Source organism: Streptomyces sp. NPDC006476, assembly GCF_040612015.1.
Taxonomy (GTDB): domain Bacteria; phylum Actinomycetota; class Actinomycetes; order Streptomycetales; family Streptomycetaceae; genus Streptomyces; species Streptomyces griseorubiginosus_B.
Genome location: NZ_JBEXPK010000021.1, coordinates 57672 through 115086, shown reverse-complemented (window position 1 = coordinate 115086; position 57415 = coordinate 57672). Strand labels below are relative to the sequence as shown.

Genomic DNA, 57415 nt, shown 5'->3' with positions numbered 1-57415 from the left:
TGTTGTAGCAGTACGGCGTGGAGGTGTTGTCGACCGGGACGCCGTAGGGGTGGATCGCGATGAACCGCGTCTGGCTCGCGCCCTGCAGCCCGCCGATCGCCACCTCCAGCGACGTGGCGCCCTCGGGCACCGTCACGAAGTACGACCGCGTGCTGTTGCGCTGCACGGAGTCGGACGCGGAGTAGGTGTACTTCACCGGCGTCGAGACCACGACCGTGGTGAGGATCTGCTTGTCGACGCCCTCGGTCCGCGGGTCGTCCACGGAGAGGATCGCGCTCTTCAGACCCGCCGAGCGGGGGTTCGCCTGCACCTTCACCGTCACCGGCTGGTTCAGCGGCAGCCTCACCTCGTCCTTGCCGAGGATCCTGAAGGTGCCACCGGCGTTGTTCTCGAACCGCAGCCGGTGCCACTGCGCCTTCTCCGAGCCGGAGGTGCGGGTGATGGTGACGTCGTACGTCTTCTTCTGTCCGGCCTGCAGACCGCCCTCGCGGTCGTAGAGTCCGGTGCCGTAGCCGGGGGTCTTCAGCAGCTGGTCGATCGCGGTGTCGACCGGCGCCTTGACGGTGTAGTCGTGGGCGGTGGCGCCGTCGCGGACGGCGTCCCAGGCGTCGACCACGTCGATCAGGCCCGAGCCCTCCTCGTACGCCTGAACGCCCTTGATGTGCTTGGCCGTTGAGGTCAGGGCCGTGCGCAGGTCGGCGGGGCTCAGCGCGATGTGCTTCTGCTTGGCGGCGCTCAGCAGCAGCGCGGTGGCGCCGGTGGCCTGCGGGGAGGCCATCGAGGTGCCCTGCAGCATGGAGTAGCCGGCCGGCAGTGCGTAGCCCGCCTCGGCGACCGGGGCGCCCGGCAGCCAGGTCTGGGTGGTGTTGATGGCGGCGCCCGGTGCGGACAGGGTCGGCGTGAAGCCGCCGTCCTCGCGCGGACCGCGGGAGGAGAAGGGCATCATCGCGTACTTCTTCTCGACGACCGAGCCGTAGTTGGCCGCCCAGGTCTCCTTGGAGATGGTCGCGCCGACGGAGATCACCTTGTCGGCGAGGCCCGGGTCGCCGATGGTGTTGGCGCCCGGACCGGAGTTGCCGGCGGAGATCACCAGCTGCACGCCGTAGGTGTCGATGAGCCGCGTGTACAGCTCCGCACGGGCGTTGTTGCCGTCGTTGAGGGCCGGGAGGCCGCCGATCGACATGTTGACGATGTCGACACCGCGGTTGACCACCAGGTCGATCATGCCCTCGGTGAGGGCGACGTTGGTGCAGCCGCCGGTCCAGGTGCAGGCCCGAGAGGAGACGATCTTCGCGCCGGGTGCCGCGCCGTTCATCCTGCCGCCGAACAGCCCGTTGGCGGCGGTGATGCCGGCGACGTGCGTGCCGTGCTCGGACTCGATGACGCCGATGTTGACGAAGTCGGCCTTGGCGCCGGAGGAGTTGTAGATGACGTCCTTGCGGATCTCGACCACGAACGGCTGCCGCTCCACCACGTCGGTCTTCGGGTCGTCGGTCCCGAAGTAGCCGACCTGGAAGCCGTCCTTGTACGGCTTCATGGGCGTGTCGTCGCTGAAGTCGAAGTTGTTGTTGAGGTCGACGCGGACCGTCCCGGCGGCGGCGTCGTACAGGACGCCCCACTTGTCGGTGGTGTCGCCGTCCCGGTTGGCGTCGCCCTTGGCGTCGCCGCCCGCGGTCGCGGCCTCGCTGAAGGTGCTGATCTGGTACGACCCGGCGGGCGCCGTCCAGGTGCGGCCGCCGTAGGTGAAGACCGGCCCGGACACCGAGGTGAGCATCGGCCGCCAGGTGGCGTCGCCGTCGACGATCGGGTCGGTGGCCGTCACCCAGTCGACGATCTTCCGCTCGCCGGTGGTGGTCTTCTGCAGCGCCGGGTGACCGAGGTCGACACCGGAGTCCAGGATGCCGATGGTGACACCGCGGCCGTCCGCCTTCGGGTGCTGCTTCACGAAGTCGACGGCGCCCGTCTCGAAGGACGGGTTGTACGGGTTGCGCGCCGGCGTGCTCTTGTCCGGCGCCGGGTAACTCGCCTTACCAGTGGCCGACTTGGCGCCGCTCGTGACGCTCGGGTCGTCCAGGGGTATCTCCGCGCGCAGGTCGATGCCGTGCACGGAGGACAGCTTCGCGGCGGCCGCGATGGCCGAGTCCGCCTTCGAGGTGGGCACGGTGGCGCGGACGTAGCCGAGCTTGTCGTAGGTGCGGCCCACGATGCCGCCCTTGACCGCGTCCAGCTTCTGAGTGACCTGCTCGGTCTGCCCTGGGGCGGTGGCGATCATCATCGTGACGTTCTTGTCGCCGTCGGCCTTGGCCTCGGCGAGCCGGTCCGCGTCGTCGGAACCGAGCTTGTCGTGCGCGGACTTGACGGTGGTGTCCGTGGGCGCGGTCGCGGAGGGGCCGTCGGCGGAGAAGGCCAGGGGTATCGGCCCGGCCGCGGAGAGCGCGGCGACGAGACCTGCGGCCACGGCTATTCGGGCCGCGGGTCTGACGGGGAGCAAGGTCATCGGCATCCCTTACAGGTGAGGAAGTCCAGTGCCGGACGAGCGCACAGCTTTACCCAAGGGGAGGTTGTTTGGGAAGTGTTGACCCGAGCGATAGAGATGTATGGGGAAAACCCCCGATGCGGGACGCACCGCCGACAGCCCCGTTCCGGCTAATTTCTCCCTGTGCGACGGAAACTGAGGGTGGCGGCCTACGCCATATGCGTCCGCGACGGCCAACTCCTGCTGGCCCGCTGGACCGACGGCCGGGGCCGGCCCGAATGGACCCTGCCCGGCGGCGGCATGGAGCACGGCGAGGACCCCTACGACACCGTGCTGCGGGAGGTGGAGGAGGAGACGGGGTACCACGTCGAGGTGACCGGCCTGCTCGGCGTCGACTCCTTCCGCCTGACGACCCGGAGCCGCTTCCGCCGCCCGGTCGACCGCCAGGGCCTCCGGCTCGTCTACGAGGCCCGGGTGACCGGCGGCGAACTCCGCCCCGAGATCGGCGGTTCGACCGACATGGCGGCCTGGCACCCGCTGGAGACGGTCCCCGCCCTCAACCGGGTCGGGCTCGTCGACACGGGCCTGGCGCTGTGGCGGGAGCGGCCCGTGACGGGTCGGTTACCCCAGAAGATGAACACTGCGTGACCGCCTACCGGCCGGTCGAAGAGCGGGTGAGAACACACAGGGTTTGCCAAGATCCACGTACGGTGATCGGCGTTGCGCGTTGCCGTCTCGTTCACGCGCAGGTCATTCCCGGTGCCAAGCATCCAAGGCGAGCGGGTTGTTCGCGGCAGCGAAAACCCGCGACCACTGCCGACGCGTTCGCACTCGGGGAGACCGCGCCATGCCGCGCATACGCTCAGTCGCCGGCGACAAGCCCGCGATCAACCGCCGTACCGTCCTCGCCGCCACCGGCGCGGCAGCCGTCTCCGCAGGCGTCGGCTACGCCCTGCGGCCCACCGACAGCCAGGCCGCGGCCGTCGCCGCGGACCCGCACGAGGCCATCGTGGCCCACTCCCGTCAGGCCGCCGCCGCGCCTCTCGCGCCGTACACCAAGGGCACCACCCTCGCCTCCGTCGCCACCCCGCGCGCCGGCTCCGGCTACCGCCGGCTCGCCGACGGCCCCGGCTGGGCCCGCGTCGTGCGCAGCGAGCTCGCCGCCCCCAAGTCGGGCCGCGCGGGCCGCCGTACCGCGCTCGCGGCGTTCGTGCAGCTGACCGACCTGCACCTGATCGACGCCCAGCACCCGCTGCGCCTGGAGTACGTGCGCTCCGCCGACCCGCACGCCTGGCGCCCCCACGAGGCGCTGACCGTGCAGGGCGCGGTGTCCCTGATCGAGCGGGTCAACGCGCTGCGCGGCGCCCCCGTCACCGGTTCCCCGCTGCACTTCGCCATGACCACCGGCGACAACACGGACAACAACGCGAAGTCCGAGCTGGAGTGGTTCCTGACCGTCATGAGCGGCGGCCGGGTCACCCCCAACTCCGGTGACCCGCGCCACTACGAGGGCGTCCAGAACAGCGGCCTGCAGCTGTTCTGGCAGCCGGACTCCACCACCCGCGACAACGACAAGCGGCTGGGCTTCCCGCACCTCGGCGGCTTCCTGCCCGCCGCGATCCGGGAGATCCGCAGCCCCGGCCTCAACCTGCCCTGGTACTCCACGGTCGGCAACCACGACGCCCTGCTGCTCGGCTGCTACGGCCACGCCGACTCCTGGCTGGGCGAATTCACCGTCGGCGGCAAGAAGTTGATGAGCCTGCCCGCCACCGAGGCCAAGAAGCTGCAGAACCTCATCAGGAGCGGCGGCGACCCGAGCGGCACCGCCCTGCGCGACCTGCTCAAGGCGCACAGCCGCGACATGCGCTCCGTCACGCCGGACGAGCGCCGTGCCCCCTTCACCCCGACCGACTACCTCAAGGCCCACCTCGACCCGGCGCACCGCGGTGTCGGCCCGGTCGGCCACGGCTACTCCACCGCCAACCTCGACGCGGGCACCCAGTACTACACGTTCCGCATCTCCGACGACGTCATCGGCATCAGCATCGACACCACCGACCCGAGCGGTCACTACGACGGCTCCATCGGCACCACCCAACTGCGCTGGCTGGACCGGCAGTTGAAGGACAACAAGGACTCCTGGGCCATCGTCTTCAGCCACCACACCAGCAAGTCGATGACCAACACCGAGCACCCCGACCCGGCGCACCCGGGCGAGAAGCGGCACGACGGCGCCGAGGTCGTCTCCCTGCTGAGCCGCCACGCGAACGTCCTGGCCTGGGTGAACGGACACATCCACCGCAACGAGATCACCCCGCACAAGGCGGCGGGCGGCCGCTCCTTCTGGGAGATCTCCACCGCCTCCCACGTGGACTACCCGCAGCTGGCCCGGGTCATCGAGATCGCCGACAACAAGGACGGCACGATCTCCTTGTTCACCACCCTCATCGAGTCGGCGGCTCCGCACCGCACCGACTTCACCGACCTCACCCAGACGGGCCTGGCCGCCCTCTACCGCGAGATCTCCTACAACGCCCCCGGCGCCAGCAAGAAAATGGGCGGCACCTCCAGCGACCGCAACACCGAGCTGGTCCTGAAGAAGGGGTGAGCGAAAAGCGCCCCATCGGGGGCGGGGGGAACGGCGCGATCAACCACACCGAACCCGCACACGCCCGACACCCCACCACGGCACCCCACCAGGCGCTCACCGCGCACAGACAACGGCCGTACCCGAGGACCAGGCCACGCCCGGTGTGGTCCTCGGTCGCGTGATACCCGGTTCTGACCGGCCTGACCGTCCGGTAATCCAGGCGACTCGGACACGAGACGCCCAGTTCATCCGTACGAAACGTCCGTGGCGCCTCATATCGGCTAACCCGCTGTTCACGGGGATGGCTCGATATGTACGAGGCGGGTGGTCGTGTGCGCGCAACGCACGGACTGCAGGTGCTGTCTGTTTACGAGGGTTTCTTCTCCGGCGGGGCCCGGATCGTCCACAGTGACGTCGTGCTCGGCCTGGTCGAGGGCGGTCAGCAGGATCACCGGGTGCTGAGCATCCACGGTGAGGTGCACCGCGAGGCCACCCGGCAGCGGATGGAGGACGACGCCTGCTACCGGTCGCTCACCGCGGCGGGGGTGGGCGTCACGTCCCTGGGCCGCAGCTTCCCCGCAAGCCGGGATCAGGTCGGTTTCACCGGGCCGGAACTGGCCGACACCGCACGCGCGACCGCCGAGGCGGACGTCATCCTGTCCCTGAAGGAACAGCCCCTGCGGCTGCTCAACCAGGCGGGCCTGCCGAGCCGCCCGGTCGTGGTCTGTCTGCACCGCTCCGACCCGGAGAACCAGGGCGCCGCCCTGGACGAGCTGAAGGCTGCCATCGCCGACGGCACGGTGGTGGCCTGTGTGTGCTGCGCGGAGTCCACCCGGGCCGCCTACCAGGCCGCCGGGGTGCCGGGCGAGCTGCTGCACGTCATCCCCAACGGCGTGGACCTGCTCCGCTTCCGCCCCGACCCGGCCGCCCGGCTCGCCGTCCGCGCCGTCCTGGACATTCCGGCCGACGCCCCGGTGGTGGTCTTCGCCGCCCGCTACGACGCGATGAAGAACGTCCCCCTGTTCCTGGCCTCCGCCCGCGCCTGGCTCGCCCGGGAGCCGCGCGGCCACGTCCTGATGTGCGGCGCGGGCATGACGCGCGCCAACCCCGGCCTGGTCGCGGACATCGCGGCCGCCTTCGACACCGACCCCCTCCTCACGGACCGGCTGCACCCCCTCGGCGTCCGGCACGACATGGAGCACCTCTACGCGGCCGCCGACGTGGTCGCCCTCACCTCCTCCTGGGGCGAGGCGGCCCCGCTGTGCCTGGTCGAGGGCATGATGTGCGGGGCCGTACCGGTGGCCACCGACGTCGGCGACAGCGCGGCGATCGTCTCGGGCCACGGCTTCGTCACTCCGCCCGACCCGGACGCCATCGCCCGGGCCTGGACGGAGGCGGTGGCCGCCCGCCCCGACCTCGCGCCGGCCCTCGCCGCCAGCCGTGAACGGTTCAGCCGTACGCGGATGATCGCGGCCTACGCGGCCCTGATCGACGGCGTCCACACCCGGGCGACGCTGCCCCCCGCCCTGCCCGAGCCGCTCTGATCCCCACACATGAGGAGGGGCCACGGACCCACCCGGCAGCCCCTCCTCTCCCCTCCTGACACCGTCCCGGTCCGTCACTACCGGGGCAGTACCACGACATAGGCCGCCGGGTCGCGGTCGCCGGAGGCCATCAGGGCCGTGCGCACCACGGCCGCCTGCTGCTCGGCGGCGTCCCGGAGCTTCTTCGGGGTGATGTGGACGACCGTGATGCCCAGGCGCTCCAGGGTCTCCCGCTTGCGGGCGTACTCGGACCACATCGCGTCGTCGTCCTGGCGGGGCGCGCGGGTGTCGAGTTCGACGGCGACCGCCTGCTCCGGCCAGTAGGCGTCCAGCCCGCCGAGGTGCGGGCCGCCGGGCAGGCGCAGGTCCACGTTCCAGACCGGGTCGGGCAGGCCGTGCTCCTCGACCATGCGGTACATCCGGTCCTCCGCGATCGCCCGGCCCTCGGCCAGCAGCGAGTCCACCGCGTCCACGACCTGCGGTCGGCTCAGCAGCTTCGCGTTGGTCAACTCCCTCACCACCGCAGCCGGTTCGCAGTGCCAGCCGCGCACCGCCTCGGTCAGCAGCCGTCGTACGGCACCGGCGTCCGAAAGCTCCGACACCGCGTCCGCCAGGGCGCGCGGGACCGGCGCGATCGGAACTCCCGTCACCTGCTGGGCGGTCGGCAGGGACGGTGTGCGGACGACACGGGCGCAGCCGGTCGAGCGCACCCGGCGCAGCCGGGGGACCAGGACGTCGATCCTCTCGATCGACAGCAGCGGGGGTGCGGAGGTGAAGCCGTGCAGCGTGAGGGCCGCGAGGCCGGTGATCATCGCCTCCGCGTACACCGGGCGGTGCGGGGACTCGGCGCCCGGCTGGGCCGGCACCCCGGGGGCGGCTTCGCGTGCCGCGTACATCAGCACCGCGTGCAGCCGCTCCTCGCTGGTCGGCGGGCCCGGGTGCAGCAGGAAGACACTCGGGAGGATCTGCTGCCAGGGGCCGCCGGGGCGGCACTGCTCGGCCAGCTCCGCGGAGGAGACACCGTGCGCCTTCAGCTGCGCGGCCGTCAGGACACGGCGGTGGACCTCGGAGAGGTGACGGAGCGGGCGGGGGGACAGCGGGGTGTTGTGGGTCATGTCCCGGGGTTTTCCGCGCCCGGACCGACCCCTAACCGCTGTTACACGCTCGTCGACAAATGCGGACAAGGCAGCACTAAAGGACGGGTGTTCGGATGCCGATAGGGCACCGAAAACCCCTGGTCCAAATGGGTTGGGCCAGGGGTTACGGGTGTTATTGACCGGATTCCGTAACGGTCGCCGGCGGCTTAATCGTTGGCCAAAGCTTGGGCCCGCAGCGCCCGTGCCAGATCGTCCCTGGCCTCCAGCACCAGCCGGCGCAGCGCGGGCGCCGCCCCCTCGTGCGCCGCCAGCCACGCGTCGGCCGCCTCCAGCGTCCCCGGCGAGTCCTGCAGTGAGGGGAACAGACCCCGCACCACATCCATGCCGATCTGGATGGACCGCTCCTCCCAGACTCGCTCGATCGCCGCGAAGTACCGCTCCGCGTACGGCGCGAGCAGCTCCCGCTGCGAGGCCTGGGTGAAGCCCGCGATCGTCGCCTCCACCAGCGCGTTGGACAGCGCGTCCGACTCCACCACCTGCGCCCACGCCTGCGCCTTGACCGCCTCGGACGGCCGCGCGGCCAGGCACCTGACCTGGTGGCGCTTGCCGGAGGCGGTGTCGTCGCGGGCCAGTTCGGCGGCCAGTACGGCCTCGTCGGCGACCCCGTGCGCGGCAAGCGGTTCCAGGAACGCCCAGCGCAGCTCCTGGTCGACCTCCAGCCCGTCGACCTTCTCGGTGCCCTCCAGCAGCCCCCGCAGCAAGCGCAGATTCTCCGGAGAGGAGGCGACCGTCGCGAAGAACCGCGCCCAGGCCAGCTGGTGCTCACTGCCCGGCTCGGCCACCCGCAGCTCCCGCAGGGCGCCCTCCGCCACCAGCCGTCCGCCGGTCTCCCGCCACCCCGGCGCCACATAGTGCACCAGCGCGGAGTTCGCCCACGCGTGCAGCATCTGCAGGACGCCGATGTCGGACTCGCGGCCCGCGAAGCGCAGCACGATCTCCACGAATTCCCGGGCCGGCAGCAGCGCGTCCCGGGTCATGTTCCACAGCGCCGACCAGCACAGGGCCCGGGCCAGCGGGTCGGTCATGGTGCCCAGGTGCGCGCGCAGGGCGGCCAGTGAGGTCTCGTCGAAGCGGATCTTGCAGTACGTCAGGTCGTCGTCGTTGACCAGCACCAGCTCGGGCGCCTCGGTACCGGCCAGCTCGCCCACGACCGTCCGCGCGCCGTCGACGTCCACCTCGGCCCGCGCGTACCGCTCGAGAGAACCCTCGGGGGTGCGCCGGTACAGGCCCACCGCCACCCGGTGCGGGCGCAGCTCGGGATGCGACTCGGCCGCTTCCTGCACCACCGCCAGCTCGTCGACCCGGCCCTCCGCGTCCAGCAGCACCTGCGGGGTGAGGGAGTTGACGCCCGCCGTCTGCAGCCAGGACCGCGCCCAGCCGCCCATGTCCCGGCCGCTGGTCTCCTCCAGCACCGACAGCAGGTCACCGAGGCGAGTGTTGCCGTACGCGTGCCGCTTGAAGTAGCGGCGGGCACCCTCCAGGAACGCGTCCTGGCCGACGTAGGCCACCAGCTGCTTGAGGACGGAGGCGCCCTTGGCGTAGGTGATGCCGTCGAAGTTGAGCTTGGCGTCCTGCAGATCGCGGATGTCGGCCGTGATGGGGTGGGTGGAGGGCAACTGGTCCGCGCGGTACGCCCAGGCCTTGCGGCGGTTGGCGAAGGTGATCCAGCCGTCCTGGAAGCGGGTCGCGCCGACCAGCGCGAAGGCGCCCATGAAGTCCGCGAAGGACTCCTTCAGCCACAGGTCGTCCCACCACTCCATGGTGACCAGGTCGCCGAACCACATGTGCGCCATCTCGTGCAGGATCACGTTGGCCCGGCCCTCGTACGAGGCCTTGGTGACCTTGCCCCGGAAGATGTACTCCTCGCGGAAGGTCACCAGGCCCGGGTTCTCCATCGCGCCCAGGTTGTACTCCGGCACGAACGCCTGGTCGTACTTCCCGAAGGGGTACGGGTAGTCGACGTGGTCGTGGAAGAAGTCCAGGCCCTGCTTGGTGACCAGGAAGACGTCGTCGGAGTCGAAGTAGGGCGCGAGACCCTTGCGGCACAGGGCGCCGAGGGGGATCTCCAGCGTCGTACCGTCCGGGAGGGTGCGGGAGTAGGAGTCCGTGACGTAGTGGTACGGGCCCGCCACCACGCACGTGATGTACGTCGAGATCGCCTTCGTCTCCGCGAACCGCCACACCCCGTCGGTCCGTTCGCCGACGCCGTTGCTCCACACCGTCCAGCCCTCCGGCGCCCGCACCTCGAAGCGGAACGGGGCCTTGAGGTCGGGCTGCTCGAAGTTCGCGAAGACGCGGCGCGAGTCGGCCGGCTCGTACTGCGTGTAGAGGTAGACCTCGCCGTCCTCGGGGTCGACGAAGCGGTGCATGCCCTCGCCGGTGCGGGAGTAGGCGCACCGGGCGTCCACCACCAGCTCGTTCTCGGCGGCGAGGTCCTCCAGCAGGACCCGGGAACCGTCGAAGACCTCACCCGGGTCGAGATCCCTGCCGTTGAGTGAGACGGAGGTCACACTCGGCGCGATCAGGTCGGCGAAGCTGGACGCGCCGGGCTCGTTGCAGCGGAAGCGGATCGTGGTGACCGAGCGGAAGGTGCGCGGACCGTCCCCGGTCTCCTCGCCCACCGCCGAACGCAGGTCGAGCGACACCTCGTACCCGTCGACGGACAGCAGGGCGGCCCGCTCCCGGGCCTCGTCACGGGTCAGATTCTCACCGGGCACGGGCGGCACTCCCTCGGCAGCTGTTCGGTATGTGGACAGGGCTGATCCTGCCATGCGCCCCTGACGGGAGGCAGCTCGGAATGAGGGCGGCGGACGGGAATGGGAACGGCGGACGGGAATGGGGACGGCGACGCCCGGTGTTGCCGGTTGAAACGAGTCCTTTTTCTAGGAGAGCCATGTCCGAGACCGCGAGCAGCTCCGCCAAGACCCCCGTCGACTTCTGGTTCGACCCGCTGTGCCCCTGGGCGTGGATGACCTCCCGCTGGGTGCTGGAGGTGCAGAAGGTCCGGGACATCGACATTCGCTGGCACATCATGAGCCTCGCGGTGCTCAACGAGGACCGGATCGACGAGCTGCCCGAGGAGTACCGGGAGATGCTGGCGACCAAGGCGTGGAAGCCGGTGAAGGTGGTCACCGCGGCCTGGCAGAAGCACGGCTCGGACGTCGTCGGCCCGCTCTACACCGCGCTCGGCACCCGCTTCCACAACAACGGCGAGGGCCCGACCGTCGAGGCCATAGCCGCCGCGCTGGACGAGGTCGGGCTGCCCGCCGACCTGATCGACTACGCCGAACAGGAGGACTTCGAGTTCGAGGCCGAGCTGCGCGCCTCCCACAAGGAGGGCATCGAGAAGGTCGGCCAGGAGGTCGGCACCCCCGTCATCGCCGTGCCCGGCGCGGACGGCGAGCAGATCGCCTTCTTCGGCCCCGTCGTCACCCCGGCGCCCAAGGGCGAGGAGGCCGCGAGGCTCTGGGACGGCACCCTCGCCGTCGCCTCGGTCCCGGGCTTCTACGAGATCAAGCGCACCCGCACCAAGGGTCCGGACTTCAGCAACCTGTAGGTCTCACTCGGGGGCGGCGGCCTCCTCGTCCTTCTTCTCCCGGAACTTCTCGGGAAGGATGCCGCCGTCGCCCTGGCGGAAGTAGGGCTGGTACCACAGGCAGCCCTTCGCGGTGCACCGCCAGAGGTCGTGGACGAAGTGGCGGGGGCCCTTCTCCTCGCGGACGGCGGCCTTCTCCGCGTCGTTGAGTTTGCGGAAGTCCTGTCTGCTTTTGCAGGTGGGGCACATCCGGCTCGTCGTCATGAACCCCTCCTCGTGGTCAGCGACGGGCGTCCATCGCCGCGCGTGCCCGCGCGAGACGGTCCAGATGGTCCTCGTAGGCCTTCGCGTAGTACGCCGCCCGTGTCGCGTCAGGTTCCACCACGGATGTCGGTTTCGTCCATACCCCTGCGTCCAGGGGAACCCCATACCGTTCCGCCGCCGCCAACACCGCGCCCCGCGCGCCCACTTCGCCCTCGACCACCCGCAGCGGACGGCCCAGCACGTCCGCCAGCAGCCGCATCCACGCGGGGCTGCGGGTGCCGCCGCCGCACACCGCGAGGGTGCCGGTCAGGCCCGCGGCCTGAAGGCAGTGGCGGGCCGCGAACCCGATGCCCTCGCAGGTGGCGCGGACCAGATCGGCCTTGGTCGACTCCAGACAGACGCCGGTGATTTCCGCGCGCAGCCGGGGCTCGACGAAGGGGGCGCGCTCGCCCGAGGGGGCGAAGTACGGCAGGACCCGCACGCCGTTCGCGCCCGGCGGCGTGTCGGCGAGCAGGGCGTCGACCTCCTCCCGCTGAACCCCGGTCGTCGACAGCACCCAGTCCAGCGCCGCCGTGCCGACCATCGCCGGCATGGCCCGCAGCCAGTGGCCGGGACGGTCGGTGGAGATGTACAGCCCGGCCGGCTCGCCCGTCAGGTCGAGGTCGGTGGTCGCGACGAGGCTCGCCAGGCAGGTGCCGACGATCAGCAGACCGTCACCGGGCGCGGTGACGCCCGCGCCGAGCGCGCAGGAGGGCAGGTCGTACGGCCCGTTCGCCAGCCGGGTGCCGGCCGGCAGTCCCTCGCCGAGCGCCTCGGCCGTGGCGATCGGGTCACCGACCGGGGCGAGCAGGCCACGGCGGTGGGTGAGCCCGAGCAGCTCGACGACCCGGTTGTCGTACGTCCGTGTCCTCGGGTCGAGGAACGGCATCGACGCGTCGGAGACGTCCGTGGTCACCGGGGCGCCCGTCAGCCGCCGGAACACCATGTCCTTGCAGTACACGGCGGTGGCGGCGGCGTCCAGGGACCTCGGCTCGTACCGGTCGAACCACGCCAGCAACGGGCCGGGACAGCCCGGGAACATGGCGCTCCCGGTCCGGCGGAAGACGGTCTCGAACGTGCCGTCCGCCAGCCACTGGTCGAGGAGTTCATGTGCCCGCCCGTCCATCCAGGAGGCCGCGGCCCGCACCGGACGCCCCTCCTTGTCGACCAGCCACACCCCGTCGCCCTGCCCGGTGAGCCCCGCGAGCGCGACGGGCTCCGCGAGCCGCGAGGTCAGCGCCTCCAGCACGGCGACGACCGCCCCGTACACCTCCTCCATGTCCTGCTCGACCACACCCCCGTGCAGCGCGAGCCCCACCGCCCGCGCCTCGACCCCCAGCTCCCGCCCCTCCTCGTCGAACGCGGCGGCCTTCACCATGGACGTGCCCACGTCGATCCCGACGTACATCACGCTTCTCCTTCACGGTCCGGCGGCGTACCCACGGCACTTCACGGCACTCACGTCAGCGCGTGTGCCAGGGGCTCCCCGCGTGCCCAGCGGCCCACTTCCTCCGCGGCGATCCTCGCCGCCTTCTCCGCCACCGCGCGGGACGCCCCGCCGAGGTGCGGGGTCAGGACGACCCGGTCGGCCAGCGCGTGCAGCCGGGAGTCCGGCGGGAGCGGTTCCGTTGCGTAGGTGTCGAGCGCGGCCGCCGAGAGCCGGCCGCTCTCCAGGGCGTCGCACAGCGCCTCCTCGTCCAGCAGGGGGCCGCGTGCCGCGTTCACGAGCACCGATCGCTCGGGCAGGAGGGCCAGTTCGCGCGCCCCGATCAGGCCCCTGGTCTCCGGGGTCAGCCGGGCGTGCAGGGTGATCACCCGGGAGCGGCGCAGGAGTTCCTCGAGCGAGTCGACGCGCAGGCCGTGGATCTCGCCGCGGACGTAGGGGTCGTACACCATCACCCGCGCGCCGAAGGCGCACAGCGCCCGGGCGACCCGGCTGCCCACGGCTCCGTAGCCGACGAGCCCGACCGGCAGGTCCTCCAGCTCCAGACCGCTGTGCTCGTAGGTGTAGTACGTCGCCCCCTCCCAACTCCCCTGCCCGGCGAGGAGGCCGTGGGCCTGGGGGATGCGGCGCAGGGCGGCCAGGAGCAGGCCGACGGTGAACTCGGCGGTGGCGGCGGCATTGCGGCCGGGCGCGTAGCAGACGCGGACGTCATGGCGTTTGGCCGCGTCGAGGTTGACGTTGACCGGGCCGCCCCGGCAGACGACGACCAGGCGGAGCGCGGGGGATGCCTCCAGGACCCGTTCGGTGACCGGACCCATCTGGGTGACCAGGACCTCGCGGCCGTCGACCAGCGCCTCGATCATCTCGTCCTCGGCGTCACTGGCCTCCTGCACCTCGGCCACCGGGCCGAAGGGTTCCAGGGGCCAGCCGAGCAGTAACTCCCGCACCGAACAGTCTGTTTGGGCGGTGACCGCGTTCCTGATCAGCGACGGCAGGACGAAGTGGTCGCCGGCCGCCAGAACCCGCACCGACCCGCTCATCACAGCAAGCCCTTCGTCACAAAAAGCCCTTCGTCACGGTGAGTCCTTCGTCGCGCACACCTGGTAGGTGACCTTGTGCTCGTCCAGGTCCCGCAGCGCATCGGCCGACGCCCCGTCGTCCACGAGGAGCAGGTCGAAGCGGGACAGCGGGGCGACCCGGTGCAGGGCGGTCCGGCCCAGCTTGGTGTGGTCGACCAGCAGGACGCCGCGGGCGGCGGAGTCGAGCATCGCCCGCTTCACCGACACGATGTGCTGCTCCTGGTGGTAGGCGTACCCGGCGTGCACGGCCGACGTCGAGGCGAAGCAGACGTCCACGCGCAGCGACTGGACCGCCTCGACGCAGGACACGCCGAGGAAGGACGCGTGCAGCGGGTCGTAGTCGCCGCCCAGGGCCATGAGATGGATGCCCCGCTGGTCGGCGAGGACGTTGACGGCCTCCAGGAAGTTGGTGACCACCGTCAGCGGGGTGATCTCGCCGAGGCGGAGTCTGCGCGCTATCTCCAGCGCGGAGGTGGAGTCGTCCAGCATGATCGCCATGCCGGGCTCTATCAGCCCCAGCGCCCGCTCGGCCAGGGCCTCCTTCTCGGCGCGCATGGTCTTCAGCCGGTACTGCACGTTCGACTCGAAGACACCGGAGGGCTGGGCCGTCACCCCACCTCTGAACTTCCGGACCACTCCCTGCCGTTCGAGCTCGTCCAGGTCGCGGTGGACGGTCATCAGGCTCACCCCGAACCGCTCGGCGAGCTCCGCCGCCGTGGCCGAGCCCGCGGCCAGGACCCGCTCGGCCATCGCGGCCCGGCGGGCGGTGGGTCCCTGGGGGTGGGCGCCGCCCCCGCTGCTGTCGCTGCTGCTCATCGTGTCCCGGTCACCGTCGAGTGGGCTCGTCAATCGAGGGTGTAACGGTGGAAGTTGCGCGTCAATCCCTCGCGCAGGCGAAAAACCCGGGTCAATATCGAAGGTGGGTGTGAAGTTCACAGACGGGACCGCGATACCCGGGAGGTTCGGATGGCGGACGGGCGTGAGGCCTGGCTGGGGATCGACCTGGGCACGCAGAGCGTCCGGGTGCTGCTGGTCGCGGCGGACGGCACGGTCCTCGGCCGCGGCTCGGCGCCGCTCGGCGGGCACCGGGAGGGGGAGCGGCACGAGCAGGACCCGGAGGAGTGGTGGGCGGGCGTGTGCGCCGCGTCCCGGCAGGCGCTCGGCGGGGTGACGGGCGTGCGGATCGGCGGGCTCGCGGTGTGCGGCACGTCCGGCACGGTCCTGCTGACGGACCCCGCGGGGCGGCCGGTGAGCCCCGGGCTCATGTACGACGACGGGCGCGCGGCGCGTGAGGCGGCGCGGGTGCGGGCGGCCGGGGTGGCGGTGCAGGACACCTGGGCGCTGCCGAAGGCGGTGTGGCTGATGGGGGAGTACGGCGGGGATGTGGCCGGTGCCGCCGCCGTCGGCCCGCGCGCCTCACCCGGCGCGCACCGGCCCCACCCCCACCTCCGTCCGGCCCGTCCGTCCCGCTTCCGGCTGGCCCATCAGCCGGACGTGATCGTCGGCCGTCTCGTCGGGGTGCCCCGGCCCGCCGACTCCAGTCACGCCCTCAAGACCGGTTACGACCTGGAGCGGGACGCCTGGCCGTACGCGGCCTTCGCCGAACTGGGCCTGCCCGACGGGCTGTTCCCCGACGTCGTGCGGCCCGGCACCCCGCTCGGCGAGGTCGGCGCCGAGGCCTCCGAGGCCACCGGTATCCCCGCCGGCACCCGGGTCGTCGCGGGGATGACCGACGGCTGCGCGGCGCAGATCGCCTCCGGGGCGCTCCGGCCCGGCTCCTGGAACTCGGTGCTCGGCACCACGCTCGTCCTCAAGGGCGTCTCCACCACCCCCGTCCACGACCCGGCCGGCGTGGTCTACAACCACCGCGCCCCGGACGGTGGCTGGCTGCCCGGCGGTGCCTCGGGCGTCGGCGCCGGCGTCCTCACGGCGTCCTTCGCGGGAGCGGACCCGGCGGCCATGGACGAGCGGGCGGCCGCCTATGAGCCGTCGGGCGCGGTGACGTACCCGCTGGTGTCGTCCGGTGAGCGGTTCCCGTTCCGGGCGCCGGACGCCTCGGCGCTGGTCCTCGGCCAACCGCGCGACGACGCCGACCTGTGGGCCGCCCTCCTGCAGGGCGTCGCCTTCACGGAACGGCTCTGCCTGGACTACCTGCACCATCTCGGCGCCCCGCTGGACGGCCCGCTCACCTTCACCGGGGGCGGCGCGCGCAGCCGGTACTGGAACCAACTGCGCGCCGACATCCTGGGCCGCCCGGCCCGCGTACCGGTCCAGACCGAGCCGGCTCTGGGCATGGCCGCGCTGGCCGCCCACGGCACGGGCGCGGGTGGCTCCCTGGCGGACGTCGCCGAGCGCATGGTCCGCGTCCGGACGGTTCTCGAACCGCGACCCGGGCGCACGGCCCTGTTCGCGGAGCCGTACGCCCGGCTGATCGACGAACTGACGGCCCGCGGCTGGCTGCCGCCCCCGGTCGCGGCCCACGCCCGCACCCGCCTCGACCGGAACACGGCGGACTCATGACCCCACCCCCCACCCGGATGGACCCGCACATGAACACCACACTTCTCCTCGCCCGGCACGGGCAGACCGTCTGGCACGGTGAGAACCGTTACGCCGGGGTCAGCGACGTGCCGCTCACCGACACCGGGTACGCGCAGGCCGAGGCGCTCGGGCGGTGGGTCGCCGCGCACCCCGTCACCGCCGTCTGGACCTCCCCCGTCTCCCGCGCCGTCGTGACCGCCGAGCCCGCCTGCCGGGCCCTGGGGCTCACGCCGGCCCGCGAACCGGACCTGCGGGAATGCGACTTCGGCGTGGTGGAGGGCCGTACCCTCGCCGAGTTCGCGGCCGAGAACCCGGAGGCGGCGCAGGCGTTCCGCGCCGATCCCGTCGCCCACCCCTTCCCCGGTGCCGAGGACCCGAGGGCCGCCGCCGAGCGCGGCGCCGCCGCCCTGCGCCGTATCGCCGCCGCGCACGAGGGCGAGCGCGTGCTGGTCGTCGCCCACAACACCCTGCTGCGGCTGGTGCTGTGCCGTCTGCTGTCCATCCCGCTCGGCGAATACCGCCGTGTCCTTCCCCAGCTGCGGAACGCCGCCGTCACCGAACTCCGTATAAATCTCAATCAAGTTGGTCTGATCTCGCTGAACGTGCCCTGCGATCAGGATCGGACGTAGGAGGATGTCGGTATGACGGAGATCGACACCTCGGTGCCGCATTCGGCCCGGATCTGGAACTACTGGCTGGGCGGCAAGGACAACTACCCGGTGGACGAGGAGGCCGGCGACGCCTACACCGCCGTCTTCCCCGGCATCGTCACCATCGCTCGCAGCAGCCGCGCCTTTCTCGGGCGCACCATCCGTTACCTCGTGACGGAGGCGGGTGTACGGCAGTTCCTGGACGTCGGCACGGGACTGCCGACCGTCGACAACACCCACGAGGTCGCCCAGCGCTACGCCCCCGACGCGAGGATCGTCTACGTCGACAACGACCCCCTGGTCCTCGCCCACGCCCGCGCCCTGCTGACCTCGACGCCGGAGGGTGTCACGGCGTACGAGGACCTGAGCCTGTACGAACCGGAGCGCATCCTGGAGGCGGCGGGGAGGACGCTGGACCTCACCCGGCCGACGGCCCTGATCCTCAGCGGCATCCTCGGGCACGTCAGCAGCTACGACCAGGCCCGCGACCTGGTACGGAACCTGATGGCGGGCCTGCCCTCCGGCAGCCACCTGTCCCTGAACGAGGGCTCGCGCGGCACCGACCCGGTCTACGAGCAGGCGCAGGACGCCTACAACGAGACCGGCGCGGTGCCGTACTTCCTGCGGCCGGTCGAGCAGATCGAGGGCTACTTCGAGGGCCTGGAGCTGGTGGAGCCGGGCGTCGTGTCCGTCCCGCTGTGGCGCCCGGACTCGGACGCCGACACCGCCCCCATCGGCCAGCACGGCGGCGTGGGCCGCAAGCCGTAGCGCACGACGGGGGCGGTCTCCTCGGTGACTACGCCGCCACGGACGTGTAGTGCGAGGCGTCGCCCTCGATGGAGTAGCTCTCCTTGCCTTCGATGCCGACCGGGATGTCACCGGCGACGGTCACCCGGTGCAGCCGGCGCGGCAGGCCGTCGTAGTTGTCGACGGCGTAGTGCTGGGTGATGCGGTTGTCGAACAGCACGAGCTGGTTCTCGGACCAGCGGTGGCGCAGGATGTTCTCCGGCCGGGTCACGTACGCCTGGAGCAGGTCCAGGATCTTGCGGGACTCGCCCGGGGAGAGACCGACGATCCGCTGGGCGAACCCGCCGATGAACAGGCCGCGTTCACCGGTCAGCGGGTGGACGCGGACCACCGGGTGGACCGTGCGGTACTTGATGGACGTGAACTGGGCGCGCTGCGCGGCGGCTTGCTCGTCCAACTCCTCCTCCGGTACGGCGTAGTCGTAGTCGTTGGTGTGCTCGGCCCACAGCGTGTCCGCCAGGTTCCGCAGGGACTCAGGCAGTTGACGGTAGGCGGCGGCCGAGCTGGCGATCAGGGTCTCGCCGCCGTATGGCGGGATCGTGAGCGAGCGCAGGGTGCTGGCCTGCGGCGGGTTGAGGACGAACGTGACGTCGGTGTGCCAGTGGTTGGCTGCCCGGCCGCGCTCGCTGTCGACCGGCAGGACGTTCGGGACGCCGGCGACGGAGGAGACCGTCGGGTGGGCGGTGGTCACGTCGCCGAAGTGGCGGACGAAGGCCTGCTGTCCCTCGTCGTCGAGGTTCACGTCGTCGAAGACGAGCGCCTTGTGGACGTTCAGGGCCTCGCGGATCGCGGTCGCCGTCTCCGCGTCGAGCGGCTTGGAGATGTCGACTCCGGAGACGCGGGCGCCGATGTGGGCGGTGACCTTCTGGATCTCGATCTCGGACATGTGCGGGGGTCCTTTCAGACGAGGGCGGGTTCGGCGGGCTGGAGGTACTGGTTGGCGGGGCGGGGAAGGCCGTAGCGCTCCCGCAGGGTCTGGCGGGGTCCGTACTCCGTGCGCAGCAGGCCGCGGGTGCGCAGGATCGGGACGACGTGGTCGACGAAGGCGTCGAGGCCGGAGGGCAGGACGGCCGGCATGATGTTGAAGCCGTCGGCGGCGCCCCGTGTGAACCAGCTCTCGATCTGGTCGGCGACCTGCTCGGGCGTGCCGGCGAAGGTGAGGTGGCCGCGTCCCCCGCCCAGCCGTCCGATCAGCTGCCGGACGGTGAGCCGCTCGCGCCGGGCGAGCTCGACGACGAGCGTGTAGCGGCTCTTGGCGCCCTCGACGGCGTCCTCGGACGGCAGGTCTGCGGGCAGTTGGGCGTCCAACTCCAGGGTCCCGGAGGGCAGTTGCAGCAGGCGCTCCAGGTTGGCCACGCCGTGCCGGTGCACGATGTGGTCCTCCAGCAGCTGCTCGTTCGCCCGCGCCTCGGCCTCCGTGGACCCGATGACCGGCACGATCCCGGGCAGCACCTTGATGTGCTCGGGGTCCCGGCCTGCCGCCCTCGTACGGGACTTGAGGTCGGCGTAGAAGGCCTGCGCGTCCTCGAGGGTCTGCTGGGCGGTGAACACCGCCTCCGCGTACCGGGCCGCGAACGACTTGCCGTCCTCGCTGGAACCGGCCTGCACGAGCAGCGGATAGCCCTGGGGCGAACGGGGGACGTTGAGCGCTCCCTCGACACTGAAGTACGTCCCCTTGTGCCGGGGCGGATGGATCTTGCTGTCGTCGCCCCAGACGCCGGCCGCCTTGTCGGCGACGATCGCGTCGTCCTCCCAGCTGTCCCAGAGCTTCAGGGCCACGTCGAGGAACTCGGCGGCACGGGCGTACCGCTCGGCGTGTGCGGGCTCGTGCTCGAGACCGAAGTTCCGGGCGGCCTCCGCGCCCGCGGTGGTGACGATGTTCCAGCCCGCCCGGCCACCGCTGATGATGTCCAGCGAGGCGAACTTGCGGGCCAGGTTGTAGGGCGAGTTGTACGAGGTCGACGCGGTGGCGATCAGCCCGATGTGCTCGGTCGCCGTCGCCAGCGCGGTGAGCAGCGTGAGCGGTTCAAGGGCGCCGGCGGGACGCTGGGCGAGGTTGCTCCACAGCTGTGGACCGTCGGCGAGGAAGAGCGAGTCGAAGGTGCCGCGCTCGGCGGTCCGGGCGAGCCGTACGTAGTGGCCCAGTTCGACATGCGCGAGCGGATCGCTCTCGGGCAGCCGCCACGAGGCCTCGTGATGACCGGTGTTCATGAGGAAGGCGTTGAGGTGGAGCCGGCGGGTCATGCGTGGTCCTCCGGGAAACCCTGGGTGGTGGTCATGCGTGGTCCTCCGTGACGCCGAGCGCCGCGAGCAGCCGTTCCCGGTACTCGCCGAGCAGGGGGTCGCGGTAGGAGCGTGGGTGGGGGCGGTCGATGGTGAGGTCGAGTCCGATACGGCCCTTCTCCAGGACCAGGACCCGGTCGGCGAGGACGATCGCCTCGTTGACGTCGTGGGTGACGAGCAGGACGGACGGCCGGTGGCGTTTCCACAGCTCCCGCAGCAGGCCGTGCATCCGGATGCGGGTCAGCGCGTCCAGCGCTCCGAACGGCTCGTCGGCCAGCAGCAGTTCGGGTTCGCGGACGAGGGACCGGGCGAGCGCGGCCCGCTGGGCCTCGCCGCCGGACAGCTCGTTGGGCCAGGCCCGCTCGCGCCCCTCGAGCCCCACCTCGGCAAGCGCCTCCCGCCCCCTGCGCTCGGCGTCCTTGCCGTCGAGCCCGAGGAGTACGTTGTCCAGCACCCGCCGCCAGGGCAGCAGCCGTGAGTCCTGGAAGACCACCGACACCCGTTCCGGGGCTTCGAGCCGGCCGCTGCCGGCAACCCTGTGGTCCAGTCCCGCGACCGCCCGAAGCAGGGTGCTCTTGCCGGACCCGCTGTGCCCGAGCAGGGCGGTGAACTGTCCGGCCGGCAGGTCGAGGTCGATGCCGTCGAGGACGGTACGCCCGTCGAACGACCGGGTGAGGCCGCGGAGTCGGACGGCGGGCCGGGTCAGCTGCTCAGTGTGCGGCGCCATGACAGCACCCTCCGTTCGATGAGACGGACCGCGCTGTCGGAGACCAGGCCGAAGACGCCGTACACGAGCAGGCCGACGAGGATCACGTCGGACTGGCCGTAGTTCTGGGCCTGGAACATCATGTAGCCGAGTCCGCTGGTGGCGTTGATCTGCTCCAGCACCACCAGGCCCAGCCAGGAGCCGGTCACCCCGAGCCGGAGTCCCACGAAGAATCCGGGCAGGGCACCGGGGATGACGATCTGCCGGACGAACCGCAGCCTCGACAGCCCCTGCACCTCGGCCAGTTCCACGAACCGGCTGTCGATGCCGGAGAGCGCGGCGTGCGTGTTCAGATAGATCGGGATGTAGACGACGATGGCGATGATCGCGATCTTGAACGCCTCGCCGATGCCGAGCCAGAGGATGAACAGGGGGATCAGACCGAGGGTGGGGATCGCCCGGTTGAGGTTCACCGTCCCGTCGATCAGCGCCTCCCCGACCCGGCTCAGCCCCGACGCCAGGGCGAGGACGACACCGGCGACGAGACCGATGGCGAAGCCGTACGCGGCCCGCTCGACGGAAGTCGCGATGTCGGTGGGCAGGGTCCCGGCGGTCCACAGATGCCCGGCGGTCTTCAGCACCGTCCAGGGCGCCGGGATCGCGCCGGGGTCCAGCTGCCCGGCGGCCGAGGCGGCGGCCCACAGGGCCAGGAGCAGGGCCGGCCCGATCAGGCGGGTGGCCGGCAGGCGCCTGCCGGGGGCGAGGCCGCGCCGGCGACGCCGTACCGGAGGGGTCTCCTCGCGGGTCGTCACCGGGACGGCGGTGGTCGTGGTGGTCACAGCGGTCACCTCCGGTATTCCGCCGGTACGGCCTTGGCGGCGATGGACTCGAAGCGGTGGTCGAAGAGCGAGGACACGTCGAACTTCTTCACGAAGCCGCCTTCCGCCAGCAGATCCGCGGTCTCCTGCTCCCACTTGATGGCCTCGTCCCAACTCGGCGGGAACAAGGGCTTGTTGGCGAGGTCGGAGATGGACTTGGCCTGCGCGAGGGTCAGGTTCTGCGTCTTGACGTAGAACTCCTCGTTCCAGGTGCCGGGGTTCTCGTACATCCACACCTGGCCCTTGGCCCAGTACGGGATGTACGCGGCGACGGCGGCGGCCTTGGCGGGGTCGCTCAGCACGGAGGTCGGCGCCCAGAGGAGGTTGAGCAGGTCGACGACGCCGGTGGTGATGACGCGGGCGCCCTGGGACTTGTACTGCGCCAGATAGGCGGGCGCCTGGCTGTTGGCGAGCGGGGCGATGTCGACCTGGCCGGACTGCAGGGCGGTGAGGAACTGGTTGCTGGTCAGCGGGACGAGCTTGACGTCGTCGTACTTCAGCCCCGCCTGCTTCAATGCCCGCAGCAGGACCACTCCTTGGGCCTGGCCCTGCGAGAAGGCCAGCTTCTTGCCCTTGAAGTCCGCGACCGAGTGGATGTCGCTGCCGGGCTTGGTGGCGAAGAGGTAGTTGGGCTTGCGGGTGATGTCGATCGCGACGATCTTCGCGTCGAAGCCCTGGTAGTGCGCCTGGATCGGCGGGATGCCCGCGTTGTTGGCGAGGTCGAGGGACTTGGCGCGGAAGGCGTTGATGACATCCGGTCCGGCGCCGATGTTCACCCAGCTCGACACCTTGAACGGCAGCTCGCCCAACTTGGCCAGCTTGAACTGCAGTTGCTCGGTGTTCTGGTACGAGGCGATCTTCAGGCTGGTGTCGGCCGGGACCTTGTCGGCGAGCGGGGCGGACAACGCGCCCTTGCCGGTGTCGGCGGACGCGCTGCCGTTCGCGCAGCCGCTGAGCCCGGCGACACCGGCGGCGGCACCGAACAGGGAGGTGAGGAAGAGCCGTCGGTCGACACCCGAAGCAGACGAGGAAGGCATGGTGGGACTCCGTGAGTTCGGAAACACAAGCGGGAAAGAAAACGCGCGGAATTCCAGGCGGAACCAGGCCCGGCAAAGGGGGGCCCGGCAAAGGGGGTCACACAGAATTCACGCAGGGGGAAATGAGCGCTTCACACGCGGCAATGTGTCAGCAACAAAGGGTGCGACAGCTCACGAACAGGCTCATGACCAGGATGTTCCCGGCCATGAACGCCCCCTGTCAACATTCGGAGTTTCTGAATTAAATAGCCCGAGGTGAGGCCGCCAGCGGATCCCGGTAGAGCACGTCGAGCGCCACCGAACCACCGGCTACCGCGAGGACGGAATCCGGGAAACTGGTCGGAACGACGGACGCCGCCCGTTCCGCGCCGACCCCTTCGCGCAGCGCGTCGAGGCAGTCCTGCCGGTGGATGATCCCCACCTCGGTCACCACGACCGTCTCCGGGTTCAGCACGTCCAGCAGCAGCCGCGCCGCCCGCCCGACGGCCCCGGCCCGCTCCACCAGCAGCCGCACGGCCTCCCGGTCGCCCGCGGCGGCCGCCATGACCACGTGCATCGGGTTGACGCCCGCCACGACACCCGCCCCGCGCGCCCGCCGCACCAGCGTCCGCTCGCTCAACTCGGCCTGCAGGCAGCCGATCCGCCCGCACGCGCAGGGCTCCGTACCGCCCGGCACCGGCAGATGGGCGATGGCGCCCGCCTGCGACCGCGGCCCGTGGTGCACCTCGTCATGGGTGGCGAACGCCGCGTCGACCACGTTGCCCACGAACAGATGCAGCACGCTCCCGCCGTCCCGGGCCGCCCCGAACAGCCGCTCCCCGTTGACCAACGCCCGCGCGTGCCCGTCCACATGGACCGGCAGCCCGGTGCGCTCGCCCAGCACCTCCCGCACGGCCACCTCACGCCAGCCGAGCATCGGATGCTCCACGACGGTCCCGGACTCCCGGTCCACCCAGCCGCCGACGGCCACACCGACCCCCAGCGGCCGGCAGCGCGGTGCCTCGGCCAGCAGGGCGCCGAGCCCCTCGGCGGCCCGCGCCAGCACCCAGCCCGGATCGGTCCGCTCGTGCCGCAGCTCCCGCCGGGCCACCACCCGCCCGCGCAGATCGAGCAGCGCGACCGTGGTGTACGGCACGGCCACATGCACTCCGCCGACCACGAACCGCGAGTCGTCCAGGTCGACGGGGACGTGCGGACGCCCCACGCCGTTCGAGCGCCGGGGCGCGGACGCCTCACGGATCAGGCCGAGTTCGGCGAAACGGGCGCAGTAGTCCGTCACCGACGCCGGTGACAGCCCGGTCAGCCGGGCGATGGTGGAGCGCGCCACCGGCCCGTGCTCCAGCACGGACCGCAGGACGACACTGGCGCTCGTCCGGCGCCGGGAGGTGGAGGAGGGGGAGGTGACAGGGGGAGCCGCGGTACGGGGCATGGGAAAACGTCCTCGGGAACGGGGGCCGACACGTCTCGGAGCGTGAGGCGCGCCGGAACCCGCCTCAGCCGCTCGTGCTGAGTCGTGCGCGGCAACAGGTGGCGGTCCCCTGGCGTCGCAGGTCGACATAGCGACGCGACGTGAAGTACCGGGACTGGGCGACCATGTTCCGAAGGGTAGGCGAGAAACGGTCAATCCGACCAGACCACTAGGATTCATTTGGTGGGATTCGACAGTCCGGACTCCAGCCCGTCACGTGAGGCGGACGTCCCTGCCACAGTGACCGGTGTCACGCCGAACCGGGTGTAACCAGCACTCTTTGTCCGGAGCCCACCAAGCTGTCGCTCCACCCTTTGTCGAGCGCTGACGGTGATCACTTCCAGGCGCCGGGTTAACGTCACCCTGTCCCTGCATGCCCCCGTCACCCGCGGAGTCCCCATGAGCACCGCTGCCGCCACCGTCCGCCCCCGCGAGGTCCTCGCCGACCTGCTCCCCGCGTCCCGTGTCCGGGACGTGGCGCTCGTGCTCGGCGGCGCGGCGCTCACCGGTCTCGCGGCCCAGATCTCGGTGCCCGTCCCGCACTCCCCGGTCCCGGTGACCGGCCAGACCTTCGCCGCGCTGCTGGTCGGCACGACGCTCGGCGCGAGCCGCGGCCTGGCCTCGCTCGTCCTGTACGCGCTGGCCGGGCTCGCCGGTGTGCCGTGGTTCGCCGGTGGCAGCTCCGGCGCGTCCGTCTCCTTCGGCTACATCCTCGGCATGCTGCTCGCCTCGACCGTCGTGGGCGCCCTGGCCCGCCGCGGCGCCGACCGCTCCGTGGTGCGCATGGCGGGCACGATGCTGCTGGGCGAGGCCCTCATCTACGCCGTCGGCGTCCCGTACCTGGCCTACGCGGCCGACATGTCCCTCTCCGCCGCGATCGCGGCCGGCCTCACCCCGTTCCTGATCGGCGACGCCCTGAAGGCGGCCCTGGCGATGGGCGTCATGCCCGCCGCCTGGAAGCTGGTCAGGCGCTGACGTCGTAGGTCCTGCGGAAGAGGTTCGCCGGGTCGTACCGGGCCTTCAGCCCGGCGAGCCTCTTGCGCGTCCCGTCGTCGTACAGCCCCTCGGTCCGGTCCCCGGCCCCGAACGCGAAGTTGAGCGCCCGGCCGAGGGTGACCGGCGCGAGCAGCGCGAACGCCGGGTCCAGCACCGCCCGCGCCTGCTGACGGTCCCCGACCGTCAACAGCCGCACCAGGAACCGCCCTTCGCGGTACGGCACCGAGTTCGGCGCGGGCCGCGCGAGCGCCCCGCCCAGATGATTGACCTGCACGACGGACATCGGCCCACCCGCGTCCGGCCCGGTGCGCGCGAGCACTCCGGCGGCCCGGTCGACGTCCAGCTCGCTCAGCACCGCGCTGTCGCCGTAGTAGGCGTGCGGGAAGTCCGGGTCGCTGTGGATGGTGTGGCTCTCGGCGTACGGCATCTCCCGCAGCGAGTCGGCGATCACCGGCCCGAACTCCCGCAGCGGCGCGCAGATCCGCTGGCCGTCGGCTCCCGTGTGGGCGACCCGCACGGAGACGACGTACCGCCCCCGCAGATGCGGCGGAAGCGCCGGCAGGTCCGGGTACGGTACGGCGGCGAAGGACGAGGTCAGCCCGTCGGGCACGGTCCGCGTCCACTCCTCGTACGCCCGTAGCAGGACTGCCGGATCGGTCTCCCGCCCGTCGAAGGCCACCGAGCCGCCGTAAAGGGTCCGCACCGGTACGAGACCGATCTCCAACTCGGTGACGACGCCGAAGTTGTGGCCGCCGCCGAGGAGTGCCCAGTACAGGTCGGGGTCCGACTCCCGGGTGACGTGCCGCAGTCGCCCGTCCGCCGTGACGACGTCCAGGGAGCGCACATGGTCGGCCGCGTAGCCGAACTCCCGTGCCAGGATGCTCAGTCCGCCGCCCAGCGTGTAGGAGACGGCGCCGACGCCCGGCGCGGAGCCGTTGAGCGGCGCGAGCCCGTACGGTTCGGCGGCCGCGACGACCTGGCCCCAGCGGACGCCGGCCTGGACGCGCACGGTGCGCGCTTCCGCGTCGACGGTGACCCGGTCCATGCGCTTCGTCGTGACGAGGACGCCGCCCTCGAAGCCGCCGGGCAGTCCGTGTCCGGTGGCCTGGACGCCGATCGGCAGACCCCGGTCCGCCGCGTACCGCACGGCGGCGATCACGTCCTCGGCGGTCCCGGCGGCGCAGACCACGGCGGGGCGCTGGGCGAACCCGGTCTGGAAACCGGCGAGTTCGTCGTCGTAGCCGGGGTCGCCGGGGCGGAGGAAACGGGGGGTCGCGGTGTTGTCGACGGAGGTCATGACCAGCATGCTGCCCGCATAACCTGACACCCGCCGTCAGCTTTTCGGGTGAAGGGGGATGAAGTGAAGTGGGATGAAGTGAAGTGACGTGAGGTGAAGCCACGGGCCGGGACGCTCGCACGCCCCGGCCCGCGGTGGCCGTGCTCAGCCGCGCAGCTGTCGGGCGGGCCGCCGGGTCGACCACCACAGTCCGGCCGCGCCGGCCGTCAGCAGCGCCGCGCCCGCCGCGCCGAGCGGCAGCAGATCCTGTCCGACACCGGTCTTGGGCAGTTCGCCGCCGCTCGGTGCCACCGGCTTGTTGTCGGTGCCCAGGAGCAGCGGGGTGGCCGGGGCGTTCGGCGACGGATTCGTCGTACCGAACGGCACCGGGCCTTGCTGCCAGTACGTCTTCTTCCCGTCACCGGCCTGGACGGGCAGGCAGATCTTGCCCTGCTTTTTCAGGTCGTACGTGGCGTCCACGGCGTACGACTTCGATTTTCCGGCCGCCAGATTGTCGATCGGGCAGGCGAATCCGCTGTTCGACCCCGCGGGAAGGTCATTCTTCCCGATCGCGGAGCAGCCCTGGACGTTCTTTACGGTGAGGCCGTCGAAACCGACGACCAGAAGCTGGATCTTTCCGCTGTCCTTGGTCCCCTGATTCTTCACCGTGGCGGTGATCGCCGTCTTCTGCGTGCTGTTGTCCACCGAGATCTTCGAAGGCAGGAGAGTCGTCAGCTTGACGCCTGCCGGGGCCGCGTCCATGGCCTTTCCCCCCTGGCTGCTCCCGGGCCCCTGATCGTCGGCGCTGGCCGTGCAGGAAAGGATCAGCACGGCCGAAAAAGCCGCAGTGACCAGTGATCCCGCTATGGCCGTCGTACGACGAGAACTCATGTTCGTCCCCCTTGCGTCCCCCTGAGCTGCGCCTGAATTCGCAGTACTTGAAGAGGTACCACAAGATTTCTCCGCACTATGCTGGTACGGCACTAAGTGTGACTATTGTGTTTCCGTTGGGGCGGTCGTTGAGGGGGTGCAGCGGTTTGCCGGGGAATATGAGCGGTGGCGGTGTTCCAGGGCTGCTGGTGAACGGGCGTTATCGATTGGGCGCGATTATCGGGCAGGGGGGAATGGGGCGGGTGTGGCGGGCGGCCGACGAAATGCTGGACCGCCCGGTCGCGATCAAGGAAATGCGGATAGACGGCCTGGACGCCGAGGACACCCGCACCCGCCGCGAACGCACTCTGCGCGAGGCCAGGGCGACGGCGCGGATCGACCACCCCAATGTCGTGCGGGTGTACGACGTCGTGGACGAGGGCGAACGGCTGTGGATCGTCATGGAGTTGGTGGAGGGCCGCTCCCTGGAGCGGATCATGGTGGAGTCGGGATCCCTGAGTCCCCGTGAGACGGCCCGGATAGGCCTCGGCCTGGTCGCCGCCCTGCGTCAGGTGCACGCACGGGGGGTGCTGCACCGGGACATCAAACCGGGGAACGTCCTGGTGGAGGCCGCGGGGGAGCGGGTGGTCCTCACGGACTTCGGTATCGCGGCGCTCCAGGACGCCAAGGCGCTGACGATGGTCGGCATGCTGGTCGGCTCCCCCGACTACATGGCCCCCGAGCGGATCTCCGGCAGGCCCCAGGGCCCGCCCTCGGACGTCTGGTCCCTCGGCGCGACGCTCTGCGCGGCGCTGGGCGGCCGCTCCCCGTTCTCCCGCGACACCACGCTGGCGACGCTCCACGCGGTCCTCTACGAGGAACCCGCCCTCCCGGCCGCGGCGGGCCCCCTACGCCCCATCCTCGCCGCCCTCCTGGAAAAGGAACCAGAGATCCGCCCCGGCCTGGATGAACTGACGTCCGCCTTGCACCCGGTGGCCTTCCCCACGCCTACCCCGACGGTGCGGGTGGGTGGGGGAGAGGGGGACGGTGGGGCCGGGGCCGGGGCCGGGGCCGGGGCTCGGGCTGGGGTTGCGGGGGTTGAGGCGGGGCAACTGACGGGCGACGAGGGGCCGTTGGGGGCTTCGGAGACCTCGGGAGCTTCGATGGCTCCGACGGCCTCCGGGGCTACGGGAGCTTCGGTGGCTCCGAGGACCTTCGTGGCCGCGGGTACGGAGGTGAGCGCCGGGACCGGTGCTTCAGGTGTGGACGCCACTGATACGGCACGTGGGTCGTCCCGAGATGCCGGGGCAGGAACGACGAGGGAGCCTCAGACGCCCGAACCGGTCGACGGAGCTGACCCGGCGGCGTCCTCGCCGTGGCACCCGTCCGAGGCGCCCACCCCGCGCTACCTGGGTACCCGGCTCGTTCACGCCGCCCGTGAGCCCCGGCAGCCCGAACCCGTGGAGGACGCGGCGCCGCAGGAGCAGACGGCCACCCATGACTTCCGTCGCGACACGACGCACACCCCACGGCCCACCCGTGTCTCGTCCCCGGACCCGGAGACCCCCTCAGAACCGTCCGAGTCGCCGTACCCCACCGCTCCCGAGGCCCGTCAACTCCACGCAGCCGCCCCCGCCGCCTCCAACGCCTCCACCGAAGTCCCCTCGGAACTGCGCTCCGAGGCCCGGTCCGAGATTCCGTCGGGCCTCTCCGCGCAGCCGACCGCCCCCAACACCGCCACCCAACGTCCCGCCCTCGGCCCGCACCCCCTCCGCACACCCGAGGCGCCCCCTCCCGCGGCCCCCGTCGCCCCGCGCCGCCACCGCCGTCGTACCGCCGTCCTCGCCGGTGTCGGTGTGGTCGCCGCCGGGGTCGTCGTGGCGGCCGTCCTGCTGTCCAACTCCGGGTCTCCGGACGACCGGCGCGCCGGTTCCTCGACGACGCCGACCGTCGGCGGCAGCCCGTCGCCCACGGTCGAGGGCACCGCCCGGCCCCCCAGCCTGCCGCCCGGCACGCACGAGGAGGCCGGCGGCTACGCGTGGGCGACCCCCAGGGGCTGGCGCCGGAACGTGATGACGGGCGCGGAGGTCCACTACACCTCCCCCGACGGCGCCCAGGAACTCGTCGCCAAGTCCTCCCTCGCCCGCGACAACCTGATGCGGACCTGGCAGCAGTCGGAGCAGAACGCCCACCAGGGCCAGGACTACCGCAAGATCCGTCTGGAAGAGACCACCTTCCGCGGCGACCCCGCCGTGGTCTGGGAGTACACCTTCACCCTCAACGGCGTGAACTGGCACGCCCGCCTCCTGGGCTTCAACCAGGAAGGACGGTCGTACCAGATCAACACCTGGTACCACACGGCCATCGAGCCCCAGGCCCTGAAGACCTACGACAAGGTGAAGGACAGCTTCAAGATCCTCTAGCCCGCCCTGACCTCGTCCCGCGCCTCGACGGAAGCCGCACCCGCGGCCGTACGGCCCCCGCGCACCTTCTCCCGCACCAGCGCGACCACCAGCACGACCGCCGCCACCAGCAGGGACAGCAGCACGGTCTCCCGGCCGTCGTGCTCGGTGTCGGTCAGCATGTACCCGAGCACGAAGACGATCAACGCGGCCGTGGCCCAGGTCAGATACGGATACAGCCACATCCTCACGACCAGCTTCTCCGGCGCCTCGGCCTGGATGATCCGCCGCATCCGCAGCTGCGAGAAGCAGATCACCAGCCACACGAACAGGGCCACCGCGCCACTGGAGTTGACCAGGAAGAGGAACACCGAGTCCGGGAACCGGTAGTTGAAGAACACGGCCACGAAACCGAAGACGACCGACGCGACGATCGCCGCAAGCGGCACGCCCCGCGAGGTCGTCCGCGCGAACGCCTTCGGCGCGTCGCCCCGCTCGCCCAGCGAGAACGCCATCCGGGAGGCCGTGTAGAGGCCGGAGTTGAGACAGGACAGCACCGAGGTCAGCACGATGACGTTCATGATCTGGCCGGCGTGCGCGATGCCCAGGGAGTCGAGGGCGGCGACGTACGAGCCCTTCTCCTTGATGGACGGGTCGTTCCAGGGGAGCAGCGAGACGACGACGAGGATCGAGCCCAGGTAGAAGACCGCGATACGCCAGATGATGCTGTTCGTCGACTTGGTGACCGCCCGCTGCGGGTCCTCCGACTCGCCCGCGGCCAGCGTGGCGATCTCGCTGCCCATGAAGGAGAAGACGACCAGCAGCACACCGGTGAGGATCGCGCCGGGGCCGTGGGGCAGGAAGCCGCCGTGCTCGGTGAGGTTGCCCAGGCCCGCCTTGTCGCTGTCGACGCCCGGCAGCACACCGGCCACCGCGAGCGCGCCGACCACGATGAACGCGCCGATGGCGACGACCTTGATGCCGGCGAACCAGAACTCGAACTCGCCGTAGGAACCGACCGAGACGAGGTTGGTGGCGGTCAGCACCACCATCACGATGAGCGCCCAGCCCCACTGCGGGACGGCCGGGATCCAGCCCTCGAGGATCTTGGCGCCGGCGGTGGCCTCCACCGCGAGCACCACCACCCAGAAGAACCAGTAGAGCCAGCCGATGGAGAACCCGGCCCAGCGGCCGAGCGCCCGGTCGGCGTGGGCGGAGAAGGAGCCGGAGGTCGGGTTGGCGGCGGACATCTCGCCGAGCATCCGCATCACGAGCACGACGAGCGTGCCGACGAGGGCGTACGACAGCAGGATGCCGGGTCCGGCCGTCGCGATACCGGAGCTGGAGCCGACGAAGAGGCCCGCTCCGATGACACCGCCGATGGCGATCATCGACAGATGTCGGTTCTTGAGTCCGGCCTGGAGACCAGTCATGGGGGGAATTCCTTTGCGCCGGGTGTGGGGACTTCCGTACTGCGCCACCTTGGTGACGTACAAGTCGGTCCAGTGAATCGGAGGCAAAGGACTTGGTGAACCTATGAATCCAGATTGTTACTTGAGCTTTCTTTGAGGTTCCATGGTCGGGTCTGGATTTCTCCTGGTCGCCACCCGGAGCTGCTGCCCGGAAACGGCCGTGTCACACTCGGAGCCATGCGCGTGTATATCGGCTCCGACCATGCCGGCTTCGAACTCAAGAACCACCTCGTCGAGTGGCTGAAGTCGGCCGGCCACGACCCCGTCGACTGCGGCCCGCACATCTACGACGCCCAGGACGACTACCCGCCCTTCTGCCTCCGCGCCGCGGTGCGGACGGCCGCGGACCCCGACTCCCTCGGCATCGTGATCGGCGGTTCGGGCAACGGCGAGCAGATCGCGGCGAACAAGGTGAAGGGCGTGCGCGCGGCGCTGGCCTGGAGCGAGGAGACCGCATCCCTGGGCCGCCAGCACAACAACGCCAACGTGGTCGCGGTGGGCGGGCGCATGCACACCCAGGAGGAGGCGACGAAGTTCGTCGAGATCTTCCTGAACACGCCGTTCTCCGGCGACGAGCGCCATCAGCGCCGGATCGACATGCTCTCGGCGTACGAGACGACGGGCGATCTGCCCCCGATCCCCGCGCACCACCCGCAGCAGGACTGAACCGAGGGCCGGAAAGGAACACGCACCGTGCCAGAGGGGCACACGATCCACCGGCTGGCGTTGGACTACGTCGACCGCTTCTCCGGCACGGCACCCCGCGTGACCAGCCCCCAGGGCAAGTTCTCCGACGCCGCCGCACTGCTCGACGGGGCCGGGCTCACCCGTACCGAGGCCCACGGAAAGCACCTCTTCCTGGGCTTCCGCGACGCCGAATGGGTCCACATCCATCTGGGCCTGTTCGGCAAGGTCGCCTTCGGTGACGCCCCCGCGCCGCCGCCCACCGACACGGTCCGGCTGCGCCTCGCGAACGCCACCTCGTACGTGGACCTGCGCGGCCCGACCACCTGCGCGCTCATCACCGACGCCGAGAAGCAGGCGATACACGCGCGCCTCGGCCCCGACCCGCTCCGGGACGACGCCGACCCGGAGGCGGCGTACCGGCGGATCTCCCGCAGCCGTACGACGATCGCCGCGCTGCTCATGGACCAGAAGGTGATCGCAGGCGTCGGCAACGTCTACCGCGCCGAGGTCCTCTTCCGGCACCGGATCGACCCCTACCGCGCGGGCCGGGACATCACGCCCGCCGAGTGGTGGCTGATCTGGACGGACCTGGTCGAGCTGATACACGAGGGCGTGCGCCACAACCGGATCGACACCGTCCGCCCCGAGCACACGCCCGAGGCGATGGGCCGTCCGCCCCGCGTCGACGACCACGGCGGCGAGGTGTACGTCTACCGGCGGGCCACCCTGCCCTGCCACATCTGCGGCGGCGAGATCCACACCGCCGACCTCGCCGCCCGCAACCTCTTCTGGTGCCCGACCTGCCAGACGCCGTGACCTAGAACCCGTGCGGCAGCCACGGGGCGACCGTGGAGGCGAAGGCGAGGGACGCCTCTGCCAGGGCGCCCTGGCGCAGCTCCCGTACCCGGCCGGCCGCGGCGAGTGCGTCCAGGCTCACGCCGCCGAGGTAGGCCGAGCCCAACTCCCGTACCGACAGGGCGAGATCGGCGGCGTCCTCGGTGCGTGCGCAGGACGCGCCCTTCGGATCGCCGGTCAGTCGCCAACGGCCGCTGTTCCAGGGGCAGAAGGCGTCCTCGACCGCCAACACCACGTCCACCGGCGTCTGGTAGGTCCGAGTCTCCAGCGCGGCCCCGACGTCCACCAGCCGTACGTGCAGCGAGTCCCGCACGAGCAGCGAGCAGCGGCGGATGTCGGAGACCAGGTACTGCCACGGCTCGTCCACCGGCCGGCGCCGCGCGTCGATCCTCGAGGTCAGGTCGATGCCGAACAGGAACCGCCACAGCGCCGCGTGCGCCGCTGGGTCCAGCGCGTCCACGTCCTGCACGACGACCGTCCCGTGGGGCCCCGCGGGCTCCCAGTCCGGCTTGACCCGGAACCGCGCGTACCCGACGACCTCCCCGTCCCGCTCCGCGAGCACGCACTGCAGCGGCGAGGCGCCGTCCCGCTCGCTCTCCGGATCGAGCACCCACAGCCGCTCCCAGCCCGGGACCCGCGCCACCATCCCCGGCCGCCGGGCGACCAGCCGGGCGTACACGGCCTCGCAGGCGTCGAGCGCGTCGGCCGGCTCGGCGTACCGCAGCCGTACGTCATCGGTGCCGTCCGGCACGGACAGCCGTACCCGGGTGGTGTCGATCTCGGCGTTGGCGTGGAACGTAGCGGCGCCGTACCCGAACCGCCCGTAGATCGCGGGTTCCGAGGCCGTCAGCACGGCCAGCGGCTCGCCCCAGGACCGTACGTCCGCCAACTGCCGCCGCATCATGGACGTGAGCACCCCGCGCCGCCGGTGCGTGGCGGCCACGCTCACCATGGTCACGCCGGCCGCGGGCACGGCGCTGCCGCCCGGCACGGTGAGCCGGAAGCGGAACGCCCCCGCCGTCCCCACGCAGATGTCACCGTCCCAGACCCCGATCGCCCGGTCCGGCTCGGTGAGCTCCCGCCACAGCGCCCGCTCCTCGGCGGGCTCCGGAACCCCACCGAAGGCGCGGATCAAGGTGTCGTACCACTCATCCCAGTTCTCAGCTGCCAGCACTCGCACGTCAGTCCGCATGAACCATGCCTACCAGGGCATTGCGGGACGAGCGAGGGAATTTCGGCTTGACGCCCGCGCGACGGCTTTCGGTGAAGTTCACTGTGAAGTTGAGCCTCGGACGGGGGACAAGTGGGACCTCCCGTGCCAAGCAGCAGGTCCGATGGATAGGGTCCCGAACTAATGACAGCAGGACGAGAGCGGCGCGCGGAGGCCGAGACGTTCACGGCCCGGTTGAGGATGCAGTGGCACCGGGTCCGCACCGGCCTGCGCAAAAGCGCCGTGGACTACTTCCGCGGGGACGGCTCGGACTGGTTCGCCCTCGCCGGGCTGTTCCTCACCGTCCCGGTGATCGCGGGCGTCACCCTCGCCAACTCCGTGTGGTGCTCCCCGGCCGCCCTGGTCGTGCCGATCGTCGCCGGCGGTCTGCTGTTGCGCCCCGCCAGCCTGCTCGCCCTGTACGCGGCGGCGGCCACGGCACTGATCGTGGAGTCGGTGAAGCTGGGCCCGTACACCGAGGGACCCTCGCGGGTCACCCCGGGCGTGGTGCTCGTCGTCGCCGCCTGTGGTTTCTTCGGGCTGCTGGTCGCGCAGTTCCGCAGCCGGGTCGGCGTGCCCTGGCGGCGCGGCGGCACGATGCTGTTCGACCTGCGCGAGCGGATCCGGGTGCAGAGCAAGCTGCCGAAGCTGCCGGACGGCTGGCACCGGGAGATGGCTCTGCGGCCGGCCGGCGGCCAGTCCTTCTCCGGCGACTTCGTGGTGGCGGCCCGGACCAACGGCGGCCGCACCCTGGAGGTCGTCCTCACGGACGTTTCCGGCAAGGGCATGGATGCCGGCTCCCGCGCGCTGCTGCTCTCGGGCGCCTTCGGCGGCCTGCTGGGCTCGCTCCCGCCGCACGCCTTCCTCCCGGCCGCGAACGGCTACCTGCTCCGTCAGGACTGGGACGAGGGCTTCGCCACCTCCATCCACCTGGTCCTCGACCTCGACTCCGGCGACTACGAGCTCTACTCGGCCGGTCATCCGCCGGGCCTCCAACTGAGCGCGGGCAGCGGCCGCTGGGAGGAGAAGGCGGCCGAGGGCCCGCTGCTCGGTGTGTACGACGGCGCCCAGTTCGACCCCGTGAAGGGCTCGCTGCGCGCCGGAGACGTGTTGATGCTGTTCACGGACGGCCTGGTGGAGACCTCCGACCGGGACATCGTCGAGGGCATCGACCGCCTGACCGGAGAGGCCGACCGCTATGTCGCGGGCGGCTTCCACGGCGCCGCCTGGCACCTGATCGAGGCGGTGGCGAAGGACGTGAACGACGACCGGGCGCTGCTGCTGATCTGCCGGGAAGGCCCCACGGCGGCAGCGGCCCGCTGACCCGAGCGGCCGGTGGGACCTCGGTGGGGTTTTCCCCCGCCCGCATCCGCCAGCCGCCCTCATCGCCCGCCCGCCCTCCGCATCCGTACGTTCGAAGCATCCCCGAACGACAACGGACCGGAAGGACAGACATGGCTGCCGATTGGGCCGTGGAACTGCACGGAGTCACCCGCCGCTACGGCCGCGGCCGCACCGCTGTCCACGCCCTGCGCGGCATCGACCTCACCCTCGCGCCCGGCACCTTCACCGCCGTGATGGGCCCCTCCGGCTCCGGCAAGTCCACGTTCCTGCAGTGCGCGGCGGGCCTGGACCGTCCCACCTCCGGCACCGTCCGCCTCGGCGGCACGGAGATCACCGGCATGAAGGAGAACAAGCTGACGGCTCTGCGCCGCACCCGCCTCGGCTTCGTCTTCCAGGCCTTCAACCTCCTGCCCTCCCTCACGGTCGAACAGAACGTCGCCCTGCCCACCCGCCTGGCCGGCCACCGTCCCGACCGCCGCCGCACCGCCGAGGTCCTCGCACAGGTCGGCCTCGCCGACAAGGCCCGCCGCCGCCCCGGCCAGCTCTCCGGCGGCCAGCAGCAGCGGGTCGCGATCGCCCGCGCCCTGGTCACCCGCCCCGACGTCGTCTTCGCCGACGAGCCGACCGGCGCCCTGGACACGACGACGGCGGCCGAGATCCTCGCCCTCCTGCGCCGGGCCGTCGACGTGCACGGCGCCACGGTGGTGATGGTCACCCATGACCCGACGGCGGCCTCCTGGGCGGACCGCGTCCTGTTCCTGGCCGACGGCGAGATGGCCGCCAGCCTCGACCGCGCGACCCCCGCCGAGATCGCCGCCCGTATGACGGCCCTCACCGCCTCCCGGCCCTATGCCAAGGCGGCCGCCTGATGTTCGCCCCCAACGGCCTCGCCCGCGCGGCCCTCCGCTTCCGCCCCGCCGCGTTCGCCGGCACCTTCGTGGCCCTGGTGATGGCCGCGATGGTCGTCTCGGCCTGCGGCATCCTCCTGGAAACCGGAATCCGGGCCTCCGTCCCGCCCGCCCGGTACGCCGCCGCCCCCGTGGTGGCCGCCGCCGACCAGCGCGCTCCCTACGGCCACGGCGACGACGCCGACAGCGAACCGGTCCCCGACCGCGCCCGCCTCGACGCCGACATGGTGCGCAGGGCGGCCTCGGTCCCGGGCGCCCGTACCGCCGTGGCCGACCTCACCTTCCCCGTGCGCGGCCCGCACGGCACCGCCCTCACCGCCCACGGCTTCGGCTCCACCGTCTTCACCGGCGAGCGGCTCACCGCCGGCCGGGCGCCCGGCCCCGGCGAGGTCGTCCTGCCCCGGGCCCGAGTCGGCGACCGCGTCACCCTCACCACCCCGGCCGGAACCGGCACCTACCGCGTCTCCGGTACGACCGACACCCCCGCAGGCACCGCCTGGTTCACCGACTCCGTGGCCGTGCGCGTCTCCGGCCACCCCGACCGCATCGACGCCATCGCCGTGCTCCCCAGGCCCGGCGTCCCGACCGCCGCCCTCAAGTCCCAGGTGGAGCACGCCCTCCGGGGCCACGCCAAGGTGCACACCGGGCGGGACCGGGGCGCGGTGGAGGACCCCACGCTGGCCGAGGCGAAGGAGACCCTCATCGGCATCGGCGGCTCCTTCGGCGGAGTGGCCACCATGGTCGCCGTCTTCACCGCGGCCGGCACCGTGGCCCTCGCGGTGGGCCAACGTGCCCGCGAGTTCGCCCTGTTGCGCGCGATCGGCACCACCCCGCGCCAGATCCGCCGCACGATCGCCACCGAGACCCTCCTGGTCGCCCCGCTCGCCGGGGCGCTCGGCTGCCTGCCCGGAACCGCCCTGGCCCACTGGTGGTTCGGGCAGCTGAAACACAAAGGCGCGGTCCCGGAGGCGGTCCACCTGTCCGTCTCCTGGATCCCGCTGGTCTCCGCGGCCGGCGCGGTCCTGCTCACCGCCCTCGTCTCCGGCTACACGGCCGCCCACCGCACCTCCCGCATCAAGCCGGGCCAGGCCCTCGGCGAGGCGTCCGTGGAGCGGCTGCGCATCGGCTGGATCCGTACCCCGCTCGGCATCGCCGCGGCGGCCGGCGGCTTCGTCTGCGCGGGCCTGGCCGCCTCCCTCACCGGTGAGGACGCGGCCAACACGGCCCTCGGCATCGTCTTCCTCTTCATGCTGGCCGTCGCGCTGCTCGGCCCCCTCGTCGCCCGTGCCTGCGCCGGCCTGTTCGGTCTGCCCCTGCGCGGCGCGGGCGCCCCGGCGGTGCTGGCCGCCGCCAACTCCCGCAGCAACGCCCGCCGTCTGGCCTCCGCGATCACCCCGATCGTGCTGGCGATGGCGTTCTCCTCGGTCCTGGTCTTCCTGCACACCAGCGAGGAACGCGTCACCGCCGACCAGCAGCACGCCGGCATCCTCGCCGACCACGTCGTCACCGCCGACCCGGGCCTGCCCCCGGACGCCGTACGGCAGGCCGCGCGCACCCCCGAAGTCACCGCCGCCGTCGGCCTGTTGAAGTCGTCGGTCCTCGTCCCGGCCTCCGGCGCCCTGGAGTCGGCCACCGCACAGGGCGTCACGGGCACGGTCCGCGACCTGACCGCCGTACAGAACCTGGACGTCAAGCACGGCCGACTCGCCCTGGGCCGTGGGGAGATCGCCGTCGACGCCTCCCTCGCCCAGAGTGCCCACGTCCACGTCGGCGACCGCCTCCACCTCCGGCTGCCCGACGGCACCAAGGCGAGCCCGGTCGTCACGGCGACGTACGGACGCGGTATGGGACTCGCCCAGGTCACCCTGTCACACGCCGACCTGGCGACCCATGTGAGCTCCGCCTTCGACATGGAGCTGTGGACCAGGGGCGGTACACATGCCGGACTGAAGGCGTTCGGCACCGTCCTCGACCGCGGCGACTACACCGCCGCCCAGTCCGTCGACCGGGAGCTGAACGCCTGGGCGAACGCCGTGATGGCGGGCGTCCTCGGCGGTTTCGCGGCCGTCGCCGCCGTCAACACGCTGGTCATGACCGTCCTCGACCGGCGCCGTGAACTCGGCACGCTTCGGCTGATCGGCTCCACCCGCCGCCAGGTGCTGCGCATGATCCGCTGGGAGGCCCTGCTGGTCGCCCTCGCCGGCATCGTCCTCGGCACGGGCATCGCGCTGGCCACCCTGGTGCCGATGACGAAGGGGCTGACCGGGCAGGGGCCGTACATCCCGCCGCTGGTGTACGGGGCGTTCGCCGGGACGATCGTCGTCCTCGGCGTCCTCGCCGCGACCCTCCCGGCTCGGGCGGCGCTGCGCGGGGAGACACTTCAGGAGTGACCGAGACATCCGAAGGGCTCACCCTGGCCGAGGTGGAGGCCCTCGCCCGGGCCGCCCACGAGGGACAGACCGACAAGGCGGGCCGGCCCTACGCCGAGCATCTGCGGGCCGTCGCCGAGGGGGTGCGCGCGCGGGGCGGCGACGCCGAGCAGATCGCTGCCGCCTGGCTGCACGACGCCGTGGAGGACGACGCGCTGAGCGAACGGTGGCTGGAGCGGGCCGCGTTGAGCCGCCGTACGAAGGACATCGTGCTCGCGGTCACCAAGCGGGCGGGGGAGACGCCCGAGGAGTACGCCGCGCGGATCCTCGCCACGCCGGGCGCGCTGCTGGTGAAGGAGGCGGACCTGGCGCACAACGCCGACCCGGCCCGCCTCGCCCGCCTCGCCGACGGGGCCACCCGCACCCGGCTGACCGAGAAGTACGCCCGGATGCGCGCACTCCTCGGCCTGGAGCAGCCCCAGCCCTAGGCGTTGGCCATCTGCCGCTGCTCGGCCTTCTCGCGGTCGCGGGCCAGGTCGGCCGCGTCCCGCTTGAACGCCCACTTCATGTCGGGTTCCATCGCGAACCGGAACACCCGCCGCACCGGCGCGGTGCACAGCAGGGTGACGACGGCGCCCGCGACGAGGGTCACGAAGATCTCACCGAGCGGACCGTGCAGCCACGTGTGGTCGAACCAGCCGTAGAAGTCACCGGCCTTGACCACGAAGCCGTGCAGCAGATAGCCGTACAGCGTGCCCGCGCCGAGCGCCGTGAACCACATCCTGCGGCCCGGCACCCAGGCGAAGAAGCAGGCGGTCAGCAGCAGCGAACAGCCCATCAGGGCCAGCACCATGACCGGCCCGGACCACCAGGGCGCGCCCAGTTCCCCGGCGGAGTCGCGGTGGTAGAACCAGGCGGCGTTCATCCGTGGCACCGCCCACCAGCCGACCGTCAGCGCGCCGGCGAAGACCGGCACCGACAGGAGCCGCACGGCACGCGTGCGCACCATCTGGAAGTGCTCCGGCTTCATGCACAGACCCAGCACGAAGTACGGCAGGAACTGCAGGACGCGCTGCAGGTCCAGGTCGTCACCGATGTCCGGCGACAGCGTCGCGAGCATGGCGACGGCGATGGCCAGGGGGAGCGGCCACCGGACGGTCTTCCACAGCGGGGTGGTCAGCCGCCACACGAACAGCGCGACCAGGAACCAGGTCAGGTACCAGGGATCCAGCAGACTGACCGACATGCCCGGGTCGTGGTCGCCGTAGCGTTTGAAGAGCGAGTACGCCGTCTCGAAGAGGATGTACGGCACCGCTACACCGGTGATCAGGCGGCGCAGCCGGTCGGGGCGCATGTCGAAGCTGCGGGAGAAGTAGCCGGAGATGATGATGAACGCCGGCATGTGGAAGGCGTACACGACGGTGTAGGCGGCCTCCAGGACGCGGCTGTCGCCCTTGAGCGGTTCCCAGGAGTGGCCCATGGCCACCAGCACGATCGCCAGGTACTTGGCGTTGTCGAAGAACGCGTCGCGCTGTGGGGGCGTCGGCGGCCGGGCCGGGGGGAGCGGTGTTCTGAGATGACCGGGGGACGAAGCGGCGTCGAACATCTGGGAAACCCTAGCGGCGTCTGTGGGAATTCGTAAAACCGTCCATGTCATTCCTGCATAAGGCTGCGCAGGAACCCCTCGGTTACCCGGGAATTGCGGAAGTAGACATCTCCGTCCGCTGACCTTATGCACCGGTTAGTCCGGATTATTCAGAACAAAACCACAGAAATCGCGCCCTCTTGATGTGTCTGTGGCGACAATTCGAATTGCCTGCGAACGAGTTGTGTGGACAAGGAAACGATCCCGGGCAATTTCCAATGCGGGTGCGCCGTCGAATTCCTGTGCGGGAGACCGGAGTTGGGGGTGCGTCGGGGGTGCGGGGAGTGGTCGCCTCTGCATGGCCCGGGCAAAGGTCGGGCACAGTGTGGCCGACGATGCCTCACCTGCCGCATACGCGGGCCTGGTTGGTGGCACGATGGTTCTGGCGGGGGTGTGCGGGCCGGGCACCCCCGGGCCGGGAGAGCGGACCGACCGAGGGTGTGATCAGTTGTGGCCATTTCACTGTCTGTGGTGCTGCTGTTGGCGATCATCCTGGTGGTGTTGATCCGGGGCGGCTCCATCAAGGCCGGACCCGCCATCGTCGCGATCCTGTTCGGCTTCTTCCTCGCGTCGACCGGCATGGCCCCTTCGATCAACCGCTTCCTCAACTCGATAGCGGAGACGATCAACTCGATCAGCTTCTGACCGTCGCGAGCGGTCGGGGCGCCGGCGCGGCGCTTTCCCGCCATGCCGCCGTCCCGCGGCGACGTGCGCCCCGGCCGCCGGTTCGCCGTCGATCTTCTTCGTAAACCGGGAGGAAACGGGCACCCGGTCATCGCGCGGGACCGTACGGAAAATCCCCCCTTAACCCGCACCACCCCTCGCATTCATTTGCGAAGGGGCTGAAAGCCCTGTGTTCGGGCCTGAGTCCGTCGAGCCAAGATCACCCTGCCAAGAAGGCGGGGCGAAGGGCGTCCCGCACGACGGAAGGATTCCCTCACGTGCTGAAGAGATCCTGGGCGGCGCTGGCGGCGGGCGCGCTGACGGTCACGGCCCTGGCGGCGTCCGCGCCCTCGGCCGGCGCGGTCGACGTCTACTCGCGGGTGCAGAACTACAAGAGCGGCCGCTGTCTGTCGCTGGCCGGCGGCGGCTCCACGGCCGACGGCACCAACGCCGTCATCTACACCTGCGGCACCGGCCATGAGCAGTACTGGTTCGAGGCCACGCCCTCCGGCGAGCTGCGCAACCTCAAGAGCGGCAAGTGCCTGTCCCTGGCGGGCGGAGGCGCCACGGCCAACGGCACCGAGGTGATCCTCTGGAGCTGCAACGGCCGCTCCGAGCAGGAGTGGGACTACTCGAGCACCGGCCAGCTCTACAACATCAAGGCCGGCAAGTGCATGTCCACGGCCGGCGGCGGAGGCACCGCCAACAACACCAAGGTGATCATCTACAACTGCCTCGGCAGCACCGAACAGGAATGGGACTGGATCGGCTGACGCCCTCCACGAACGACTCAGGCCCGGCGGACGAGTGGACACCCCCGCGCCGCGGCTCTGGGCGGAACGGGCACGCGGAGGGCACGGACGGCTGATTCGACGACTCAGGCCCAGGTCTGCGGGTAAATTTATCCGCAGACCTGGGCCTGAGCCATGCCAGAGCGGGCGACGGGAATCGAACCCGCGTAGCCAGTTTGGAAGACTGGGGCTCTACCATTGAGCTACGCCCGCACACAGCGCGCCGCAGGTCGGAAAGACCGCGGCACTGAAGGCATCGTAGCGGGTCGGCGCGCCCGGCCGCACACCGCATTGCCCGGCCGCCCCGCCCGCGCGCCCCGGCGAGGGAAATGCGGCGGCCCCGGCTGGGGAAATGCGGCAGCCCCACTGCCTGCGGCCATGTACCCTACGTGTCGCACCAGACGGGGTGTGGCGCAGCTTGGTAGCGCGTCCGCTTTGGGAGCGGAAGGCCGTGGGTTCAAATCCCGCCACCCCGACCAGCGGCCGGTCAACACCGGCCACCCGCGCGATCACCTCGGGTGATCGCGTCCCTTGATCGCCTTTGGGGCGTGTCGCCGCTGCCGTTACTATGCAAGCTGCACGCCCGTGTGTCTCTCCTCTACGAAGCAGTCCTCCGGGCGGCGAATCCGCCGGAGCCGTTCTGGCCCCGGCAGAATCCGAGAAGTCAGCCATCAAGGAGACCGAACCGTGAAGAGCGCCGTGGAGACCCTGAACCCGACCCGGGTTCGGCTCACTGTCGAGGTGCCCTTCGAGGAGCTCAAGGACAGCCTCGACGCGGCGTACAAGAAGATCAACCAGCAGGTCACGGTGAAGGGCTTCCGCAAGGGCAAGATCCCTGCCCGCGTCATCGACCAGCGGTTCGGCCGCGGTGCGGTCCTGGAGGAGGCGGTCAACGACGCGCTTCCGAAGTTCTACACCGAGGCGGTCAACGAGGCCGAGATCGACGTCCTCGGCCAGCCCGAGGTCGACATCACGGAGCTGAAGGACGGCGAGACGCTGAACTTCACCGCCGAGGTCGACGTCCGCCCGGCCCTGGAGATCCCGGACTACTCCGGCATCGAGGTCGAGGTCGACGCCGTCGAGGTCACCGACGAGGACATCGAGAAGTCGGTCGAGCAGCTCCGCGAGCGCTTCGCCTCCACCTCCCCGGTCGAGCGCGCCGCCGAGGACGGCGACGTGGTCACCATCGACCTGGAGGCCAAGGTCGACGGCGAGGTCCTCGAGGACGGCATCGCCAGCGGCGTTTCCTACACCATCGGCTCCGGCGAGCTGCTGGACGGCATCGACGACGCCGTGAAGGGCCTGGAGGCGGGTGGCGAGGCCACCTTCACCTCCGAGCTCAAGGGCGGCTCCGCGGCCGGCAAGGAGGCCGAGGTCACCGTCAAGGTCACCCAGGTCGCCGCGCGCGAACTGCCCGAGCTGGACGACGACTTCGCGCAGCTCGCCTCCGAGTTCGACACCCTCGAGGAGCTCAAGGCCGACAGCCGCAAGCGCCTGGAGAACATGAAGCAGTACGACCAGGCCACGCAGGCCCAGGAGCGCGTCCTGGACAAGCTGCTGGAGCTCGTCGAGGTGCCCGTCCCCGAGAAGCTGCTCGAGGACGAGATCAACACCCGCAAGCACAACCTGGAGCACCACCAGCTCGGCCAGATGGGCCTCACCCTCGACAAGTACCTGGAGATCCAGGGCAAGACCGCCGAGGAGTTCGAGACCGAGACCCGTGAGGCGGCGGTCAAGGGCATCAAGACCCAGTTCGTCCTCGACGAGCTGGTCAAGCAGGAGAAGCTGAACGTCAACCAGGAGGAGCTCACCGAGCACCTCATGCGCCGCGCGGCCTCCTCCGGCATGTCCCCCGACCAGTTCGCCCAGGCCGTCGTCGAGGGCGGCCAGGTGCCGCTGCTGGTCGGCGAGGTCGCCCGCGGCAAGGCCCTCGCGGTCGTCGTCGAGGCCGCCACGGTCAAGGACACCAACGGCGAGATCGTCGACCTGGACGACGAGGAGGACGAGGCCGCCGAGGCGACCGAGGAGGCCACCGCGGAGGCGGCCACCGAGGACGCTCCGGCCGAGGACGCCGCGGCCGGGGAGAAGACCGAGGGCTGACGCCCGAGGCGCCTGGAGATGTCGCGGGGAAGGGCCCGGGGACGTGTTCCCCGGGCCCTTCCCCGCATACGGCGAGGGGGCGCCCGCCGCTACGCCCCCGGCGAACACCCCCGTTACCGGGATTCCCCGGAGGGACCAGCGCGTTAGGGTCCATGAGTACGAGGGCAGGGGAGTCCCCGTTGCCCCGGCAGTACACGTGAGACGGCCCGGCGCCGTCGTAAGACGAGCAGGTGGATACGTGACGAATCTGATGCCCTCCGCCGCCGGCGAGCCTTCCATCGGTGGTGGCCTCGGCGACCAGGTCTACAACCGGCTGCTCAACGAGCGGATCATCTTCCTCGGCCAGCCGGTCGACGACGACATCGCGAACAAGATCACCGCACAGTTGCTGCTCCTTGCCGCGGCCGACCCCGACAAGGACATCAACCTCTACATCAACAGCCCGGGCGGCTCGATCACGGCCGGCATGGCGATCTACGACACCATGCAGTTCATCAAGAACGACGTGATGACGATCGCCATGGGCCTCGCCGCCTCCATGGGCCAGTTCCTGCTCAGCGCGGGCACCCCGGGCAAGCGGTTCGCCCTCCCGAACGCCGAGATCCTGATCCACCAGCCCTCCGCCGGTCTGGCCGGTTCTGCCTCGGACATCAAGATCCACGCCGAGCGGCTGCTGCACACCAAGAAGCGCATGGCCGAGCTCACGGCCCAGCACACCGGCCAGACCGTCGAGCAGATCACCCGCGACTCGGACCGCGACCGCTGGTTCGACCCGCAGGAGGCCAAGGAGTACGGCCTCATCGACGACGTCATCACCACGGCTGCCGGCATCCCGGGCGGCGGCGGCACCACCGGGGCCTGAGGCCCCAGGACAGCCCCCAGCCGACCGCCTCAGCCCCTAGGAGACAGACAGTGAACGACTTCCCCGGCAGCAGCCTGTACGACCGCACACACGCCGAGTACACGGGTCCCACCGCCGAGTCCCGCTACGTGATCCCCCGCTTCGTCGAGCGCACCTCGCAGGGCATCCGCGAGTACGACCCGTACGCGAAGCTCTTCGAGGAGCGCGTGATCTTCCTCGGCGTGCAGATCGACGACGCCTCCGCCAACGACGTCATGGCGCAGCTGCTGTGCCTGGAGTCGATGGACCCCGACCGGGACATCTCGGTCTACATCAACAGCCCCGGCGGCTCCTTCACGGCGCTCACCGCGATCTACGACACGATGCAGTTCGTGAAGCCCGACATCCAGACGGTCTGCATGGGCCAGGCGGCCTCCGCCGCCGCCGTCCTGCTGGCCGCCGGTTCGCCGGGCAAGCGCATGGCGCTGCCCAACGCCCGCGTGCTGATCCACCAGCCCTACAGCGAGACGGGGCGCGGTCAGGTCTCCGACCTGGAGATCGCCGCCAACGAAATCCTCCGGATGCGCTCGCAGCTGGAGGAGATGCTGGCCAAGCACTCGACCACGCCGATCGAGAAGATCCGCGAGGACATCGAGCGCGACAAGATCCTCACGGCCGAGGACGCGCTGTCGTACGGCCTGATCGACCAGATCATCTCCACCCGGAAGATGAACAACGCGGCCGTCCGCTGACAAAGAAGCGGGCGGAAGCTGTATCGTCTGCCGCCCCTTGGCACGGTTGGTGTGCTTTGACACGCTGCACGTCACAGTGAACCGCGCCAAGGGGGGCCCGAACGGGGGGCCCGGCAAGGTACCGTCGGAATAGGCAGCACCAGGAGCCGCTGGATCTAGGCGTCTCCCAGGCGAAGGGGAAGCACACCGTGGCACGCATCGGTGACGGCGGCGATCTGCTCAAGTGCTCGTTCTGCGGCAAGAGCCAGAAGCAGGTCAAGAAGCTCATCGCAGGGCCTGGTGTGTACATCTGCGACGAGTGCATCGATCTCTGCAACGAGATCATCGAGGAAGAACTCGCGGAGACCAGCGAGGTGCGCTGGGAGGAGCTTCCCAAGCCCCGCGAGATCTACGAGTTCCTCGAGGGCTACGTGGTCGGCCAGGAGGCGGCCAAGAAGGCCCTCTCCGTCGCGGTCTACAACCACTACAAGCGCGTCCAGGCCGGCGAGAACGGCGGCGGCAGCGGCCGTGACGACGCGATCGAGTTGGCGAAGTCCAACATCCTCCTGCTGGGCCCCACGGGTTCCGGCAAGACGCTCCTCGCGCAGACCCTGGCCCGCATGCTGAACGTCCCGTTCGCGATCGCGGACGCGACGGCGCTGACGGAGGCCGGCTACGTCGGCGAGGACGTCGAGAACATCCTGCTGAAGCTGATCCAGGCGGCCGACTACGACGTCAAGAAGGCCGAGACCGGGATCATCTACATCGACGAGATCGACAAGGTCGCGAGGAAGAGTGAAAACCCCTCCATCACCCGCGACGTGTCCGGCGAGGGCGTCCAGCAGGCCCTCCTGAAGATCCTCGAGGGCACCACCGCCTCGGTCCCGCCCCAGGGCGGCCGCAAGCACCCCCACCAGGAGTTCATCCAGATCGACACGACGAACGTCCTGTTCATCGTGGGCGGTGCCTTCGCCGGCCTGGAGAAGATCATCGAGTCCCGGGCGGGCGCCAAGGGCATCGGCTTCGGCGCGACGATCCGCTCCAAGCGGGAGCTGGAGGCCAAGGACCAGTTCGAGGACGTCATGCCCGAGGACCTGGTCAAGTTCGGCATGATCCCCGAGTTCATCGGCCGCCTCCCCGTCATCACCTCGGTCCACAACCTGGACCGCGAGGCCCTGCTCCAGATCCTGGTCGAGCCGCGCAACGCGCTGGTCAAGCAGTACCAGCGCCTCTTCGAACTCGACGGCGTGGAGCTGGACTTCGAGCGCGAGGCCCTGGAGGCCATCGCCGACCAGGCCATCCTCCGCCAGACCGGCGCCCGCGGCCTGCGCGCCATCATGGAGGAAGTCCTGATGTCCGTGATGTACGAGGTCCCGTCCCGCAAGGACGTGGCCCGCGTCGTCATCACGGCGGACGTCGTCCACTCCAACGTCAACCCGACCCTGATCCCGCGCGACGCGCGCAACGGCCGGGGGCCGGGGGAGCAGAAGACGGCGTAGGCGAGAACGCACGAAAACGAAAGGGGCCCCGGTCAACCGACCGGGGCCCCTTCGCGGTTGAGGCGCCCGCCGCCCGTCAGACCTTGACGCGGACGTCGTTGCGGAGCTTGGCCGCCAGCGCCGCCGTGTCGTCGACCGACGCGGCCGAGCCGGTGGTGAGCGAGGCGAGGCTGAAGGACGTGACGTCGGCGACCGTGCTGTGGTCGCCCCAGATGCAGATCGGCATCTCGAAGGTCTTCGGGGCACCCGCGCTCGTCGACGAGGTGCCGTCGTTCTCGAACTGGGCCACCTGGCATTTCATGATGCCGTTGGCGAAGCCCGCCGGGTGCACCACCTGCGGGCTGCCGAGCAGCTTGCCCTTGGTGTCCTTGTCCTTGGCGGCCTCGGACTTGACCTTCGCGAACATGGCGTCGACGACCGCCTCCGGGTCGTCGATCGTGCCGTAGACGCCGCCGAAGCTCAGGTTCGTCGCGGTCAGCCCGCTGCCCTTGGCGTATCCCGCGCTGACGTCCTGCGGGTTCTTCACGCCCCACTTCTCGAAGTCGGCCTTGTCCTCGTCGCTGAACGAGTCCGAACTGTCGGCGCTGTTCGACTTCTTGTAGGTGCCGCCGATGACGGTCGCCGGAGTCGTCAGCTTGTGCGCGCCGTCGTTCGCGATGCCACCGCCGCCCCCACTGCCGCTGCCCCCGCCGATCACGAAGTACACGCCGACACCGATCGCCGCCACGACCGCCACCGCGCCGATGATCAGCCCGGTCTTCTTCTTGCCGCCGCCGGGCGCGGGCGGCTGCGGAACGGTGTAGGGCTGCTGCCCGTACGGAGGCTGACCGTAGGGCGGCTGCTGCTGCCCGTACGGGTTCTGCTGCGGCGGCACGCCCTGCGGGGGCTGCTGCGGATAGCCGTACCCCGGCTGCGGGGCCGCCGGGGGCTGCTGGGGGTAGCCGTAGCCGGGCTGGGGCGCCTGCGGCGGCTGCTGGCCGTAGGGCCCCGGCTGACCGTACGGCCCGGGCTGCTGGGGCTGCCCGCCGTACGGGCCCGGCTGGTTGTAGCTCATCTCTGGGTTCCCCTCCAGATGCTTATGTGTTCCTGACATCCTGGACCAGGCACGGCTCGCAGATGGCGGCGGGGGCCCCACCGTTACAGAGCAAACACGTTTCGGGACACACCCGCGACACCCCTAAACTGACCCCGTGACCGAGAACGCTCAGCAGCAGCCTTCAGCGCCCAACACCGAACTGCCGACCCAGTACGCGCCGGCCGAGGTAGAGGAGACGCTGTACGAGCGCTGGGTAGACCGGGGTTACTTCGCCGCCGACGCGAAGAGCGACAAGCCCGCGTACACCATCGTCATCCCGCCGCCGAACGTCACCGGCTCGCTCCACCTGGGCCACGCCTTCCAGCACACGCTCATGGACGCCCTCACCCGCCGCAAGCGCATGCAGGGCTTCGAGGCGTTGTGGCTGCCGGGCATGGACCACGCCGGCATCGCCACCCAGAACAAGGTCGAGCAGCAACTCGCCGAGGAGGGCAAGTCGCGCCACGACCTCGGCCGCGAGGAGTTCGTCGACCGCGTCTGGCAGTGGAAGGAGGAGTACGGCGGCAAGATCCTCGGCCAGATGCGCCGCCTCGGCGACGGCGTCGACTGGGACCGCGAGCGGTTCACGATGGACGAGGGCCTGTCCAAGGCCGTCCAGACGATCTTCAAGAAGCTGTACGAGGACGAGCTGATCTACCGCGCCGAGCGCATCATCAACTGGTGCCCGCGCTGTCTGACGGCCATCTCGGACATCGAGGTGGAGTACCAGGAGGACGACGGCGAGCTCGTCTCCATCAAGTACGGCGAAGGGGAGGAGACGCTGGTCGTCGCCACCACCCGTGCCGAGACGATGCTGGGCGACACCGCGGTCGCCGTCCACCCCGACGACGAGCGCTACCAGCACCTCGTCGGCAAGCGCATCAAGCTCCCGCTGACCGACCGCACCATCCCCGTCGTCGCCGACACGCACGTCGACCCCGAGTTCGGCACGGGCGCCGTCAAGGTGACCCCGGCCCACGACCCGAACGACTTCGCGATCGGCCAGCGCCACGACCTCGAGTCCATCACGGTGATGGACGAGCGCGCGGTCATCACCGTCCACGGCCCCTTCGAGGGCCTGGACCGTTTCGAGGCGCGCTCCACGATCGTCGCGGCGCTGCGCTCGCAGGGCCGGATCGTCGCCGAGAAGCGGCCGTACGTCCACAGCGTCGGCCACTGCTCTCGCTGCGAGACCACCATCGAGCCGCGTCTGTCCATGCAGTGGTGGGTCAAGGTCGGCCCGCTCGCGCAGGCCGCCGGCGACGCGGTCCGTGACGGACGGGTCACGATCCACCCGGCGGACATGTCGAAGCGGTACTTCGACTGGGTCGACAACATGCACGACTGGTGCATCTCGCGGCAGTTGTGGTGGGGCCACCGCATCCCGGTCTGGTACGGCCCCGAGGGTGAGGTCGTCTGTGTCGGACCGGACGAGGAGCCGCCCAGCGGCGAGGGCTGGACGCAGGACAGCGACGTCCTCGACACCTGGTTCTCCTCGGGCCTGTGGCCGTTCTCCACGCTCGGCTGGCCCGAACAGACCGAGGACCTGCGGAAGTTCTACCCGACCGACGTCCTGCTGACCGGCCACGACATCATCTTCTTCTGGGTCGCCAGGATGATGATGTTCGGCCTCTACGCCATGGACGGCGAGGTCCCCTTCCGCACCATCGCGCTGACCGGCCTGGTCCGCGACGAGCGCGGCAAGAAGATGTCGAAGTCCTTCGGCAACGTCGTGGACCCGCTCGACTGGATGGACAAGTACGGCTCGGACGCCGTCCGCTTCACCCTGGCCCGCGGCGCCAACCCCGGCACCGACGTCCCGATCGGCGAGGAATGGGTCCAGGCGTCGAGGAACTTCGCCAACAAGATCTGGAACGCGACCCGCTTCGCGCTGATCAACGGCGCGACGATCGAGGGCCCGCTTCCGGCGCCGTCCGAGATGTCGGCGACGGACCGCTGGATCCTCTCCCGCCTCAACAAGACGGTCGCGGAAGTCGACGCGTTCTACGACGACTTCCAGTTCGCGAAGCTCAGCGACGCCCTCTACCACTTCGCCTGGGACGAGGTCTTCGACTGGTACGTCGAGCTGTCCAAGACCACGTTCCAGGCGGGCGGCGAGGCGGCCGAGGTCTCCAAGCGGGTCCTCGGTGAGGTCCTCGACGTGACGCTGAAGCTGCTGCACCCGGTCGTTCCGTTCGTCACGGAGACCCTCTGGACCACCCTCACGGGCGGCGAGTCGATCGTGATCGCGGACTGGCCGAACGACAGTGGGTTCCGGGACGCGGACGCCGAACGGGAGCTCGAGGCCCTCCAGTCGGTGATCACCGAGGTCCGCCGCTTCCGTCACGACCAGGGCCTGCAGCCGGGCCAGCGCGTCCCGGCCCGGCTGAGCCTGGACGGCACGGCCCTCGCCCCGCACGAGGCGGCCATCCGGCAGCTGCTGCGCCTCCAGCCGGAGGGCGACGCCTTCACCGCGACGGCGACCCTGCCGGTCGCCGGCGCCGAGGTCGCCCTCGACCTCTCCGGCACGATCGATGTCGCCGCCGAGCGCAAGCGCCTGGCGAAGGACCTCGCGGCGGCGGAGAAGGAGAAGGCCCAGGCGAACGCCAAGCTCGGCAACGAGGCGTTCCTGTCGAAGGCCCCGGACAACGTGGTGGAGAAGATCCGCACCCGCCTGGCCAAGGCGGAGGAGGACATCACGAGGATCCAGGCCCAGCTGGGCAGGCTGCCGTCCGCCTGAGGACCCCGCCAGCGTCGAAGGCCCCCGGAAACGTCCAGTTCCGGGGGCCTTCGCCTACGTCTGTCAGTCCCGCTCCGTAGACTGGCCCCGTGAGTGACAGCGACCCCTTCGACGAGATCGTCGCGGCCGAGACCGACCGGGACCCCGATCTCGCGGTCATCGAGGCCGGCAGCCGCACCCTGCGCACCCAGGGCGGCCAGCCGCAGGCCGACGTGCCCGCCCGTCCCGAGGACCCGGAGCTCGACAGGGCTCTGCGCGAGGTCGAGGCGGAGCTGGCGACCCGATGGGGCGAGACCAAGCTGGAGCCCTCGGTCAGCCGCATCTCCGCGCTGATGGACGTCCTGGGCGAGCCGCAGCGCTCGTACCCCTCGATCCACATCACCGGTACCAACGGCAAGACGTCGACCGCCCGCATGATCGAGGCCCTCCTCGGCGCCTTCGAGCTGCGCACGGGCCGCTACACCTCCCCGCACGTCCAGTCGATCACCGAGCGGATCAGTCTGGACGGCGCCCCGATCTCCGCCGAGCGCTTCGTCGAGACGTACCAGGACATCAAGCCGTACGTCGAGATGGTCGACGGACAGCAGGAGTACCGGCTGTCCTTCTTCGAGGTGCTGACCGGCATGGCGTACGCGGCCTTCGCGGACGCCCCGGTGGACGTCGCCGTCGTCGAGGTCGGCATGGGCGGCTCCTGGGACGCCACGAACGTCATCGACGGTGACGTCGCCGTCATCACCCCCATCGACCTCGACCACACCGACCGGCTGGGCGAGACGCCCGCCGCGATCGCCGGTGAGAAGTCCGGCATCATCAAGCAGGACGCGACGGTCATCCTCGCCCAGCAGCCGGTCGACGCGGCGCAGGTGCTGCTGAAGAAGGCCGTCGAGGTGGACGCCACCGTGGCCCGCGAGGGCCTGGAGTTCGGCGTGGTCGCCCGTCAGGTGGCCGTCGGCGGCCAGCTGCTCACCCTGCGCGGTCTCGGCGGCGAGTACGCCGAGGTCTACCTGCCCCTGCACGGCCCCTACCAGGCGCACAACGCCGCGGTGGCCCTCGCCGCCGTGGAGGCGTTCTTCGGCGTCGGCTCCCAGCGCCCCGAGCCCCTGGACATCGACACGGTCCGCAAGGCCTTCGCGTCCGTGACCTCGCCGGGCCGGCTGGAGGTCGTACGCCGTTCCCCGACCGTCGTCCTGGACGCCGCGCACAATCCGGCGGGCGCCCGGGCGACCGCGGAGGCGGTCGGTGAGGCCTTCGACTTCAGCCGGTTGATCGGGGTGGTCGGGGCGAGCGGCGACAAGAACGTGCGGGGCCTGCTGGAGGCCTTCGAGCCGCTCTTCGCCGAGGTCGTCGTCACCCAGAACTCCAGCCATCGCGCGATGGACGCCGACGAGCTGGCCGCGATCGCCGTCGAGGTGTTCGGCGAGGACCGCGTCCAGGTCGAGCCGCGGCTGCCGGACGCGCTGGAGGCGGCGATCACGCTGGCCGAGGAGGAGGGCGAGTTCGCGGGCGGCGGTGTGCTCGTCACGGGCTCCGTCATCACCGTGGGCGAGGCCCGACTACTGCTGGGGAGGGGCTGACCGAGTGCGTACGCTCTGTGCTTCCACGCTGATCGGCGAGTTCTTCGTGATCGGTTTCGCGGGACTCGTCGCCATGAAGGACCCCGACCTGTCCATGGGGACGGTGTGGACGGTCAGCGGGATCGCGATGTTCCTGTGCCTGGTGCTGTGCGGCGTCGTGACCCGGCCGGGCGGCATCGCCTTCGGCTGGGCCCTGCAGGCCGCGCTGGTCGCCTCCGGCTTCGTCGTGCCGACGATGTTCTTCCTCGGCGCGGTCTTCGCGGCCCTGTGGTGGGCCTCGGTGCACTACGGCCGCAAGATCGACGAGGCGAAGGCGAGATTCGCGGCCCAGGAGACCGCCGCCCCGGCCCCCGGCGCCTCCGCCCCCAGCTCTTCCGCCCCCGGCTCCTCCACACCTGACGCTGTGTGACAAGGGCCCGGACACGCCCTGTAATCTTCGAACACAGCGCACCCCATTGATCAATTAGGAGCCGTCGTGACCCAGCGCACCCTCGTCCTGCTCAAGCCCGACGCAGTCCGCCGTGGCCTGACCGGCGAGATCATCAGCCGTATCGAGCGCAAGGCCGGCTGGCAGATCACCGCGCTGGAGCTGCGCACGCTGGACCAGGACACGCTGGAGCAGCACTACGGCGAGCACAAGGGCAAGCCCTTCTACGAGCCGCTGGTGGAGTTCATGGCCTCCGGGCCGGTCGTCGCCCTGATCGTCGAGGGTGAGCGGGTCATCGAGGGCGTGCGAGCGCTGGCCGGTCCGACCGACCCGATCGCCGCCGCCCCCGGCTCCATCCGCGGCGACTACGGCGTCATCGTCCGGGAGAACCTGATCCACGCCTCCGACTCCGAGGAGTCCGCGGAGCGCGAGGTGAAGATCTTCTTCCCGGGCCGCGCGTAACCCCCGCGGCAGCACGTCGGGAAGTTCGGTGTATTGTCCCCGGACTTCCTGCATATGCACCGGCGATCGAGGGAACGAGTGCCCCCGAACGCCCGTCTCCACAAGCGGAGCCGCGCATCATCTGCTGACAATGGCGAAGACCCTCCCGCAGTGTTCGCGAAGGCGCGTCTACGATGGAAGCCTTCACGTCACAGCACCCACTTCGCCTACCTGACAAGCCCTCAAAAGCTCCCAGGAAGGCCAGACGAATCCTGATGGGGAACTCAATGTCGTTCATCGGCCGTGACATGGCTGTCGACCTCGGGACCGCCAACACGCTGGTGTACGTCAGGGGTCGCGGGATCGTACTCAACGAGCCGTCCGTCGTCGCGATCAACACGAACACCGGTGGAATTCTCGCGGTCGGCGCGGAGGCGAAGAAGATGATCGGGCGCACGCCCGGCAACATCGTCGCCGTGCGACCGCTGAAGGACGGCGTGATCGCAGACTTCGAGATCACCGAGCGGATGCTCCGCTACTTCATCCTGAAGATCCACAAGCGGCGGTATCTGGCCCGTCCGCGGGTCGTCGTCTGTGTGCCCTCGGGCATCACCGGCGTCGAGCGCCGCGCCGTCATCGAGGCGTCGTCCCAGGCCGGCGCCCGCCAGGTGCACATCATCGAGGAGCCCATGGCCGCGGCCATCGGCTCCGGCCTGCCGGTCCACGAGGCCACGGGCAACATGGTGGTGGACATCGGCGGCGGCACCACGGAGGTCGCGGTCATCTCGCTCGGCGGCATCGTCACCGCCCAGTCCATCCGTGTCGCGGGCGACGAACTGGACAACGCGATCATCCAGCACATCAAGAAGGAGTACTCCCTCCTCCTCGGTGAGCGGACGGCCGAGCAGATCAAGATCACGATCGGTTCGGCGTACGACCTGGACTCCGACGAGCACACCGAAATCCGTGGCCGGGACCTCGTCTCCGGGCTGCCCAAGACCGTCGTCATCTCGGCCGCCGAAGTGCGCAAGGCGATCGAGGAGCCGGTCAACGCCATCGTCGACGCCGTCAAGACGACCCTCGACAAGTGCCCGCCGGAGCTGTCCGGCGACATCATGGACCGGGGGATCGTCCTCACCGGCGGCGGCGCACTGCTGCGCGGACTTGACGAAAGGCTTCGGCGCGAAACCGGCATGCCGATCCACATCGCCGAGGACCCGCTGGACAGCGTGGCGCTCGGCTCCGGCAAGTGCGTCGAGGAGTTCGAGGCGCTCCAGCAGGTCCTGGACGCCCAGCCGCGCAGATGACGTAACTCTTCGATTCCGCCGTACGAGATGATCTCCTCTCGTGCGGCGGATCGTTGATATAGAGGCATAAGCTCGCATAAGCCTCGACAAGCCTCAGCATCACGAATACCTGAACACCCGCACATTCCTATGAGGAAGGCACGGCCGCCGCACGTGAGGGACACGAGAGAGAGCCGGCTGCTCCTGGTGCTGCTGATCGCCGTCGCGTTCGCGCTGATCACGGTGGACATCCGCGGCGGGGAGGACTCCCCGGTCGACGGTGCCCGACAGGCCGCCGCCACCGTCTTCGGGCCCATCGAGAACGGCGTGTCGTCGGCGGTCGACCCGGTCGGCAACGCCGTCTCCGCGATCCGCGACTCCGGCACCAAGCACGACCGGCTCGCCCGGCTGGAGCAGGAGAACGCGGCCCTCAAGGCCAAGCTGGGCAGCGACGACCGCAACGCCAGCCGGCTCAAACAGCTCGACAAGATGATGCGGATCGCCGGCGAGGGCCAGTACGGCATCAAGGGCGCCGAGGTCATCGCCATAGGGGCGGCCCAGGGCTTCTCCTGGACCATCACCATCGACGTCGGCGCCAACGACGGCATCAAGCGGGACATGACCGTGCTCAACGGCGACGGTCTCGTCGGCCGCGTCACCACCGTCGGCCCGAACACCTCGACCGTCCTCCTCGCCAACGACCCCGACTTCACCGTCGGTACCCGCATGGAGGGCAGCGACGAACTCGGCTTCGCCTCCGGCCAGGGCGACCGGCCGCTGCGCGTCGAACTCCTCAACGGCAAGGCCGACGTGAAGAAGGGCGACCGCCTGGTCACCTTCGGCTCCGAGGCCGACAAGCCCTTCGTGCCCGGTGTCCCGGTCGGCGTGGTCTCCCGCGTCGAGCCCTCCGAGGGCGGCCTGACCCGCACCATCTACGTCACGCCGTACGTCGGCTTCACCAAGCTCGACATCGTCGGCGTCGTCGTCGAGGCCCCGAAGAAGGACCCGCGCGACACGGTGCTGCCGCCCAAGCCCAAGCCGACCCCGACGCCGACGGTCACCGTCACGGTCACGCCCTCGGCGACCGCGTCCCTCGACGGCCAGACCCAGCAGCAGTAGGAGCTGAATCCCCATGCGCGTCAACCGGATCCTGCTCTCCTCGGCGCTGGTCGTCGTCGCCCTGGTGATCCAGGTGAGCGTCCTCGCCCGGCTCCATCTCCCGGGCGCCGTCCCCGACTTGCTGCTGCTGACCGTCCTCGGCCTGGCCATGGTGTACGGCCATGTGGGCGGCGCCCTCGTCGGCTTCGCCGCCGGTCTGCTCGCCGACCTCGCACCCCCGGCCGACCACGCGGCCGGGCGCTACGCCCTGGTGCTGTGCGTCACCGGCTACCTCGCCGGGCTGATCAAACCGGAGAACGGCAGAATCAAGTCGGCCACCGGCCCCATGGTCGTCGTGGTCGCCGCCGCGATCGGCTCCACCCTGCTGTACGCCGGTGTCGGCGCCCTCGTCGGCGACACCGCCGCCCGCCATGTCGGCCTGGTCAGCCTGCTGTTCACGGCCGCCCTGTACGACCTGCTGCTCGCCCCGTTCGTGGTCCCCGGGATCATGGCGCTGGCCCGGCGCGCGGACAACGACCCGCTCGCCGAGACCTCCTCCGCCGGCAAGAACGCCACCGACATCTCCACCGGCTGGATCTCCAACGGCACCGGCCTGAAGATCGGCGGCCAGCGCGGCGGCCTCGGCGCCCTGAAGACCCGGGCCCGCACCCGCACCGCGCGGGTGGGCCGCATCAAGGGGGTCAAGCGGCTGTGAGGGCGGCGGAGTTCGCGGCCGGCGTTCACAGCTCGGTCGGATATGACACACCTACACGCTGAGAGGGGGAGGCAGCCGCAGTGACCAACATTCCCGAGACGGGTCGGACCCCACGGGTCCAGATCAGGCTCGTCGTCATCCAGATCCTCGTCCTCTCCCTGCTCGGTACCCTCGGCGGCCGGCTGTGGTACCTGCAGATCCGGGAGGGCTCCCAGTACCAGAAGGAGGCGTCGGGCAACCACGTCCAACAGGTCGTCCAGCCCGCCGTGCGCGGCTCGATCCTGGACGCGCGGGGCGTGCCCCTCGCGGACAACGAGACCCGGCTGGTCGTCTCCGCCTCCCGCACCGACCTGCTGAAGATGAAGGACGACGGCAAGGCCGTCCTCACCAAGCTGGCCGGGGTCCTCGGCATGAAGCCCGCGGAGGTCATGCAGAAGGTCCGGCTGTGCGACGCCAAGACGCCCCAGCCGTGCTGGAACGGCTCGCCCTACCAGCCGATCCCGATCACCGACGAGGCGACGCCCCGTCAGGCCCTGCAGATCCGTGAGCGCTCCGAGGACTTCCCCGGCATCACCGCCGAGCCCGAGGCCGTGCGCCGCTACCCCTCGCCGGGCAAGGCCAACACCGCCCAGGTCCTCGGCTACCTCTCGCCGGTCACCGACGACGAGATCCAGCAGGCGAAGAACACCGACTCGCCCTATCTGCGCTCCGACCAGGTCGGCCGCTCGGGCCTGGAGCGCGAGTACGACAAGGCGCTGCGCGGCAAGGCCGGCGTCACCCGCTACGAGGTCGACAACCTCGGCCGGGTCATCGGCAAAGCCAAGTCCGACGCCGCCGCGCCCGGTTCGAACCTGGTCACCAGCATCGACTCCCGCGTCCAGCGGGTCGCCGAGTACGAGCTG

The 57415-nt window shown here is 70.7% G+C and carries 48 protein-coding genes and 2 tRNA genes (2 of these 50 only partly in view); 30 read left to right on the top strand and 20 right to left on the bottom strand.

Features of this window, described 5'->3' with window-relative positions; all coding sequences use genetic code 11:
• A protein-coding gene (locus ABZZ74_RS24520; protein WP_356768283.1) for a S8 family serine peptidase crosses the window boundary here: on the bottom strand, positions 1 to 2503 show its 5' portion. Its footprint begins 770 nt before the window's first position; 2503 of the gene's 3273 nt are visible here — the first part of the coding sequence; it begins with the start codon at positions 2501 to 2503; its stop codon lies beyond the left edge, outside the window.
• A 156-nt stretch (positions 2504 to 2659) separates the two neighbouring features.
• Between ABZZ74_RS24520 and ABZZ74_RS24515 the strand changes: the two genes are divergently transcribed.
• The 3 genes from ABZZ74_RS24515 (at position 2660) to ABZZ74_RS24505 (ending at position 6610) form a co-directional block, all read left to right on the top strand.
• A complete protein-coding gene (locus tag ABZZ74_RS24515) occupies positions 2660 to 3124 on the top strand; it encodes an NUDIX hydrolase (protein ID WP_356768281.1) in 465 nt (154 codons plus the stop codon).
• A gap of 199 nt (positions 3125 to 3323) precedes the next feature.
• On the top strand, positions 3324 to 5084 hold the full coding sequence (locus ABZZ74_RS24510; RefSeq protein WP_356768279.1) for a TIGR03767 family metallophosphoesterase: 1761 nt from the start codon (positions 3324 to 3326) through the stop codon (positions 5082 to 5084).
• 338 nt (positions 5085 to 5422) lie between these two features.
• A complete protein-coding gene (locus ABZZ74_RS24505; protein ID WP_356768369.1) occupies positions 5423 to 6610 on the top strand; it encodes a glycosyltransferase in 1188 nt (395 codons plus the stop codon).
• Between the two features lie 77 nt (positions 6611 to 6687).
• Here the strand turns inward: ABZZ74_RS24505 and ABZZ74_RS24500 are convergent, their stop codons facing one another.
• Together ABZZ74_RS24500 and pepN are read right to left on the bottom strand one after the other, a co-directional pair.
• Positions 6688 to 7725: a hypothetical protein gene (locus ABZZ74_RS24500; RefSeq protein ID WP_356768277.1), complete on the bottom strand. Its 1038-nt coding sequence runs from the start codon at positions 7723 to 7725 to the stop codon at positions 6688 to 6690.
• Between the two features lie 188 nt (positions 7726 to 7913).
• Positions 7914 to 10484 carry an aminopeptidase N gene (pepN, locus tag ABZZ74_RS24495; protein ID WP_356768275.1) on the bottom strand — a complete coding sequence of 857 codons (2571 nt, stop codon included), beginning with the start codon at positions 10482 to 10484 and terminating at the stop codon, positions 7914 to 7916.
• Between the two features lie 176 nt (positions 10485 to 10660).
• Between pepN and ABZZ74_RS24490 the strand changes: the two genes are divergently transcribed.
• Complete coding sequence (locus ABZZ74_RS24490; RefSeq protein WP_356768273.1) at positions 10661 to 11323, top strand: DsbA family protein; 663 nt, start codon at positions 10661 to 10663, stop codon at positions 11321 to 11323.
• Positions 11324 to 11326: 3 nt separating this feature from the next.
• Here the strand turns inward: ABZZ74_RS24490 and ABZZ74_RS24485 are convergent, their stop codons facing one another.
• Genes ABZZ74_RS24485 through ABZZ74_RS24470 form a run of 4 tightly spaced genes read right to left on the bottom strand, consistent with a single transcriptional unit; the run spans position 11327 to position 14944 of the window.
• The gene (locus ABZZ74_RS24485) at positions 11327 to 11566 is read right to left on the bottom strand and encodes a hypothetical protein (RefSeq protein WP_356768271.1); all 240 of its coding nucleotides are present in this window, start codon (positions 11564 to 11566) and stop codon (positions 11327 to 11329) included.
• 16 nt (positions 11567 to 11582) lie between these two features.
• On the bottom strand, positions 11583 to 13013 hold the full coding sequence (locus ABZZ74_RS24480) for an FGGY-family carbohydrate kinase (RefSeq protein WP_356768269.1): 1431 nt from the start codon (positions 13011 to 13013) through the stop codon (positions 11583 to 11585).
• 50 nt (positions 13014 to 13063) lie between these two features.
• A complete protein-coding gene (locus tag ABZZ74_RS24475; RefSeq protein ID WP_356768267.1) occupies positions 13064 to 14089 on the bottom strand; it encodes a 2-hydroxyacid dehydrogenase in 1026 nt (341 codons plus the stop codon).
• A gap of 33 nt (positions 14090 to 14122) precedes the next feature.
• Positions 14123 to 14944 (bottom strand): DeoR/GlpR family DNA-binding transcription regulator, encoded by an 822-nt coding sequence (locus ABZZ74_RS24470; protein ID WP_356768265.1) that lies wholly within the window; start codon positions 14942 to 14944, stop codon positions 14123 to 14125.
• Between the two features lie 150 nt (positions 14945 to 15094).
• Between ABZZ74_RS24470 and ABZZ74_RS24465 the strand changes: the two genes are divergently transcribed.
• Genes ABZZ74_RS24465 through ABZZ74_RS24455 form a run of 3 tightly spaced genes read left to right on the top strand, consistent with a single transcriptional unit; the run spans position 15095 to position 18087 of the window.
• Complete coding sequence (locus tag ABZZ74_RS24465; RefSeq protein ID WP_356768261.1) at positions 15095 to 16648, top strand: FGGY-family carbohydrate kinase; 1554 nt, start codon at positions 15095 to 15097, stop codon at positions 16646 to 16648.
• Positions 16649 to 16677: 29 nt separating this feature from the next.
• Positions 16678 to 17298, top strand: coding sequence for a histidine phosphatase family protein (locus ABZZ74_RS24460; RefSeq protein WP_356768259.1), 621 nt, complete (start codon positions 16678 to 16680; stop codon positions 17296 to 17298).
• Between the two features lie 12 nt (positions 17299 to 17310).
• Positions 17311 to 18087, top strand: a complete 777-nt coding sequence (locus ABZZ74_RS24455; protein WP_356768257.1) for an SAM-dependent methyltransferase — start codon at positions 17311 to 17313, stop codon at positions 18085 to 18087.
• A gap of 28 nt (positions 18088 to 18115) precedes the next feature.
• Here the strand turns inward: ABZZ74_RS24455 and ABZZ74_RS24450 are convergent, their stop codons facing one another.
• The 6 genes from ABZZ74_RS24450 to ABZZ74_RS24425 all read right to left on the bottom strand — a co-directional run bounded on the left by ABZZ74_RS24450 (position 18116) and on the right by ABZZ74_RS24425 (position 24459).
• The gene (locus tag ABZZ74_RS24450; protein ID WP_356768255.1) at positions 18116 to 19012 is read right to left on the bottom strand and encodes a TauD/TfdA family dioxygenase; all 897 of its coding nucleotides are present in this window, start codon (positions 19010 to 19012) and stop codon (positions 18116 to 18118) included.
• Positions 19013 to 19026: 14 nt separating this feature from the next.
• On the bottom strand, positions 19027 to 20370 hold the full coding sequence (locus ABZZ74_RS24445) for an LLM class flavin-dependent oxidoreductase (protein ID WP_356768253.1): 1344 nt from the start codon (positions 20368 to 20370) through the stop codon (positions 19027 to 19029).
• Between the two features lie 31 nt (positions 20371 to 20401).
• Positions 20402 to 21136 (bottom strand): ABC transporter ATP-binding protein, encoded by a 735-nt coding sequence (locus tag ABZZ74_RS24440; protein WP_356768251.1) that lies wholly within the window; start codon positions 21134 to 21136, stop codon positions 20402 to 20404.
• The gene (locus ABZZ74_RS24435) at positions 21112 to 21954 is read right to left on the bottom strand and encodes an ABC transporter permease (RefSeq protein WP_356768249.1); all 843 of its coding nucleotides are present in this window, start codon (positions 21952 to 21954) and stop codon (positions 21112 to 21114) included. Before ABZZ74_RS24435 ends, ABZZ74_RS24440 begins: the two co-directional genes overlap by 25 nt.
• 5 nt (positions 21955 to 21959) lie before the next feature.
• A complete protein-coding gene (locus tag ABZZ74_RS24430) occupies positions 21960 to 23030 on the bottom strand; it encodes an ABC transporter substrate-binding protein (RefSeq protein WP_356768247.1) in 1071 nt (356 codons plus the stop codon).
• Positions 23031 to 23271: 241 nt separating this feature from the next.
• The gene (locus ABZZ74_RS24425; RefSeq protein WP_356768245.1) at positions 23272 to 24459 is read right to left on the bottom strand and encodes an ROK family protein; all 1188 of its coding nucleotides are present in this window, start codon (positions 24457 to 24459) and stop codon (positions 23272 to 23274) included.
• A gap of 438 nt (positions 24460 to 24897) precedes the next feature.
• Here ABZZ74_RS24425 and ABZZ74_RS24420 point away from each other — a divergent pair, with 438 nt between their 5' ends.
• Complete coding sequence (locus tag ABZZ74_RS24420; RefSeq protein WP_133040976.1) at positions 24898 to 25473, top strand: biotin transporter BioY; 576 nt, start codon at positions 24898 to 24900, stop codon at positions 25471 to 25473.
• Here the strand turns inward: ABZZ74_RS24420 and ABZZ74_RS24415 are convergent.
• Positions 25463 to 26791, bottom strand: a complete 1329-nt coding sequence (locus ABZZ74_RS24415; RefSeq protein ID WP_356768243.1) for an FAD-binding oxidoreductase — start codon at positions 26789 to 26791, stop codon at positions 25463 to 25465. The two genes, ABZZ74_RS24420 and ABZZ74_RS24415, sit on opposite strands and share 11 nt — an antisense overlap.
• Positions 26792 to 26935: 144 nt before the next feature.
• Positions 26936 to 27661, bottom strand: a complete 726-nt coding sequence (locus ABZZ74_RS24410; protein ID WP_356768241.1) for an LPXTG cell wall anchor domain-containing protein — start codon at positions 27659 to 27661, stop codon at positions 26936 to 26938.
• Positions 27662 to 27819: 158 nt separating this feature from the next.
• On the opposite strand from ABZZ74_RS24410, the gene ABZZ74_RS24405 reads away from it, so the two are divergent.
• Positions 27820 to 30063 (top strand): protein kinase, encoded by a 2244-nt coding sequence (locus ABZZ74_RS24405; protein WP_356768239.1) that lies wholly within the window; start codon positions 27820 to 27822, stop codon positions 30061 to 30063.
• On the opposite strand, the gene ABZZ74_RS24400 is transcribed toward ABZZ74_RS24405, so the two are convergent.
• Positions 30060 to 31475 (bottom strand): amino acid permease, encoded by a 1416-nt coding sequence (locus ABZZ74_RS24400; protein ID WP_356768237.1) that lies wholly within the window; start codon positions 31473 to 31475, stop codon positions 30060 to 30062. The two genes, ABZZ74_RS24405 and ABZZ74_RS24400, sit on opposite strands and share 4 nt — an antisense overlap.
• Before the next feature lie 216 nt (positions 31476 to 31691).
• Between ABZZ74_RS24400 and ABZZ74_RS24395 the strand changes: the two genes are divergently transcribed.
• Positions 31692 to 32180, top strand: a complete 489-nt coding sequence (locus ABZZ74_RS24395; protein ID WP_356768235.1) for a ribose-5-phosphate isomerase — start codon at positions 31692 to 31694, stop codon at positions 32178 to 32180.
• Positions 32181 to 32207: 27 nt separating this feature from the next.
• Positions 32208 to 33017 (top strand): DNA-formamidopyrimidine glycosylase family protein, encoded by an 810-nt coding sequence (locus tag ABZZ74_RS24390; RefSeq protein ID WP_356768233.1) that lies wholly within the window; start codon positions 32208 to 32210, stop codon positions 33015 to 33017.
• Between the two features lies 1 nt (position 33018).
• Here the strand turns inward: ABZZ74_RS24390 and ABZZ74_RS24385 are convergent, their stop codons facing one another.
• A complete protein-coding gene (locus ABZZ74_RS24385) occupies positions 33019 to 34248 on the bottom strand; it encodes a GNAT family N-acetyltransferase (RefSeq protein ID WP_356768231.1) in 1230 nt (409 codons plus the stop codon).
• Positions 34249 to 34410: 162 nt separating this feature from the next.
• Here ABZZ74_RS24385 and ABZZ74_RS24380 point away from each other — a divergent pair, with 162 nt between their 5' ends.
• From ABZZ74_RS24380 to ABZZ74_RS24365, 4 genes are all read left to right on the top strand, one after another.
• Positions 34411 to 35589: a PP2C family protein-serine/threonine phosphatase gene (locus ABZZ74_RS24380; protein WP_356768229.1), complete on the top strand. Its 1179-nt coding sequence runs from the start codon at positions 34411 to 34413 to the stop codon at positions 35587 to 35589.
• 131 nt (positions 35590 to 35720) lie between these two features.
• Positions 35721 to 36479: an ATP-binding cassette domain-containing protein gene (locus tag ABZZ74_RS24375; RefSeq protein ID WP_356768227.1), complete on the top strand. Its 759-nt coding sequence runs from the start codon at positions 35721 to 35723 to the stop codon at positions 36477 to 36479.
• Positions 36479 to 38908, top strand: a complete 2430-nt coding sequence (locus ABZZ74_RS24370; protein ID WP_356768225.1) for an FtsX-like permease family protein — start codon at positions 36479 to 36481, stop codon at positions 38906 to 38908. Before ABZZ74_RS24375 ends, ABZZ74_RS24370 begins: the two co-directional genes overlap by 1 nt.
• Entirely contained in the window at positions 38905 to 39375 is a 471-nt protein-coding gene (locus ABZZ74_RS24365) for an HD domain-containing protein (RefSeq protein WP_356768223.1), read from the top strand. The genes ABZZ74_RS24370 and ABZZ74_RS24365 overlap by 4 nt, the downstream gene beginning before the upstream one ends.
• Here the strand turns inward: ABZZ74_RS24365 and ABZZ74_RS24360 are convergent.
• Complete coding sequence (locus ABZZ74_RS24360; RefSeq protein WP_356768221.1) at positions 39372 to 40493, bottom strand: acyltransferase family protein; 1122 nt, start codon at positions 40491 to 40493, stop codon at positions 39372 to 39374. The two genes, ABZZ74_RS24365 and ABZZ74_RS24360, sit on opposite strands and share 4 nt — an antisense overlap.
• 489 nt (positions 40494 to 40982) lie before the next feature.
• On the opposite strand from ABZZ74_RS24360, the gene ABZZ74_RS24355 reads away from it, so the two are divergent.
• Positions 40983 to 41177, top strand: coding sequence for a hypothetical protein (locus ABZZ74_RS24355; protein ID WP_026178055.1), 195 nt, complete (start codon positions 40983 to 40985; stop codon positions 41175 to 41177).
• Positions 41178 to 41473: 296 nt separating this feature from the next.
• The gene (locus ABZZ74_RS24350) at positions 41474 to 41968 is read left to right on the top strand and encodes an RICIN domain-containing protein (RefSeq protein ID WP_356768219.1); all 495 of its coding nucleotides are present in this window, start codon (positions 41474 to 41476) and stop codon (positions 41966 to 41968) included.
• Positions 41969 to 42128: 160 nt separating this feature from the next.
• On the opposite strand, the gene ABZZ74_RS24345 is transcribed toward ABZZ74_RS24350, so the two are convergent.
• Positions 42129 to 42199: transfer RNA gene (locus ABZZ74_RS24345), tRNA-Gly, on the bottom strand.
• A gap of 189 nt (positions 42200 to 42388) precedes the next feature.
• Between ABZZ74_RS24345 and ABZZ74_RS24340 the strand changes: the two genes are divergently transcribed.
• The 5 genes from ABZZ74_RS24340 (at position 42389) to clpX (ending at position 47157) form a co-directional block, all read left to right on the top strand.
• Positions 42389 to 42465 (top strand) — tRNA-Pro (locus ABZZ74_RS24340).
• A gap of 208 nt (positions 42466 to 42673) precedes the next feature.
• Entirely contained in the window at positions 42674 to 44086 is a 1413-nt protein-coding gene (gene tig / locus ABZZ74_RS24335; protein ID WP_356768217.1) for a trigger factor, read from the top strand.
• 250 nt (positions 44087 to 44336) lie between these two features.
• Positions 44337 to 44948, top strand: a complete 612-nt coding sequence (locus ABZZ74_RS24330) for an ATP-dependent Clp protease proteolytic subunit (protein ID WP_208779874.1) — start codon at positions 44337 to 44339, stop codon at positions 44946 to 44948.
• A 50-nt stretch (positions 44949 to 44998) separates the two neighbouring features.
• Entirely contained in the window at positions 44999 to 45679 is a 681-nt protein-coding gene (locus tag ABZZ74_RS24325) for an ATP-dependent Clp protease proteolytic subunit (RefSeq protein ID WP_356768215.1), read from the top strand.
• 188 nt (positions 45680 to 45867) lie between these two features.
• Positions 45868 to 47157, top strand: coding sequence for an ATP-dependent Clp protease ATP-binding subunit ClpX (gene clpX, locus ABZZ74_RS24320; RefSeq protein WP_058925301.1), 1290 nt, complete (start codon positions 45868 to 45870; stop codon positions 47155 to 47157).
• A 76-nt stretch (positions 47158 to 47233) separates the two neighbouring features.
• On the opposite strand, the gene ABZZ74_RS24315 is transcribed toward clpX, so the two are convergent.
• Positions 47234 to 48211 carry a hypothetical protein gene (locus ABZZ74_RS24315; protein ID WP_356768213.1) on the bottom strand — a complete coding sequence of 326 codons (978 nt, stop codon included), beginning with the start codon at positions 48209 to 48211 and terminating at the stop codon, positions 47234 to 47236.
• A 136-nt stretch (positions 48212 to 48347) separates the two neighbouring features.
• Between ABZZ74_RS24315 and ABZZ74_RS24310 the strand changes: the two genes are divergently transcribed.
• From ABZZ74_RS24310 to mrdA, 8 genes are all read left to right on the top strand, one after another.
• Positions 48348 to 50972: a valine--tRNA ligase gene (locus ABZZ74_RS24310; RefSeq protein ID WP_356768211.1), complete on the top strand. Its 2625-nt coding sequence runs from the start codon at positions 48348 to 48350 to the stop codon at positions 50970 to 50972.
• An 89-nt stretch (positions 50973 to 51061) separates the two neighbouring features.
• Positions 51062 to 52546, top strand: a complete 1485-nt coding sequence (locus ABZZ74_RS24305; protein WP_356768209.1) for a folylpolyglutamate synthase/dihydrofolate synthase family protein — start codon at positions 51062 to 51064, stop codon at positions 52544 to 52546.
• A 4-nt stretch (positions 52547 to 52550) separates the two neighbouring features.
• Positions 52551 to 52955 (top strand): DUF4233 domain-containing protein, encoded by a 405-nt coding sequence (locus tag ABZZ74_RS24300; protein WP_356768207.1) that lies wholly within the window; start codon positions 52551 to 52553, stop codon positions 52953 to 52955.
• Between the two features lie 66 nt (positions 52956 to 53021).
• On the top strand, positions 53022 to 53435 hold the full coding sequence (gene ndk, locus ABZZ74_RS24295; protein ID WP_256781108.1) for a nucleoside-diphosphate kinase: 414 nt from the start codon (positions 53022 to 53024) through the stop codon (positions 53433 to 53435).
• A gap of 266 nt (positions 53436 to 53701) precedes the next feature.
• Positions 53702 to 54721, top strand: coding sequence for a rod shape-determining protein (locus tag ABZZ74_RS24290; protein WP_004001297.1), 1020 nt, complete (start codon positions 53702 to 53704; stop codon positions 54719 to 54721).
• Between the two features lie 153 nt (positions 54722 to 54874).
• Positions 54875 to 55819, top strand: coding sequence for a rod shape-determining protein MreC (gene mreC, locus ABZZ74_RS24285; RefSeq protein WP_356768204.1), 945 nt, complete (start codon positions 54875 to 54877; stop codon positions 55817 to 55819).
• Positions 55820 to 55832: 13 nt separating this feature from the next.
• Positions 55833 to 56513: a rod shape-determining protein MreD gene (gene mreD / locus ABZZ74_RS24280; protein WP_356768202.1), complete on the top strand. Its 681-nt coding sequence runs from the start codon at positions 55833 to 55835 to the stop codon at positions 56511 to 56513.
• An 80-nt stretch (positions 56514 to 56593) separates the two neighbouring features.
• Positions 56594 to 57415, top strand: the start of a protein-coding gene (gene mrdA / locus ABZZ74_RS24275; RefSeq protein ID WP_356768200.1) for a penicillin-binding protein 2. 1431 nt of this gene lie beyond the right edge of the window; only the first 822 of its 2253 coding nucleotides appear in the window; its start codon is at positions 56594 to 56596; its stop codon lies beyond the right edge, outside the window.

Coding starts and splice junctions, on each gene's coding strand:
- ABZZ74_RS24510 (WP_356768279.1), top strand. CDS start 3,324: ATGCCGCGCATACGCTCAGTCGCCGGCGACAAGCCCGCGATCAACCGC.
- ABZZ74_RS24500 (WP_356768277.1), bottom strand. CDS start 7,725: ATGACCCACAACACCCCGCTGTCCCCCCGCCCGCTCCGTCACCTCTCC.
- ABZZ74_RS24490 (WP_356768273.1), top strand. CDS start 10,661: ATGTCCGAGACCGCGAGCAGCTCCGCCAAGACCCCCGTCGACTTCTGG.
- ABZZ74_RS24485 (WP_356768271.1), bottom strand. CDS start 11,566: ATGACGACGAGCCGGATGTGCCCCACCTGCAAAAGCAGACAGGACTTC.
- ABZZ74_RS24480 (WP_356768269.1), bottom strand. CDS start 13,013: ATGTACGTCGGGATCGACGTGGGCACGTCCATGGTGAAGGCCGCCGCG.
- ABZZ74_RS24475 (WP_356768267.1), bottom strand. CDS start 14,089: ATGAGCGGGTCGGTGCGGGTTCTGGCGGCCGGCGACCACTTCGTCCTG.
- ABZZ74_RS24470 (WP_356768265.1), bottom strand. CDS start 14,944: ATGAGCAGCAGCGACAGCAGCGGGGGCGGCGCCCACCCCCAGGGACCC.
- ABZZ74_RS24465 (WP_356768261.1), top strand. CDS start 15,095: ATGGCGGACGGGCGTGAGGCCTGGCTGGGGATCGACCTGGGCACGCAG.
- ABZZ74_RS24460 (WP_356768259.1), top strand. CDS start 16,678: ATGAACACCACACTTCTCCTCGCCCGGCACGGGCAGACCGTCTGGCAC.
- ABZZ74_RS24455 (WP_356768257.1), top strand. CDS start 17,311: ATGACGGAGATCGACACCTCGGTGCCGCATTCGGCCCGGATCTGGAAC.
- ABZZ74_RS24450 (WP_356768255.1), bottom strand. CDS start 19,012: ATGTCCGAGATCGAGATCCAGAAGGTCACCGCCCACATCGGCGCCCGC.
- ABZZ74_RS24445 (WP_356768253.1), bottom strand. CDS start 20,370: ATGACCCGCCGGCTCCACCTCAACGCCTTCCTCATGAACACCGGTCAT.
- ABZZ74_RS24440 (WP_356768251.1), bottom strand. CDS start 21,136: ATGGCGCCGCACACTGAGCAGCTGACCCGGCCCGCCGTCCGACTCCGC.
- ABZZ74_RS24430 (WP_356768247.1), bottom strand. CDS start 23,030: ATGCCTTCCTCGTCTGCTTCGGGTGTCGACCGACGGCTCTTCCTCACC.
- ABZZ74_RS24425 (WP_356768245.1), bottom strand. CDS start 24,459: ATGCCCCGTACCGCGGCTCCCCCTGTCACCTCCCCCTCCTCCACCTCC.
- ABZZ74_RS24420 (WP_133040976.1), top strand. CDS start 24,898: ATGAGCACCGCTGCCGCCACCGTCCGCCCCCGCGAGGTCCTCGCCGAC.
- ABZZ74_RS24415 (WP_356768243.1), bottom strand. CDS start 26,791: ATGACCTCCGTCGACAACACCGCGACCCCCCGTTTCCTCCGCCCCGGC.
- ABZZ74_RS24410 (WP_356768241.1), bottom strand. CDS start 27,661: ATGAGTTCTCGTCGTACGACGGCCATAGCGGGATCACTGGTCACTGCG.
- ABZZ74_RS24405 (WP_356768239.1), top strand. CDS start 27,820: ATGAGCGGTGGCGGTGTTCCAGGGCTGCTGGTGAACGGGCGTTATCGA.
- ABZZ74_RS24400 (WP_356768237.1), bottom strand. CDS start 31,475: ATGACTGGTCTCCAGGCCGGACTCAAGAACCGACATCTGTCGATGATC.
- ABZZ74_RS24395 (WP_356768235.1), top strand. CDS start 31,692: ATGCGCGTGTATATCGGCTCCGACCATGCCGGCTTCGAACTCAAGAAC.
- ABZZ74_RS24385 (WP_356768231.1), bottom strand. CDS start 34,248: ATGCGGACTGACGTGCGAGTGCTGGCAGCTGAGAACTGGGATGAGTGG.
- ABZZ74_RS24380 (WP_356768229.1), top strand. CDS start 34,411: ATGACAGCAGGACGAGAGCGGCGCGCGGAGGCCGAGACGTTCACGGCC.
- ABZZ74_RS24375 (WP_356768227.1), top strand. CDS start 35,721: ATGGCTGCCGATTGGGCCGTGGAACTGCACGGAGTCACCCGCCGCTAC.
- ABZZ74_RS24370 (WP_356768225.1), top strand. CDS start 36,479: ATGTTCGCCCCCAACGGCCTCGCCCGCGCGGCCCTCCGCTTCCGCCCC.
- ABZZ74_RS24360 (WP_356768221.1), bottom strand. CDS start 40,493: ATGTTCGACGCCGCTTCGTCCCCCGGTCATCTCAGAACACCGCTCCCC.
- ABZZ74_RS24330 (WP_208779874.1), top strand. CDS start 44,337: ATGCCCTCCGCCGCCGGCGAGCCTTCCATCGGTGGTGGCCTCGGCGAC.
- ABZZ74_RS24315 (WP_356768213.1), bottom strand. CDS start 48,211: ATGAGCTACAACCAGCCGGGCCCGTACGGCGGGCAGCCCCAGCAGCCC.
- ABZZ74_RS24290 (WP_004001297.1), top strand. CDS start 53,702: ATGTCGTTCATCGGCCGTGACATGGCTGTCGACCTCGGGACCGCCAAC.
- mreD (WP_356768202.1), top strand. CDS start 55,833: ATGCGCGTCAACCGGATCCTGCTCTCCTCGGCGCTGGTCGTCGTCGCC.